Source organism: Roseospira visakhapatnamensis (assembly GCF_014197915.1).
In the GTDB taxonomy this organism is placed as follows: domain Bacteria; phylum Pseudomonadota; class Alphaproteobacteria; order Rhodospirillales; family Rhodospirillaceae; genus Rhodospira; species Rhodospira visakhapatnamensis.
In genome coordinates this window covers 115,343-156,780 of sequence record NZ_JACIGK010000008.1, presented here as the reverse complement: position 1 = coordinate 156,780, position 41,438 = coordinate 115,343, and the positions used below count along the sequence as shown (strand labels likewise).

Genomic DNA, 41,438 nt, shown 5'->3' with positions numbered 1-41,438 from the left:
GATCGTCCGAGATGAAGTTCGCCATCGCCCGATCCTGATGACTTGAGCCATAGACCGATTCTACCCGAGCCCGCCCAAATCCGACAGACTGCTAGGACACGCGTCCGGTGAGCATGCCCTCGTCGGCGGACCACGCCTCGATGCGCGCCTGCACCGCCTTGATCGTCCGCGCCGTGACCGTGTCCTCGTCGCCGTCGGCCGCGATCACCGTGCAGCGTTCCGGTTCATGACCGGCGATGTCCAGGAAGCCCAGCCGCACCCGGGCGTGGAACGCGATGTCCAGGGCCTCGAAACGGGTCACGGCGCCACGGGCGCGGGCGCGCATCAGGCCCACGTTCGGATCCAGATCCAGGACCAGGGTCAGATCGGGACCGAACGGCCCGGCGACCAGTTCATAGAGGACTTCCAGGGTTTCCGGAGCGAGGCCGTGACCATGGCCCTGATAGGCCAGGGTGGAATCCGCGAAGCGATCGCACACCACCCAATCGCCGCGCCGCAGCGCCGGCCAGATGACATGGCGCAAGTGATCGCGTCGCGCCGCCGACAGGAGAAGCGCCTCGCCAACCGCGTCCCAGCCGTCCACGGGCGCGTCCACCAGCACCGCGCGCAGGGCCTCGGCGCCGGAGGACCCGCCCGGCTCCCGGGTTTCCACCACCGTGTGTCCCCGTGCCCGAAGCCAGGCGGCCAGGTGACGCGCTTGCGTGGACTTCCCGGTCCCCTCGCCGCCTTCCAGGGTGATGAAGCGGCCCCGCATCCCATTCCCCCTCTTTATCATCGGTTCGACGGCCCCATGGGCGTCGTGCCTGACCGCCCACCACAGGCTCGGGGCGGCGTCAGGCCGGGCTCCGCAATGGCGGCGGCCCATCCACGCGCGCGCCCTGGCCGTCGGCTTGGTCCCCGCCTCCATTCAGGGCGTCCGGCAACGCGAGTCCCAGAACCAGATACTTCAAGGCGGTGAACATGCGATTGAACAGGCCCATGCGGTCGACGTTGGTTCCCGCATGCAGAGGAAATGCCATGTCCTCCATCCCCGGCGCCTCGATGACCAAGGTGGCGACCCGGTCCCCCTGGGTGACGGGCGCCGGCACCGGCCCCTCGTACCGGGCGGTCACGGTCATGGCCCGGCGCGCGTTGCGCGGGATGGTCACGGTCAGCCCCTCCGGCAGCACCAGCGGCACGGTCTCGGTCTCGCCCATCCACACCTCGGCCTCGGTGACCGTGTCGCCGGGTTTGAACATGGTCACGGTCTCGAAGGTGCGGAACCCCCAGGAGATCAGACGCTCGGCCTCTTCGGTGCGGGCTCGCGTGCTGTCCAGGCCGTTGAGGACCAGGATCAGGCGGCGCCCGTTGCGCTCCGCCGACGCGGTCAGGCCATAGCCGGCGATGCTGGTGTGCCCGGTCTTCAGGCCGTCGGCGCCCACGTTCTTGTAGAGCAGCGGGTTCCGGTTGTGCTGCGTGATGCCGTTGTAGGTGAACTCCTTTTCGGAATAGTACGGATAATACTCCGGAAAGTCGGTGATGATGCGGTTCGCCAGGGTGGCCAGATCGCGGGCCGTCATCAGGTGATCCGGGTGCGGAAGCCCCGTCGAGTTCTCGAAGGTGCTGTCGGTCAGGCCGATTTCGGCGGCGCGCCGGTTCATCGCCTCGGCGAATGCCTCCTCCGACCCCGCCAGGTTCTCGGCCACGACGATGCAGGCGTCATTGCCGGACTGCACGATGATGCCGCGCAACAGATCTTCCAGCCGGACGTTGGAGTTCGGCTCCAGGAACATGGTCGAGCCGCCGCTGGCGGCTCCACCCTCTCGCCAGGCGTTCTCGCTGACCGAAAAGACATTGTCCAGCGACAGGCGGCCGGCCTTGAGCTGTTCGAACACCATATAGGTGGTCATCAGCTTGCTCATGGACGACGGCGGCATGGGGACCGTGGCGTTCTTGTCCAGAAGAACGGTGCCGGTGCCCACGTCCAGCAGCAGCGCCTCGCGGGCGCTGGTCTCGATGGCCTGGGCGCGCGCCATGACGGGACCCGAGGCCAGCACCACCATCAGGACCGCCACCATCAGGATGATCGGCACGATCCTCAAGATCGGCGCGTCTCGCGTCGACCGATCACTCAGGCCCGGGCGTGGCCCGGACCAGTTCTTACACAAGCTCTGAAAAGACATCTTGAACCCGCTTTATTCAAACGGAAATGTGCCGATCCAGAGCGCGCCTTGTGAACCATTGGCCGCGAGACGGGACCGGGGACCGCTCAGTGCGTCACCACACGAGCGGCAGGATACCCGGAGGAGCGGACCACCTGCAACAGACGGGCGGCCTGTCGGCCCGTATCCACCGGTCCGACACGCACGCGCAACAGGTTGGCGCCGGTTTCGGTGGTCACCGGCGACAGCGCGGTCGGTCCCAGCGACTCCAGGTGCTCCGCCGCCCGCGAGGCGTTGAGCGGGTTGGAGAAGGCCCCGGCCTGGACGTACCATCGACTCTCATCGCGCGCGGGCGCGGGCCTGTTCGCGATCACGAAGGCCTGCCCGGCGGTTGATCTGGCGCTGTCGGCGGCCTGCCGCGCGACGGGCGGAGTGGCGACCGGACGCACGACACGTGTCGCGCTGACCGGCCGGGCCACGGCGGTGGTCGCCGGCCTCCTGTTGCCATGGCGCAGCGCCAGGCTTTCCTCTTCCAGGATGGTCACGCGTACCCGCGCCGTGCCTCGGCGCCGGAAGCCCAGCATTTCGGCGGCCCGCTTGGAGACATCGATGATGCGGTTGTGAGAGAACGGTCCACGATCGTTGACGCGCAGGTTCACGGACCGCCCGTTGGCCATGTTGGTGACCCGCACCATGGAGGGCATCGGCAGGGTCGGATGGGCGGCGGTCAGGGCGTTCTGGTCGAAGCGTTCGCCATTGGCCGTGCTCTTGCCATGGAAGCCCGGACCGTACCAGGAGGCCATGCCCTCCTCGTCATAGCCCATGTCCTCCGCCGGCGTGTACCAGCGACCGCGGATCTGGTAGGGGCTTCCAACCTTGTAGCGCCCCGCCGACGACTGGCCCTGCTGGCCATCCGGCGCGATGATCTTGGCCGTGTTGACGGCCAGGGTGGTCTCGGCGCAGCCCGCGAGTCCCAGAAGCGAGACCAGGACCACGCCAACGGACAGGACGGTCAGGGCACGGGATCGATGACGGACTCGGACAGGGTCGGGGAAGGACGCGGCGCACTGCCCATGGACTCGCATGATCGCACTCTTCCTTTTGTGCCAACGGTCACGGCGAAGGACCGTACCATACCAGCGGCGGATGAGCGTGACCCATCCGCCCCCGGGGCGCCTTGCGAGCGCCCCATCTCAAAAAACGGGCACCGCGAAGCGGTGCCTGGGCTGCACCAGCCCGCTCCCCCATCCGGCCACCCGTTCGGATACTGCCCCACGGAAACGATGGGAGAGCGGGGGCATGGGCCGGCCACGAACATCAGCGGTCATGATCAAGGATCGTTGGCATTACACCGGACGATACAACGAAAAACGGTGAGCCTGGAAGATCGGAAGGGACCCGCTACAATCCCGAGATCAGATCAAGTCACGACAGCACAATGTTGAGTAGAGAGCTGAACTATACCGACTTTGGCGAATCCTGGCAACCCGCCGGACAAGGTCTGACGAAAGACCCCATGGAGACTGTGAGCCACCCGTCGAAAACAAAGGGCGCGTTCACAAACGGACACGCGGCGCAGGGTCCGGTTGGCGCCGTCCCCCCCTGCCCCGCCTGCCCGGATCCACCGCCGACAGAGACCGCCGTCCTGGTCGTGGTTCCGCAGGACGCCGACCATGCCTACCCCCCAACGCCCTACCCATGGTACACACTTCGCGGTCTGAAACACAGCATATTGCGGTTTCCAGAACGATCACGGGCCCATGGTCAGGTCGGATCAAGGCCCGCGGCGGCCCGCCGCACCCGGGCGAGCAACGCGGGATCGGCATAGCCATCGGCGGGCAACCCTCGCGCCGCCTGGAACCGCTTGATGGCCGCCCGGGTGTTCGGCCCCAACAGACCGTCGGGGGCCCCGGCCTGATAGCCCAGCCCGTTCAGCAGCCCCTGAAGGATCTCCACATCGTCGCGGCGCAGGGGTGTTTGATCGCGGTTGAACACACCGATCAACGGCCCCTGTCCGGCGATGCGGTCGGACAGATGCCCCACGGCCAGGGCGTAGAAGCTGGAGTTGTTCCAGCGCATGATGACACGGAAGTTGTGATACACCAGGAACGTGGGTCCCCGGTGTCCGGCGGGCATCAAAAGGGCCGCCGACATCTGCGGACCGCCGGGCAACGGCCCGCCGTCGGCCCGCGTGACCCCCAGCGCGCGCCAGGTGGCCAGCGGCTGCCACTGGTCCAGGCCGGAGCGGGCATGGTCGTAGCCGGCCGGTAGGCGCACCTGCCGTCCCCATCGCTCGCCGGCCCGCCAGCCGATGCGCGACAGGAAGGCGCCGGCCGAGGCGAAGGCATCCGGCACCGAGGTCCAGATGTCGGCGCGGCCATCGCCCGTGCCATCCACCGCATGATCGCGGAAGGTGGTGGGCATGAACTGCATCTGCCCCATGGCGCCGGCCCAGGAACCCTGCATGGCCTCAGGCGTGATATGCCCCTGGTCAAGGATCTCCAGCGCCGTCAGCAACTGCTCCCGGAAAAAGGCGCCCCGGCGCCCGTCGTGGGCCAGGGTCGCCAGGGCCTCGATCACGTTGAAACCGCCGGTGTTGCTGCCGTAGTTGCTCTCCAGGCCCCAGAAGGCCAACAGCACCTCGGGCGGCACGCCGGTTTGCCGCGAGACTCGCTCCAGGAGCGCGCGATGCCGCGCCAGCATGGCGCGCCCGGTCTCGACGCGGGTGTCGGACACGGCCTTGCCGAAGTACCCCCAGAACGTGCTGGTGAACTCGGGTTGACGGCGATCCAGCTCGACCACCCGGGGGTTGGCGGACAGGCCGGCGAACGCGCGATCCACGGTGGTCGGGCGGATGCCGCGCCGAATGGCCTCGGTCCTCACGCCGTTCAGCCAGCGGGCGAACGCGGCTTCCTGGGTCGACGTCGTGCCGGCCGGAGCAACGGTGGCGGCGGGATCGGCCGGCCGGGGACCGGGCACCGGTGCCTGGGCGCAGGCCGGCAAGGTCAGCAGAACGGCCAGCGCGCCGATGGCCATGGATCGGCCCGCCAGCGGCTGACCAGCCGGACGGGAGCGGGTGGGAGGTGACATTCCGGGTCTCCAACGGTGAGGCGCCCCCTGTGTGCCACAGACGGCGCCCCCGAACAATTGGATCCGAAGCGGTCCCCGCGCCCGACCTCGCCGGGCCGCCCTACTCCGCCGCCGTGCCGGCCGCGCGCGGATCGGTCCCGTCCACCGTGACCGGCACCTCCAGCTTGTCCAGCATCTCCTTCGGCACGATCTGCCAGAAGGCGCCGATGTCCTGGTCCCAGGTCACCAGCAGGCGCTGCGCGAACCGCGACTGGGTCTCGGCGACGTACTCCTCCACCAGGCGCCTGAGCATGTCGGCGTAGTGATCCACCTGGATGCGCTGCCAGATCACGTAGTCCGGATTGATGCGCAGCGGCAGGAGATCCTTGGGATCATGGATGAAGGCCATGCCGCCCGACATGCCGGCGGCGAAGTTGGCGCCCACCTCGCCCAGGATCACGACCACGCCGTTGGTCATGTACTCGCAGCCATTCGACCCGCAGCCCTCGACCACCACCTGGGCGCCGGAGTTGCGCACCGCGAAGCGCTCGCCCGCCTGACCGGCGGCGAACAGCTTGCCGGCGGTGGCGCCGTAGAGCGCCGTGTTGCCGATGATGGTGTTCTCATGCGAGGCGAGTGGACTGGACACCGCCGGCCGCACCACGATGGTGCCCCCCGACAGCCCCTTGCCCACGTAGTCGTTGGCGTCGCCGAACACCTCCAGCTTCAGACCCTGGACGGCGAAGGCCCCCAGCGACTGACCGGCGGATCCCCGCAGGCGCACGGTGATGTGCCCAGGCTGAAGACCCGTCATGCCGTACTTAGTGACGATCTTGTGCGAGAGCTTGGTGCCCACGGCGCGGTGGATGTTGCGCACCGCGTAGGTGAGCTGCATCTTCTCGCCGTCCATCAGCGCCGCGCGGGCGTCGTCGATCATCTGCGCGTCCAGGGTTTCCGGCACCTCGTTGCGGCCCTCCAGCGTGCAGTGCACGGGCAGGCCGCCGCTGTCCGGCGTGGCCAGGATGGCGTTCAGGTCCAGGTCGTCCAGGTGCGACGATCCCCGGCTGACCTGGTGCAACAGGTCGGTGCGGCCGATGGCCTCGTTCAGCGAGCGGAGGCCCAGGGAGGCCAGGATCTCGCGCACCTCCTCGGCCATGAAGGTGAACAGATTGACCACCTTCTCCGGCGTGCCTGTGAACTTGTCCCGCATCGCGCGATCCTGGGTGCACACCCCCACCGGACAGGTGTTGGTGTGGCACTGGCGCACCATGATGCAGCCCATGGCGATCAACGAGGTCGTGCCCACGCCGAACTCCTCGGCGCCCAGCATGGCGGCGATGACCACGTCCCGCCCCGACTTGATGCCGCCGTCGGTGCGCAGCAGCACCCGGTGGCGCAAGCGGTTCAGGGTCAGCACCTGGTGCACCTCGGACAGGCCCATCTCCCAGGGCAGGCCCGCGTACTTGATGGAGGTCTGCGGGCTGGCGCCGGTGCCGCCGTTGTGGCCGGACACCAGGATCACGTCGGCGTTGGCCTTGGCCACGCCGGCGGCGATCGTGCCGATGCCGGTGCGGCTGGTCAGCTTTACGGTGACCCGGGCGCTGGGGTTGATCTGCTTCAGGTCATAGATGAGCTGCGCCAGATCCTCGATGGAATAGATGTCGTGGTGGGGCGGCGGACTGATCAGCGTCACCCCCGGCGTCGAGTGCCGCAGCTTGGCGATCTCCACGGTCACCTTGAAGCCGGGCAACTGCCCGCCCTCGCCCGGCTTGGCGCCCTGGGCGACCTTGATCTCGATCTCGCGGCACTGGTTCAGGTATTCGGCGGTGACGCCGAAGCGGCCCGACGCCACCTGCTTGATGGCCGAGTTGGCGTTGTCGCCGTTGGGCCGGGGCTTGTAGCGCTCCGGATCCTCGCCACCCTCGCCGCTATCGGACTTGGCGCCGATGCGGTTCATGGCGATGTTGAGCGTGCCGTGCGCCTCCGGCGACAGCGCCCCCAGCGACATTGCCGGAGTCACGAAACGGCGGCGGATGGCGTTGGTGCTTTCCACCTCGTCCATCAGGATCGGTTGGCTGACGTGCTTGAAGTCCAGCAGGTCCCGAAGGTTGATCGGCGGCAGCTCCCGCAGGCCCTTGGTATAGCGGCGGAAGGTCTGGTAGCTCTCGGTGGTCACCGCCTGCTGCAACACGTGGATCAGGCGACCGTCGTACTGGTGCGCCTCGCCCCCGCGCCGATAGCGGTAGAAGCCGCCCACCGGCAGCGCCACCACCGCCGGATCATAGGCGCGGGCATGCTGGGCCAGCGCCTTCCTCTGGATGCCGCCCAGGCCGATGCCGGAGATGCGCGAGATCAAGTTGGGGAAGAACTCGGCCACCAGGGAGCGCGACAGGCCGATGGCCTCGAAGCAGTAGCCGCCCCGGTAGCTGCTGATCACCGAAATGCCCATCTTGGACAGGATCTTGAGCAGGCCGTCGTTGACCGCCTTCTTGTAGCGGGCCATGACCTCGTCAAGCGACAGGTCCCCCAGCAGGCCGCGCCGATGGCGGTCCGCCAGGCTGTCCTGCGCCAGCCAGGGGTTCACGGTGGTGGCGCCGACGCCGATCAGCACCGCGAAGTAATGCGTGTCCATGCATTCGGCGGACCGCACGTTTAGCGAGGTGAAGGTGCGCAGGTGCTGTCGGACCAGATGCGTGTGCACCGCGCCGGCGGCCAGGATCATCGGGATGGCCACCCGCGTCGGTCCGACCGCCCGGTCGGACAGGATCAGGTGGGTGCAGCCGCCACGCACCGCGTCCTCGGCCTCGCGCTGGATGCGCTGGATCACCTGGCGCATGGCGTTCTCGCCCCCGGCCGGATCGAAGGTGGCGTCGATCTCGCTGGCCGTCTGGCCCATATAGCGCCGCATGGCCTCGAACTCGGCGGTCGTGAGCACCGGGCTTTCCAGTTGCAGCAGTTCGCACTGCTCGGCCGTTTCCTCAAGGATGTTGCCCAGGTTGCCCAGCCGCGTGCGCAGGCTCATCACCCGCGTCTCGCGCAGCGGATCGATGGGCGGGTTGGTCACCTGACTGAAGTTCTGGCGGAAGAACTGATGCAGGCCCCGGTAGTGGTCCGACAGCACCGCCAGCGGCGTGTCATCCCCCATGGAGCCGGTGGCCTCCTTGGCCTCCTCGACCATGGGCTGAAGGATCAGTTCCATGTCCTCCATGGTCTGGCCGAAGGTCATCTGGGCGCGGCTCAGGGCCTCGCCGGACAGGCCAGCCGGCTCGCAGCTGTCGCCCTGGATCAGGCTATCGAGCATGGTGATGCGCTTGACCCAGTCCCCATAGGGATGCCGCGCGGCCAGCATATCCTTGATGTCGCTGTCCTCGTAGAAGCGCCCCTCGCGCAGGTCCACGGCGATCATGCCGCCCGGACCGACCCGGCCCTTGCGGACGATGTCGGCCTCGACCAGCCGCACCATGCCGGTCTCCGAGCCGACCACCAGCAGGCCATCGCGGGTCACCGAATAGCGCATGGGGCGCAGGCCGTTCCGGTCCACGCCCGCCACCACCCAGCGGCCGTCGGTGGCGGCGATGGCCGCCGGACCGTCCCAGGGCTCCATGACACAGTTGCAGTAGGAAATCAGGTCGGCGTGAGCCTGCGGCAGCGTGGCGTTCTGGGTCAGGCTCTCGGGGATCATCATGGCCTTGACCATGGGCGCCTCTCGGCCGCTCCGGCACATCAGCTCGAACACCGCGTCCAGCGAGGCGCTGTCGGAGCCACCGTTGCGCACCACCGGCTTCACGTCCTCGATGGCGGCGCCAAGAACGCCGGTGGACATGCGCGTCTCATGCGCCTTCATCCAGTTGACGTTGCCGGTGACGGTGTTGATCTCGCCGTTGTGCGCCAGCATGCGGAACGGCTGGGCCAGCCACCAGGTGGGGAAGGTGTTGGTGGAATAGCGCTGGTGATAGAGCGCGAAGCTGGACTCGAAGCGGTCGTCCAGCAGGTCCGGATAGAAGCTGGTGAGCTGCTCGGCGAGGAACAGCCCCTTGTAGATGACGGAGCGACAGGACAGCGAACAGATGTAAAAGTCCTGGATATTGGCCGCCTGCACCTTCTTCTCGATGCGCCGCCGCACCCCGTACAGGTCGATCTCGAACTGGTCGTCGTCCACGCCCTTGGTGTTGCAGATCATGATCTGCTCGATCTCGGGCCGCGTGGCGTTGGCCTTCTCGCCGATCACCGAAATGTCCACCGGCACCTGGCGCCAGCCGTAAATGGTGAAGCCGGCCGCCAGGATCTCGGTCTCGACGATGCAGCGGCACTCTTCCTGCTCCGTCAGGTTGGTCTTGGGCAGGAACACCATGCCCACCGCCAGCCGCCCGTTCATGGGGACGTGGCCGGTGGCGGAGATGTGCTCCTTGAAGAACGCCTGGGGAATCTCGACGTGAATGCCGGCGCCATCGCCGGTCTTTCCGTCGGCGTCGACCGCGCCCCGATGGAACAGCACCTTCAGCGCCTCGATCCCGGCCACCACCACCTGGCGCCGGGGCTGGCCGTCGATGGACGCCACCAGCCCGACCCCGCAGGCATCGTGCTCCAGCGACGGATCGTAGGCATGGGCCGCGCGAAGGCGATCGGCGTTGGCGCGCCACTCGGCCACGACGGCGGCGCCGTCCTTGGTCTGCATCTCGGTCATGGCCGGGACTCCTCTCGGTCGGGGCCGTCGCCGCCCGCGATGGCGTTGGCGGGGCAACAGGCCGGAAGCTCTGGAACGGGGGATCAGGCGGGCGCGGTCACGACGCCAGGGCCATGTCCCCGGTCGGCGCGGTCGCGGCGGCGGCGCGCGCCTGAAGGTAGTCGTGGATGCCCTCGGCGGCGTCGCGGCCGTCGCGCACCGCCCAGACCACCAGCGAGGCGCCGCGCACGATGTCGCCGGCGGCGAACACGCCGTCCATGTCGGTCATCAGGCTGTGGCTGTCGACCTTGAGGGTACCCCAGCGGGTTACCGGCAGGTCCGGTTCGCCGAACAGCGTGGGCAGGTCCTCGGGCTCGAAGCCCAGGGCGGCGATGACCATCTGGGCCGGCAGGCGGAACTGGCTGCCGTCGATGGGAGTCGGGGCCTGGCGGCCCGTGGCGTCGGCGATTCCCAGGCGCATGCGTACGGCGCGGACCTCGGCGGCACGCCCGTCCTTGTCCACGACGGCCTCGGGCGCGGCCAGCCAGACGAAGTCGACCCCTTCCTCGATGGCGTTGGTCACCTCGCGCTGGGACCCGGGCATGTTGGCCTGGTCCCGCCGGTAGAGGCACTTGACGGAGGTCGCGCCCTGGCGGATGGCGGTGCGCACGCAGTCCATGGCGGTGTCGCCCCCGCCGATCACCACGACGTCCTTGCCGGCGGCATCGAGGTCGCCGCTGTCGAAGGCCGGCACGCTGTCGCCCAGGTTCAGGCGGTTGGACGCCGTCAGGTACTCCAGCGCCGGCAGCACGCCCGGCAACCCGGCACCCGGCACCGAAAGGCCGCGCGCCTTGTAGACGCCGGTGGCGATCAGCAGGGCATCATGCGTCTGGCGCAGGTCGGCGAGGGTGGCATCGCGACCGACCTCGAAGTTCAGGCGAATGTCGACCCCGGACTCGGCCAGCAGCGCCGCCCGCCGCTCGACCACGGTCTTTTCCAGCTTGAAGCCCGGGATACCATAGATCAGCAGGCCGCCGATCCGGTCGTAGCGGTCATACAGCGTCACCTTGTAGCCATGGCGCCGCAACTGCTCGGCCGCCGCCATGCCGCCGGGTCCCGCGCCGATGATGCCCACGGACTGGTCGCGTTCCTCGATGGGCGTGATCGCCTGGACCCACCCCTGCTCCCACGCGGTGTCGGTGATGAACTTCTCGACGGCGCCGATGGTCACGGTACCGTGGCGCGACTGCTCCAGCACGCAGGAGCCCTCGCACAGGCGATCCTGCGGGCAGATGCGGCCGCAAATCTCGGGCATGTTGTTGGTGCTGGAGGACACCGCGTAGGCTTCGCGCAGGCGCCCCTGGGCCGTCAACAACAGCCAATCCGGGATATTGTTGTGCAAGGGGCAGTGAACCTGGCAAAACGGAATGCCACACTGCTCGCACCGGGAGGCCTGATCGGCGGCGCGGTCATCGGCGAAGCCGGTGTAGATCTCGTCGAAGTCGTCACGGCGTTCGTCGGCGGCGCGCTTGTCGGGCATATCGCCGCGCAGACGGGTGAATTGCATCATCTTCCGCGCCATGGCGCTTCCTCCACTCGGGTCGGGGGGCAGCCGGGTCAAGGGTCTTCGGTTGCGGGCTACCCACAGTCCGGAGAGGTGTCATACGCTTCGCAGGGGGGCTTACACAAGCCAAAAGCACATAAACGGCAGTATGACTGACGTTATTTTCGAGGCCCGCCGTCCCCCGTTGCCATAACAGAGGATCCGCTTCGAAGCGTGCCGGAAATTAGGTCACAAATGAGAACCAATTTCCGTCGATGCCAGGGGCACCCAAGTTTGCTAAAAGAAAACCCTTATCAGATCAGGGGGTTGGGCTGTGCTCACACTGCATGTCATCGTCCTGGCCCTGGTTCAGGGCATCACCGAGTTCCTGCCGGTCAGTTCCTCTGGGCACCTCGCGCTGGTGCCCATGCTCACCGACTGGCCCGACCAGGGCATGACGATGGACGTGGCGGTGCACGTGGGCACCCTGCTCGCCGTGTGTCTCTATTTCTGGCGTGATGTCGTGGCGATGCTCGGCGGCCTGACGCGATTCTGGCGGGTGCGCAGCGACCCCGGCGCGCGCCTGATCTGGCATCTGGTGGTGGCCACCATCCCGGTGGTGGTGGCCGGCGTGCTGCTGAAGGAGCGGATCGCCACCGACCTGCGCAGCCTGGAGGTCATCGCCTGGGCCACCCTGGTGTTCGGGCTGCTGCTGGGGATCGCCGATCGGGTCGGCATGACCGTGCGACGGGTCGAGCACATGCGCCTCCTGGATGCCCTGGTGCTGGGCCTGGCCCAGGCCCTGGCGCTGGTGCCCGGCACCAGCCGCTCCGGCGTCACCATGACCGCCGCCCGGTTCCTGGGCTTCGAGCGACCGGACGCGGCCCGCTTTTCCATGCTCATGTCGATTCCCACGCTGACCGCCGCCGGCGTCCTCCTGGGCCTGGATCTCTACCGTCTGGACGACTGGCGCATCACCCAGGAGGCGCTGGTCGCCGGCGCCCTGGCCCTGGTCTCGGCGTTGGTCGCCATGGCCGGGCTGATGGCCTGGCTGCGCCGCGCCGGCTTTATGCCCTTCGTGATCTACCGCGTGGTCCTGGGGCTGGCGCTGCTGGGCATCGTCTACGGCTATCTCGACCTCTGACCGGACCTCCCGGACCCAGCCGTCTCCAATCGCGTCACGGGCTGCGTCGCTTTTTGGATCACTTGCCGGGCGGTCGCGGCTGGGCTAGCAAGGGTCCCCCTTCCCGCCCCTGTCCGGACACGCAACCCCATGGCCGTCGCCCCGCTCTCCCGTCCCTGGTCCGATCTCAAGGATCCGGCTCGCGCCACCCTGATCCTGATCGGCGGGACCGCCCTGGTGCGAGTCCTGCTGGCCGTGCTCATGGACTTCGGTAACGGCGAGTCCTACTACCTCGCCGGCACCCGCGAGCCGCACCTCAGCTACTTCGACCAGCCGCCGCTGGCCCTATGGCTGGGCTGGGCCATGCTGGCGCTCACCGGCAGCGACGACCCGGCGGTCATCCGCCTGCCCTTCATCCTGATCTTCGCGGCCACGACCTGGGTGCTGTTCAGCCTGACGCGGCGGCTCATCTCGCCCTGGGCGGGCTTCTTCGCCGCGCTGTTCCTCAACATCTCGGCGGTGTTCACCGTCAGCGTCGGCGGCTGGTTCCAGCCCGACGGTCCCCTGATGCTGTTCTGGCTGCTGACCGCCTGGGCGCTGGCCCGGGTGATGCTGGAGCCCGACCAACGGACCCGCGCCTGGCCCTGGTGGCTGGTGATCGGCCTGTTGCTGGGTCTGACCCTGCTGGCCAAGTACCACGCCGTCTTCCTGGTGGCCGGTGCCGGCCTGTTCGCCCTCACCCGGCCCGACCAGCGGCATTGGGTCCGCCACCCGGCCCCTTATGTGGCCGGCCTGCTGGCGCTGGCGGTGGCCGCCCCCGTGCTGATCTGGAACGCGCAGAACGACTGGGTGTCCTTCGCCTTCCAGAGCGGCCGCTCGGTGGAGAGCGCCGGCCTACGGCCCGACTGGCTGTTGCGCAGCATCGTGGGACAGATGACCTGGCTGTTGCCCTGGGTCTGGCTGCCCATGATCTGGGTGTTCGCCGCCGCCCTGTTGCGTGGCCCGACCGACGCCAACCGGACCGACTGGTTCCTGGCTTGCCTGGCCGTTGGACCAATCGCCTTCTTCACCGTCATCGCGCTGTGGGCGCCACTGGGGTTCCACTTCCACTGGCAGGCGCCGGGCTACCTGATGCTGTTCCCGCTGCTGGGGCGGATGGCGGAGCGCGGACTCGCCCGCCGCCCTCGCCTCACCGGCGTCTGGCTGAGCGGGTCGGTGACGGTCACGGCGCTGGTGCTGGCGGTGCTGGCCAGCCACATCGGCACCAACTGGATCGCCCACGTCGTCCCCCTGGACAAGGACCCGACGCTGGAGGCGCTGGAATGGCGCGCCTTGCGCGAGGATCTGGCCGAAACGGGCCTGCTGGACCGGCCGGAGACCTTCGCCGCCGCCGTCCACTGGGTCGAGGGCGGCAAGGTCGACAGCGCCGTCGGCGGCGCCCTGCCGGTGGTGGTGCTGTCCAACGATCCCCGCAACCTGGCCTTCACCCTGGACCTGCGCGCGGCCGAGGGCTGGGACATGCTGCTGATGGGCAGTGGCCGGCGGCTGGGCGACGACCCGCGCGCCCGCTTCACGCAGAGCCTGGACCGCCTGGAGCCCATCGGCACCTACACCCTGACGCGTGGCGGCGACGTGGTGATCGAGGACATCCAGGCGTGGCTGGGTCGAGGGTTCACGCTGCGCCGCGCCGTCGCCTTCGACGGCACCGACGCGGTCAGCTACTTCGGCGACGGTTGGGGACCGGTGGACGCCGGGGCCGGGGCGCGCGCCGTCGCGGCGGACACGGCGACACTCCGGGTGGACCTGGACCCCCGGGTCCCCTACGGGCCCCTGCGGGTTCAGGCGCGATCCGCCGATGGCCAGCAGACCTTGACGGTGGCCTGGAACGGCACCGCCGTTGGCCGACTCGTGCTGCCCGAGGACGGATCGGTCGTGACCCTGGACACCCGGGTCCCCGGCGCCCGGCGCGTGGACCGCCGGCAAGGGACGATCACCATCACGCCGGAGCGCCCCGGAGCCTGGGTGCATGACCTGCGGCTGGAGCCCGATCCCCTGCCCTGACGCCCGATCGCCGACGAGGGGACCGGCGCCATCGGGGGCCGGTCCCGCCTTCCCCGGCCAGGACGTCAGGTCGCGTCCGCGGCCACCTGCATGCGGATGATGGCGTCCGGATCGCTGACCTTGCCGTTGTGCTCCGGCGCGCCCTTGCGGATGGCGTCCACCGCCTCCATGCCGTCCACCACCCGGCCCCAGATGGTGTACTGCCCATCCAGGTAGGGCACGTCGGCCAGACAGATGAAGAACTGGCTGTTGGCCGAATGGGGGTTCTGCGTGCGGGCCATGGAGCAGGTGCCGCGCAGGTGCCGGGCCACCGAGGGATCGGAGAACTCGGCCTTCAGGTCCGGCAGGTCGGAGCCGCCGGTTCCGGTGCCCGTGGGATCCCCGGTCTGGGCCATGAAGTCCTCGATCACGCGGTGGAACACCACGCCGTCGTAGAACCCCTGGCGGGTCAGGGTCTTGATGCGCTCCACATGCGCGGGCGCCAGTTCGGGCGACAGGGTGATGGTCACCCGGCCGGCCGGCAGATCCATGTACAGGGTGTTTTCCGGATCAAGGGTCACGCCAGCGTCAGCGGCCATGGGTCTTGCCTTTCCTGTGACAGCGCACATCAGTGCGACGGAGAACATCAGCGCCCGCCGGGACAGTGGGATCGCCCGCGACCGGCGCAACCCGGTTCCGTTACTCATGAGACTCTCCAAAGCGATTCAGCAGGCGTTGGTGCACGCTCGGCGTCACGAAGGGGCTGATGTCGCCGTCCAGGCGGCCGATCTCCTTGACGAAGCGCGAGGAAATGAAGTGTGACCGTTCCGAGGCCATGAGGAAGACCGTCTCGATGCTGTTGTCCAGCCGCGCGTTCATGCCGGCCATCTGGAACTCGTACTCGAAGTCCGAGACGGCGCGCAGGCCGCGCACGATCACCGAGGCGCCGACCTCCTTGGCATAGTGGACCAGCAACGAGCCGAACGGCATCACCTCCACGGAGTTGCGGGCGCCGATCCCGCTTTCGTCCAGGGACTCCCGTAGCATCTCGACCCGCTCCTCCAACGAGAACATCGGGCCTTTCCCGGCATTGACGGCCACGGCGACGATCAAGTGGTCCACGACCCGCGTCGCCCGACGAATGATGTCCAGGTGCCCCGTGGTGACCGGATCAAAGGTCCCCGGATAGACGCCCACATGGTTACTGACAGTCATGGCGGATGCCCGTTCCCCTCTGTCGTTGCGGCGACCGCCACCCAACGGCACCCGTCGCGCCGGGCACGGGCCACGCCCGCGCCCCCATTGTTCAGTCCTCGGTGTCGGCGTCGGCGTCGGTGACCGTGTCCTCATCGGTCCCGTCCGCGCCGGCGTCGCCGGTGTCCTCCTCGCCGGGGTCGGCCAGGGACGCCGGCAGATGCGCCGCCGAGACCACCACCTCGTCCTCCGCCGTGCGGAACAGACGCACGCCCAGGGTCTTGCGCCCGGCGATGCGCACGTCGTTGAGCGGAAAGCGGATCAACTGTCCGGTGTTGGTGATCAGCATGATCTGGTCTTCATGGCCCACCGGGAACGACGCCACCACGGACCCGTTGCGCGGCGGCGTGTCGATGCTGACGATGCCCTGCCCGCCGCGCCCCGAGATCCGATACTCGAACGAGGAGGTGCGCTTGCCGAAGCCGTTCTCGGTGACGGTGAGGATGAACTCCTCCTCGGCGGCCATGCGCTCGAAGTCCTCACCGGACAGGTCGCCCGGCTCCACCGCCTCGGCCTCCACGTCGGGCGCGCGATCGGCGTCCTCGTCGTCCGGGCGGCGGCGCAATTGGTTGGCCTGCTTCAGGTAGGCCGCCCGGATCGCCGGATCGTAGTCGGCATGGGTCAGGATGCCCAGACCCATCACCCGGTCGCCGCGCGCCAGCTTGATCCCGCGCACACCCGTCGAGGTGCGGCCGGCGAACACGCGCACGTCGGACACGGCGAAGCGGATGCACTTGCCGCCCCGGGTGGACAGCAACACGTCCTGGTCGTCCGAGCACACATGCACCCCGATGAGCGCGTCGTCGGGCTCCAGCTTCATGGCGATCTTGCCGTTGGCCATGATGTTGGTGAAGTCGGACAGCTTGTTGCGCCGCACGGTACCGGAGGCGGTGGCGAACATCACGTGGAGGTCGCCCCACCTGTCCTCGTCCTCCGGCAGTGCCATGACGGTGGAGATGGTCTCGCCCTCCCCCAGCGGCAGCAGGTTGACCATGGCCTTGCCGCGCGCCTGCGGCGTGCCCAGGGGCAGGCGATAGACCTTGAGCTTGTAGACGATGCCGGCGGAGGAGAAGAACAGCAAGGGCGCGTGGGTGTTGGCCACGAACACGGTGGTGACGAAGTCCTCGTCACGCATGGCCATCCCGGTCCGCCCGCGCCCGCCGCGCCGCTGGGCCCGGTAGGTGGACAGCGGCACCCGCTTGATGTAGCCGGTGTTGGTCACCGTCACCACCATGTCCTCGCGGGCGATCAGGTCCTCGTCGTCCACCTCGAACTCGACGTCCTGAAGCTCGGTGCGCCGGGGCGTGGCGAACGCCTCGCGCACGGCCGCCAGTTCCCCGCGCATGACGGCGTAGAGCTTCTCGCGCGAGCCCAGGATCGCCAGGAACTCCTCGATGCGGGCGCCGATCTCGCGCAACTCCTCCTGAATCTTCTCGCGCTCCAGGCCGGTGAGCCGATGCAGCCGCAAGTCCAGGATGGCGCGGGCCTGCGCCTCCGACAGGCGATAGCAGCCGTCCACCACGCCCCGCCCGGGTTCGTCGATCAGGGCAATCATGGGCGCCACCTCGCCCACCGGCCACGGGGTGGCCTGCAATCGCTCGCGCGCGGTCTGGGGATCGGGGGCGCGGCGGATCATCTCGACCACCGGATCCACGTTGACCACGGCGATGGCCAGGCCGACCAGCACGTGGGCGCGTTCCCGTGCCTTGTTCAGTTCGAACACGGTGCGGCGGCGGATGACCTCCTCGCGGAAGGCGATGAAGATCCGCAGGATCTCCGACAGCGTCAGCAACAACGGCCGTCCCTGGTTCAGGGCCAGCATGTTGACGCCGAACGTCGTCTGCAACTGCGTGAACCGGTAGAGCTGGTTCAGGACCACGTCGGCCACGGCATCGCGCTTGACCTCGATCACCACCCGCACCCCGCGACGATCGGACTCGTCGCGGATGTCGGAGATGCCCTCCAGCTTTTTCTCGCGCACCAGTTCGGCCATCTTTTCGATCATCGCCGCCTTGTTCACCTGATAGGGCATCTCGGTGACGACGATGGCCTCGCGGTCGCGGCCGAAGCTCTCGATGGCGCAGCGCGCGCGCATGATGATGCTGCCGCGCCCGGTCATATAGGCGGCGCGGATTCCCGCCTTGCCCATGACCAGGGCGCCGGTGGGAAAGTCCGGCCCGGGGATGATCTCCTGCAAGTCCTCGAAGGACAGGTCCGGGGTGTCGATCAGCGCCAGGCAGGCGTCGACCACCTCGCCCAGATTGTGCGGCGGGATATTGGTGGCCATGCCGACGGCGATGCCGCCGGCGCCGTTGACCAGCAGATTGGGGAAGCGCGCCGGCAGGACGACGGGTTCCCGCGTGCTTTCATCATAGTTGGGCTGGAAATCGACGGTGTCCTTGTCGATGTCCTCCAGCAGTCCATGCGCGGCCTTGGACAGGCGGGCCTCGGTGTAGCGCATGGCGGCGGCCTTGTCGCCGTCCATGGAGCCGAAGTTGCCCTGGCCGTCGATCAGGCGCAGACGCATGGAGAAGTCCTGCGCCATGCGCACCATGGCGTCATAGATCGCGCCGTCGCCATGCGGATGGTACTGGCCCATCACGTCGCCGACGATACGCGCCGACTTGCGGAACGGCTTGCCGTGGACATAGCCGTTCTCGTTCATGGCATAGAGGATGCGCCGGTGCACCGGCTTCAGGCCGTCGCGGGCATCGGGCAGGGCGCGGCTGACGATCACGCTCATGGCGTAATCAAGGTAGCTGCGCCGCATCTCGTCCTCGATGGCGACCGGAGAGATGTCGGAGTCGGAGGGAGTGCCGGGAGGAGTGGTCACGATCGGACGTCGCCTACGGGTTCATGCCGGTACGGGCCCGATGGAGGTCCCTCCCGCCGGCGCGGCCACGCCCGAGGGGCGGACCACCGCGGGAACGCCCGTGATGGAGCGGGATGGACCCAGTGGCATCGGACGAAGCCGGGCTCATGGTCAGGCCCGGACAGGGCGTCAAGTCGCCTGTTCTGGGCGGGAACCTCCCCCTGTCGCCGTCCGTGGAGCGGTCCCGAAACCGGCGCTGGAAAGGGCGACGACCTTAGCAAACGCACCGGAGCGGGGCAACGTGGGCGTGACCGTCCCATCCGCGTCCCCGGGTCTACCAAGGCCCTTCACGCCACCGCGCCCGGCCCGACGGACACGCCGATGCGCACCTGGTCTCCCCCCCTGGCCCGAGCCTCGGACAGGGCCTCGTCCGCCCGCGTGAATGCCGCGTCCCAGCCCCCGGGCGCCGCCATGGGATCGATGGCCACCACCCCGGCACTGCATGTGAAGCGATGAGGAAGGGGACTGTCCGACGAAACGGGGAGCAGGCCCTGGGTGCGCACCACATCGAGAATGTGGTCGCCGGTCCGCGTCAGATCGGCCTCGCGCACCCCGGGCATCAGCACCATGAACCGCGCCGCGTCGAGGCGCGCGACGATGTCGTCGGACCGCGTGTGGCCGCGCAACAGGCTCGCCAGCAGGCAAACGACGTGTGTCTCCATATCCGGTCCATGGATGTCGCCAATCCGGTTGGCGTGGTCGACCTCCAGAACCGCCAGGCCCAACGGGCGTGTGTCGCGCGCCGCCGTGACGGCCTCGCGCCGGTACAGCGTCTCGAACCCGATGCGGTTCCATGTCTGGGACAGCGGACAGATCAGGGCCTCGCGCCCGTCCTCATCCAGGTCCCGCAGCAACTGACCCTGGGTCTCACCCAGGTGACGGTTCTCGATGGCGACCTCCGCCAGCCGCGCCAGATCCTTCAGGCTCGACAAGGTCTCCCAGTCCATCTTGCGGGGCTGCTGATCGATGATGCACAGGGTGCCGATCAGGAACCCCGCCGTGTTGCGGAGCGGGATGCCCGCGTAATAGCGGATGAACGGGGGGCCGATCACCAGGGGATTGTCGGCGAATCGGGCATCCTTGAGCGCATCCGGGATGATGAACAGGTCATCCCGCAGGATGGCGTGCCCGCAGAACGAGATGTCGCGGGACGTTTCGGGCGCCTGCAATCCAAACCGAGACAGGAACCACTGGCGGTCCACATCAATCAGGGAGATCAACGCGATCGGCAGCCCCGAGAGCCGGTGCGCGAGGCGGGTCACGCTGTCCAGCGCCGCATCGGCCGGCGAGGACAGAACGTTCATCGCGCGCAGGGACGCCAGGCGTTCAGAGTCATCGGCTGGAATCGGTGCACACTTCATGGCTCCATCTCCCACACACGATCTCCGCCCCCTGGCCACGTGGGATCACACCTCGGGTCGCGCGACGAGAAGGTCCGGTGTCGGGCTCGTGCCCTAGTGCAGCGACGTTTGCATTCAAGGGAGTCCCCCTTGAATGCAAACGTCGCTGCACAAGACATTGTTTCTCGTGCACTTTCGATCCAGACAAAAGAATGCGGACTGCATCTTTTGTCTGGATCAGTGCACTAGCTTCCGGCGTGGCCGCGTCCGGTGTCGGGCGCCACGGCAAGACCCCGCCGGCGACCGGCGCCGGTGCGTTCAGGTACCCTAGATCCCCGCTGGGTCTTGGACAACCCAGGGGGAGTTGGCCGTATTGTCCTAGAATGGGATATCGTCCTCCAGGTCGCCCTGCCCCGCTCCACCGCCGCCGGGGCCGCCATAGCCGGAGTCCCAGCCACCGCCGCCCGACCCGCCCGGCCCGCCGGACCCACGGCCGCCGCCACCGCCACCGGCATCATAACCGCCGTCCGCCCCGCCGTTGCCGAAGCCGCCACCGGACCCGCCGCCGCCGCCGGCGCGACCATCCAGCATGGTCATCTCGGCCCCGGGACCCTGAAGGACGACCTCGGTCGAGTAACGATCGTTGCCACTTTGATCCTGCCACTTGCGGGTTTGCAGGGACCCACACAGGTAGACCTTAGATCCCTTGCGCAGGTACCGTTCGGCGATGTCGGCCAGCGGCCCGAAGATCGCCACGCTGTGCCACTCGGTGCGTTCGCGCCGCTCGCCGCTCTGGCGGTCCTTCCAGGTATCCGTGGTGGCCACACGCAGGTTGGCCACCTTGCCGCCGTTCTGGAAGGTGCGGCATTCGGGGTCTCGCCCCAGGTTGCCGATCAGAATGACCTTGTTGACGCTGCCAGCCATGGGGAGTCTCCAAACCCTCGTGAATCGCCGCGCGGCCCCGCCCGGCGACACCGGCGCGACACGCGTTGGCGCCCACTCTATCCGCCCGGTCGCGGTCGCGAAAGTCCCCGGCCCCGGCCTGTATGGGTTCAGGCCGCGCACCGTTCGGGGGTGACGCGTCGTCCTCGTCATGGCACCCATGCCCGTGCCGGTCTGAGTCGGCGCGAGCCCGTCTTGATCACGCCGGTGCGCCGTGGTGAAACGGACATAGGACGCCACCGTGGGATCGATGCCCGGCGCTGGCCGGACACGGGGGGCGGGGTCGTCCACCGCCCCCATCGTCGGCGCGTCGTGGACCCACGCCCCCCTGTCATGCGATGGAGCGACGGTTGTGACACATTTGGTCGGGGACTCGAGGACATCGACCGCCGGCATCCCGTCCGGATCCCTCACCGCCCTGCCCGCCCGTACCGTGGTCCGGATGCTGGGCCGGGGCGAGGTCTCGCCCCTGGAGCTGATCGACGCCGCCATGGATCGTACCGCCCGCGTCGATCCGGTGGTCAACGCCGTGCCCACGCTGTGCCCGGAGCGCGCCCGCGCCGCCGCCCGCCGCCTGACCGACGACGTCGGCGGACTCGGTGGCCTGGAGCCGACCGCGCCCGGCTGGCTCGCCGGCCTGCCGGTGCTGATCAAGGACATGACCGATGTGGAGGGCGTGCGCACCACCTATGGTTCGCCGATCTTCCGCGATCATGTGCCGGCGCGCTCGGGACTGGTGGTGGAGACGCTGGAACGACGCGGTGCCGTGGTGCTGGGCAAGACCAACACGCCGGAGTGGGCGGCCGGCGGCAACACCTTCAACGCGGTGTTCGGCGCCACCCGGAATCCCTGGGACACGCGGCTCAGTTGCGGCGGGTCCTCGGGTGGGTCGGCCGTGGCCCTGGCCACCGGCATGACCTGGCTGGCGACGGGGTCGGACATGGGCGGATCCCTGCGCCTGCCGGCGGCCTTCTGCGGCGTGGTCGGCCTGCGCCCCAGCCCCGGCCGCGTGGCCCGGGCTCCCACCGCCGACCCCTGGTCGCCGCTGTCGGTCGACGGTCCGATGGCACGCGACGTGGCCGATGTGGCCCTGCTGCTGGACGCCATGACGGGCGCCCATCCGGCCGATCCGCTGTCCGTGGACGCCCCGGCCCATCCCTTCCTGGCGGCGGCCGAACGTCCGAAGGTCCCGGTGCGCGTGGGCTGGAGTCCGAACCTGGGACTCTGGCCGGTGGACCCGGAGGTCGCCGCGCTGTGCGCCGCCGCCGTCCGCCGGTTCGAGGACGCCGGCACGCTGGTGGACGACGCCTGCCCCGACTTCATGGGCGCCCGGGCGGTCTTTCAGACGCTGCGGGCCGACGCCTTCGTCACCGCCATGGGGCCGATGCTGGATACGCACCGCGATCAGCTCAAGCCCGAGGTGGTGTGGAACATCGAGCACGGCCTCGCCCAGACCCAGGCCGACCTGTCCGAGGCCGCGCGGGGGCGCGCGGCGCTGATGGCCCGGGTGGCGGCGTTCTTCGAGACCCACGACCTGCTGGCCTGCCCGACCGTGATGGTGCCGCCCTTCCCGGTCGAGCACCGCTTCGTGGACAGGGTCGCCGATACGCGCCTGGAGACCTATGTGGACTGGCTGGGTCTGACCTCCACCCTGACGCTCACGGCCTGCCCGGTGATCTCCCTGCCCTGCGGGACGACGGCCGCCGGCCTGCCGGTGGGACTGCAACTGATGGCGCCGCCGCGCGCCGAGGCCGCGCTGCTGTCCCATGCCGCCCTGCTGGAGGGATTGCTGGGCCGGTCGGCCACGCCGGTCGATCCCCGCGCGCCAGGCTGACGCTCACGCGTGCCGGCATTCCAGGAAGCGGACCGCCTTGGCGCCGGTGCCGTAATCGACCCGGCCGATGGGCCGGAACCCCAGCGCCTTGTGAAAGGCCATCGACCCGGGGTTGGGGGGGCGTTCGTTGACCTCGCAGATCACCCGGGCGTCGCGACGGTGGTGGACCGCCGCCGCGCGCATGACCGTCCGGTACAGCGCCCGGCCGACGCCGCGTCCGCGCGCGTCGCTGGCCACCACCACCCGGTCCACATACAGGAATGTTTCCCGGCGCCCACAGACCCAACGATAGTTCTCGCTTTCGTAGGGAAGTCCCGGCGGCAGCGCCAGAACGAACCCCAGCAGGGTTCCGTCTTCGCCGCGCGCGCCCGACACCACCGAGGCCCACTCCATCAGGCGTTCCAGCGCCGGGCCGCTCAGGTCGTTGACCTTCGGCACGGCCGCGTTGTTGAGGACAAGCATGCGATCCAGATCGGCGGACGTCAGATCACAAGGGGTCAAGGGCATGGAGAAACCGGCTCCCGGAAGGGTCGACGAAGTCCCGGTGCTTAGCATACCAACCGGCGCCGGTCAGCGATCGTGTGACGGGCCTCGCCATGCCCCTTGGCAATGTCCCACTCCCGACGGCACACTCCCGTGGTCCATCGGTCACCAAAGGCCGTGCGGATCAAAGGGGAGAGACCGCGCGTCATGGAGCACCTCACCGATCTGGCCACCAACCCGACCACCTGGGCGGCGCTGGCCACACTGATCGTGATGGAGATTGTCCTGGGCATCGACAATCTCATCTTCATTTCCATCCTCACCAACAAGCTGCCGGAGGCGCGGCGCCGCATGGCGCGGCGCGTGGGGATCAGTCTGGCGCTGGTGCTGCGGCTGGCCTTGCTGGGAACGGTGGCCATCATCGTGACGCTGACGGCGCCGGTGATCACCGTCCTGGGGCACGGGTTCTCGTGGCGCGACCTGATCCTGCTGGCCGGGGGCCTGTTCCTGGTCTGGAAGGCGACCAAGGAAATCAGTCACACCGTGAATCCCAATCCCGACAAGAAGGACGACGGGGTGCTGACCATCGGCTTCACCGCCGCCATCGTCCAGATCCTGCTGCTGGACCTGGTGTTCTCCATCGACAGCATCATCACGGCCGTGGGCATGACCGACAACTTCGCCGTCATGGTCATCGCCGTCGTCGTCGCGGTGACAGTGATGATGGTGGCGGCCACGCCGCTGGCGGACTTCATCCACGCCAACCCGACCATCGTCATGCTGGCGCTGGGCTTCCTGCTGATGATCGGCATGATGCTGATCGCCGATGCCTTCGGGGCGCACGTGCCCAAGGGTTATATGTACGCGGCGATGGCGTTCTCGGCCCTGGTCGAGGCCCTGAACATGATGGCGCGGCGGGCCAGGCGCCGACGCGCGACGCGGTCGACATGACACGGTGACGCGTCCACACACACCCCTCACTCCCAACATCACCCCCACGCGCCCCGGAGGGCCGGAACGACCATGAGCGCCCTGATGGATCGTCTGATGGATCGGTTCCCGGCCCTGCGCGACCTGGAGTGCGAGGCCCGCCGGGTTCTGGAGGACGGCGCGCGTCCGGCCACGCTGGCGGCCGGGACGCAGTTGTTCCTGGATGGCGACCCCTGCACGGCCTTCACCCTCATCCTGGACGGTGCCGTGCGGGTGCAGAAGGTGTCCGAGTCGGGACGGCGGATCGTGCTCTACCGGGTGGAACCGGGCCAGACCTGCGTGCTCACCACCAACGCCTTGATGGCGGCCATTCCCTATGGCGCCGAGGGACTGGCGGAAACGGATCTGGCCGTGGCCATCGTGCCCCACGGCACCTTCCAGCGGCTGCTGGCGGGCTCCGACGTGTTCCGCCGCTTCGTGTTCTCGGCCTATGCCACGCGCATCAGCGACCTGCTGCTGTTGATCGAGGAGGTGGCCTTCGCCCGCATCGACGCCCGGCTGGCCCACCTGCTGTTGACGCGGGCGGACGACTCGGGGGAGGTGCGGGCCACACACCACGCGCTGGCCACCGAACTGGGATCGGCCCGCGAGGTCATCAGCCGGCAGCTCAAGGAGTTCGAACGCCAGGGCTGGGTGAGCGCGGCACGCGGCCGGGTGCTGGTGCGCGACGGGGCCGCCCTCGCCCGCCTGCATCAGGGCGGCGACGGCGCGCGGTGACCCTCATCGAGGGTGGAACTGTGACTTAGTTACTGATCGTCACAAGACATCGGTGTACTCCATGGGTCATGGACACGGCCTCCGACAGCCGTGCTCCCCCATCCCCATTTGCTTGAGACGGAGTTCCACCATGACCAAGAACGTTGGCGGCATGGACCGCAACCTGCGGATCGGCCTGGGCGCGCTGCTGATCATCGGCGCCTTCGTGATGCCCGAGACCCTGAACCCCTGGGGCTTCATCGGCATCATTCCCCTGGCCACCGGCCTGATGGGCTGGTGCCCGCTCTACATCCCGCTGGGCATCAAGACCTGCAAGACGGACTGACCGTCCGCGAGGCCGTCCGGTTTCCTTCCGTCGCGTCCTCGCGCGGTTCCCCCGGCGGACCCATCGCCGGGGGAACCGCGTGCGTGGGGCGATGGGTATTCTCTGGCCCGAGCATTGGCCCGGGTATCTCGAACGGTCTGTCAGCGCCCGCCGGAGCCGGACGCCTTGGCGCCGCCACCCGGCGTGGCAGAGGATGGTTCGCGCCCCTCGCGGGGCATGGGGCCGATGTACTTCTCCGTCCGAACGAACGGGCGCGGATGCAGAAGCGTGTACTCGATCCGCTTGTACAGCGTCTTGGCCGCCACCGGCTTGGTCAGGAACTCGTTGATGCCGGCGTCGCGGGCTTCCCGAACGTGCGCCACGTCCGAGTAGCCGGAGATCATGATGATCGGCACCTCGGGACTGGAAATCGAGGGGTCGCGCCGCACCAGCCGGGCGAACTCGGCACCGTTCAGCGGCATCATTTCGTAGTCGAGCAGCACGATATCGTACGGGACCTGCTGAAGCAGCTTCAGGCCCTCGACACCGTCACCGCACTCGGCCACCCCTCGAATCCCGTAACTGGCGAGCTGTGTCGTCACCAGGGATCGCGAGAACTTGTTGTCGTCGATCACCAGAACCCGAAGGGACTGAAATCGCTGACGCATGGCGTCGCTGATGATCTCGTTCGAGGTCAACGCCCTCTCCTCTAGCCGGGTCTTGGAACCGTCCCGTCCAGCCGAGGGCGCGCAACCGAAACACCCGCCCCGTGTCGCGCCCACCCCCGGACCGCGCGCTCTGTCGTCAGGCACGGCAAGTATGCGCCTCGGACCACACCCTGTAAACGGGCGGAACATCCCTCATGACGCGCATGCGACGCAGGCACTATGCGCCTTTCGACGGGCGGGGAAGACGAGTGTGATGGATTCGAAGATCCTCATCGGTACATCCGCAAGCGCCTGAAGGACCTTCAAGTCCATGAACCATGGGAACGCTGTATTTCCGAGTGTCCCGACGGCTTCCGTCGTTCGTCCCGGGCTTATGGATTCATGTCACGAGCCTCGGGGTCAGGACACGGTCCACGGGCTTCAACGGTCACTTCGAAAGACCGCAGGCGTCCGTCATTTCTCGTGTTGAGCGGTCTGATCCGCATGGGGCGGCGTGGCATCCGATGCCGGCCCCGCGGCTTCCGGCGGCGCGATGACCAGGAGACCGTCGCGCACGCCGGTGACCCGGACGTGACTGCCGCGCGGCAACCGCAAGCTCTGTGTGTCGGCCACCGCCGCCCACTCGCCGTCCCCCACCTTCACCCGTCCACGCCCATCCTCCAGGTCGCTCGTCAGGGTCACCATGCTGCCGACGTGCCGGAAGGCGCGACGATTGAGAAGCGGCTGGTCGCTGGTCACCGCGCCCGGCCGCCACAGACGGCGGGCCAGCACCGTGGACAGCAGCGACAGGGCGGCGAACGCCAGCGCCTGCCACTCCCAGCCCAGGGACGGCACCATCATCACCGCCAGCCCGACCGCGCCGGCCGCCATGCCGACCCAGAGGAAGAACACCCCCGGCGCGACCAGTTCCAGCCCCAGGCAGACCACCGCCAGAATCCACCAGTGCCAGAACACAAGGGCCTCAGGCCACCAAGACTCCGTCATGTCACCGCCTCTTGCGATCGTTGCCGAGGGTCTGGCGGACCGGCCGCCGGAGTCGTCGGTCCCGTCACATCAACGACGCCGCGGAGTCGCCCGCGCGCGGGATCATGCTGGTGGTGAAGGACGCCACCGGAGACGCGGTGTCCGGTCCACGATCGGTCGGCCGCCGGGCCGGGTCCTCTCCTCCCCCGCCGCCACCGCCGCCGCCGCCCGACGGATCCGGCCCCAGGGCTTCCTTGGCGATTTCGGCGATTCCGGCCACCGACCCCAGGATGCCGGTCGCTTCCATCGGCAGCATCAGGACCTTCTGGTTGGGGGCGGCGGCCAGGGCCTGCAGGGCCTCCACGTACTTCAGGGCCACGAAGTAGTTGACCGCGCCCATGCTGCCCTTGCCGATGGCCTCGCTGACCATAGCGGTGGCGCGGGCCTCGGCCTCGGCCAGTCGTTCCCGCGCCTCGGCATCGCGCCAAGCCGCCTCGCGCCGCCCCTCGGCCTCCAGGATGGCGCCCTGCTTCAGGCCCTCGGCCTGCAGGATGGTGGCCTGCTTCTCGCCCTCGGCGACCAGGATGGAGGCGCGCTTGTCCCGCTCGGCCTTCATCTGGCGGGCCATGGAGTCCACCAGGTCGCGCGGCGGCGAGATGTCCTTGATCTCGATGCGCGTGACCTTGACGCCCCAAGGATTGGTGGCAAGATCCACCACGGTCAACAATTGGGCATTGATCTTGTCGCGCTGGGACAAGAGTTCGTCCAGGTCCATGCTCCCCATGACGGTTCGCACGTTGGTCATGGTGAGATTGAGGATCGCGACTTCAAGCTGGCGGACCTCGTAGGCCGCCTTGGGCGCATCAAGGACTTGATAGAAGACCACGCCATCCACGGTGACCATGGCGTTGTCGCGGGTGATGACCTCCTGCTCGGGAACGTCCAGCACCTGTTCCATCATGTTCATCCGGGCGCCGACCTGCTCGACGAACGGCACGATCAGGTGGAGGCCGGGATCCAGCGTCTTGGTATACTGGCCGAAGCGCTCGACGGTATACTCCCATCCTTGCGGAATGATCTTCACACTCAGAGCAATGAACAGGATGGCCAGGACGACCAACGTGATCACCAGAACCGTGGTCTCCATCATGACCGCTCTCCGCGCTGTTGATACGGTGGACGGCAGACTACCATTGCCCTCTGCACCGGCCTAGACCGGATGCGATACGGCCATCGGGGGCACACCGGACCCCGGGACGGGCTTCATCGCCGAGCCGGGCACATCAATATGACACGCGTTCTGAGATGCACACCGGGGACCGAGGCCGCGCCATGACCACCAATCCGCGCTCTCGCACGTTCTTGCTCGGAAAAAAACCTTCGTCGCTTATGGCACTTTTTTTGCGTGACCGACATGCACCCGGGTCCGGTCTTCCACCTCCCCAGGCCGGCGAGTCCGTCGGGCGAGGGAGCGGAGGGGGGCCGTCGATCCCGTACACCCCGTCGTTTCCCGGTCCTCCCCCCAACCCCGATCAGGTCATGGCCACGGATCGCTCCCCCTTCGACACAACAGACGATCCGTCGCGGCCCGTCCGAAGCGCCATCCTGGCCTCGGCGGTGGTGTTCATGGTGCTGATCGGCGGTATCTTGGGCTACTGGACATGGCAGAGCCACAACCTGGTGACCGAGCGCGCCGGCGACGTGGCGCGCAGCTTCTCCCTCACCTACAAGGCGTTCACGGAACAGGCACTGGCCAACATCTCGGGGACGCTGATCGAGGTCGCCAGCCTGGGCGACCAGTCCCTGTTGGTTCCGCTGGACACCGACCTTCGGGCCTTCCTGCGCCGGCGGGCCCGCCAGACACCCTTCGTGCGGGATCTGCTGGTCATCGACGCCGATGGCGTCCCCGTGGTGTGGACCGGCAACGGCCCGCCTCCGGATCTTGGCCGGGACGAGTCCTATCTGGCGCATCGCGACGGGGACCCCGGCCCCAACTGGGTCAGCCCGATCTACCGGGACCAGCAGACCGGCGGCCGGTTCACCTTCGCCGTGGCCCATACCGACCGCGACGACACCGGCCGGCCGACGGGCGCCGTGATGGCCCTGGTCGATCAGGCCCGCTTCGCCAATGCCTTCGGAACCATCCTGGAGTCCGAGCAGGCCTCGGTCGCGCTGGTCCACATCGACGGCACCGTCATGACCCGCTTGCCCGAGGTCCGGGGCTGGGTCGGCCGGGTCATTGAAACCGTCGCCAAACGCGTGCCTCAGGGCGCGAAAGAGGACATCACCATCACGCGGTCACCCCTCGATGGCGTCATGCGGGTGATCGCCGAGCGGCCGGTCACCGGCTACCCCTTGATCGCCGGCGCGACCGTGTCCCTGGACGCCGCCCTCGCCCCGTGGTGGCGCGGGGTCGCCTGGGCGCTGGGCGTGCTCGCGCTCGCCGGCATAGGCGTGACCGGATTGACTGTCGGCCTGATCCGCCAGGTGCGCCTACAGGCGTCGGCGCAGCTGTCCCAGTACCGCCAGAACACCGTGCTGGTCGCCCAGCAGGAAACGTCGACCGACGGCATCCTGGTGGTCGACAATCACCGGCGGATCCTGTCCTGGAACCGGCGTTTCGCCGAACTGTGGTTCCTGCCGGATTCCGTCTTCGAGGACGGCCACTACGACTCCGTGCAGGACGCGATGAGTCCCCTCGTGGAAAACGCCGACGCATTCCTGCACCGCATCGACGAACTCTACCTCAACCCCGACGAGGATGAGCGGGAGGGGATCGAGGTCAGCCTGGGCGACGGACGGATCCTGGAACGATACTCCCGCGCCCTGCGCACCGCCCAGGGACGGGTCTGGGGCCGCGTGTGGTTCTATCGCGACGTCACGCGGCGCCGAAGCGACGAGCAAGCCTTGCGCGAGAGCGAGCAGCGCTTCCGCGACGTGGCCAATGCCGCCGACGAGTTCATCTGGGAAGTGGACGTCGACGGGCACCTGACCTTCGTGACCGAACGGGCCACCGACTTCCTCGGCTACAGCGTCGCCGAGATGCTGGGCAAGTCACCGTTCGAGTTCACGCATCCCGAGGACCGCGCCTGGGTCTACGCCCTTTATCGGGACGCCGTCAGCCGCCGCGCCAAGTACGCCATCAGCGACTACCGGATGATCGACAGCGAGGGCAACATCATCTGGCTGCGCACCAACGGCGTGCCCATCCTGGACGACCACGGGCGGCTGCGTGGATATCGCGGCGCCTCGATGAACAGCGACGACATCAAGAACCGTGAACTGGAGATGCAGGACGCCAATCGGCGCCTGGAGGATCAGGCGGCGGCGCTGGTGGGACTCGCCGAACAACTGGATACATCCAACCGGGAGATCCGCCGTGTCCAGGAGCGCTTCGACCTGGCCATGCGGGGGACCACCGACGGCATTTACGACTGGGATCTGGTCACCAACAGAATTTATCTGTCGCCACGCTGGTGTGACATGCTGGGGCTGGGCGAGGATGAGGCCGAGGTCGCCCCCGCCTTCTGGACCAAGCGCATTCACCCCGACGACTACCTCGGCTCGGTGCGCACGCTGTCCGACCACCTGGAGGGCAAGACGCCGCAGTATCGCCATGTGCATCGCGTCAAGCACCAGAACGGCCGATACCTCTGGGTCCTCGACCGCGCCCAGGCGGTGCGTGGTCCGCTCGGCCAGGCGGTGCGCCTTGTGGGCACCCATGCCGACGTCACCGAAATGCGCCGCTACGAGGAGGCCTTGCAGCAGGCCAAGACCGAGGCGGAACTGGCGAACGCCGCCAAGTCCCGGTTCCTGGCGGTCATGAGTCACGAAATCCGCACTCCCATGACCGGGGTGCTGGGCATGACCGACCTGCTGCTCGGATCGGCGCTGGACAAGGAGCAGTACACCTTCGCTCAGACCGTCAAGCGATCGGCCGAGACGTTGCTGGGGTTGCTCAACGACATCCTCGACTTCTCGAAGATCGAGGCCGGGCAACTGGTGCTGGAGGAGATGGACTACGATCCGGCCGCCACCGTCGAGGACGTGGTGGACCTGCTGCGCATCAAGGCTTCGGAAAAGGGGCTCGTCCTGTCCGTCAGCCATGCCCAGCCCCTACCGGACGCCGTGCGCGGCGACCCCCATCGCCTTCGCCAGGTGCTGTTCAATCTGGTCGGCAACGCCATCAAGTTCACCGAACGCGGCGGGGTGACCATCGGCCTGGAGCGATGCGACTCCACGGCGAACGGCTACGACCTGCACTTCCTGGTCAAGGACACCGGTATCGGGCTGTCCGACAGTCAGCGCGCGCGCCTGTTCCAACCGTTTATCCAGGCGGACAACTCGACCACGCGGCGCTTCGGCGGCACCGGCCTCGGGCTGGCGATCTGCAAGCGGCTGGTGGAGGTCATGGGCGGCGACATTGACGTGGACAGCGCCATCGGCCAGGGCTCGACGTTCCGCTTCTCGATCCGCGTCGGCATCGGTGATCGGGCCAACCTCGTCACCGCCTCCGCCTCGCCCCGAGCCCCGGGGACCGACTCGTCCGCCTGTCGCCCCCCGCCCGGAACCCGGCTGCTGCTGGTCGAGGACACGGCCGCCAACCGGCTGCTGATCGCCACGGTGCTGGAGCGGATGGGCTTCGAGGTCGATCAGGCCGAGAACGGTCGCGAGGCGGTGGACGCGGTCACCGCCGATCCGGCGCGTCACGCCCTGGTGCTGATGGACATGCAGATGCCGGTGATGGATGGCGTCACCGCCACGCGCATCATCGCGGGCCTGCCCGGCCCGCCACCGGTGATCGGCCTGACCGCCGATGCGATGCGCGAGAACCGCGATACCTACATGGCCGCCGGCCTGCGGGAGATCCTGACCAAGCCGGTGGACTGGCCGCGCCTGGAAAAGGCGCTGGTCACGCACGCCCGCGACGTCGCCTGGGACACGGAGCCACCCGAGAACGCCCCCGCCGCACCGACGACGACCGCGCCGGATCCGGTGTTCAAGGCGACGCCGCCCTTGCCGGCCTCGTCCGTCACCCTGGACGCCGGTGCCTCCACCGCCGCTGGCGACGACGACGAGGAGTCCGATCCGGTGTTCAAGCCGGCCAGCCTGGACGTCCTTCGAAGCCGCCTCGGCGCCGACCGCATCACACCCATTGTCCGGTCCATGCTGACCAACATGGACACCCAGATGGAGACGCTGAGCGCCGCCATCAACGCGGGCGACGACGAGGCCGCGCGCCGGGCGGGGCACTCGCTGAAGGGGCTGGCCGGGCAGTTCGGCGCCATGCGCCTGTCCCATCTTGGCGAACGGATGCAGCAGCCCGACACGGACCGCGACACCCTCGCCCTCCTCGCTCCCCAGGCCCAGGCCGCCGCCGAGGCCACCAAGACGGCGGTCCACCACTGGCTGCAATCGGCGTCCACGGACGCCGGGCGGGATCAGACCGGATAGCGCGCCCACCCGGGGCCGTCACCCCCGCATGTCGCGCACGCGGGTCGCGTGACATCGGGCGCCGGCGTCAGGGACGCGACATCCCCTCGCCCCCGGCCAGACCATGCGGTCCGCCGTAGTGTAGACGCACCGGATCCGCCGCGCCGGATGGCGGCGCCATCAGGCCGGACGCCCGCAACCGCCCCGCCAGCGCAGCGGCGGGTTCCAGCACCGGCCCCAGGGTGGCCAGCAGGCGCAGGTGCTCGGCCTGAGCGCCGGCCAGGGCCGCCAACCCGGGCAGACCACCGCGATCCTCCAGCAGGTCCAGCACCCGTTCGATCGGCGGCCGCGGCTCCGGATAGGGCGCCACCACCACCGCCTCGTCGGCCGGCAGCGCCGCCGCCTCGCGGGCCACCCGCAGGGCCTCGCGCAGGCCCCCCAGACGATCCACGAGGCCGACCTCAAGGGCATCGGCCCCCGAAAACACCCGCCCCCGCGCGACCTCGTCCACGCCCGCCAGGGTCAACTCCCGGGCTTGCCCAACACGCGTGGTGAAGTCGGCGTAAATCTGGTCCAGGCGCCGGTCGAGCGCCCGGCGCGCGGCCGCCGAGAAGCCACGGTTGGAACTCCACATGGCGGCGTTGGCGCCCTCGTCCAGGGCCGCCCAGGACACCCCCTGCTCCGCCCAGAACCCTTCCAACACCAGCTTTCCGGCGGCGACGCCGATGGAGCCGGTGACGGTGGCAGGCGAGGCGACGATCTGGTCGGCCTCCAGGGCGATGAAGTAGCCGCCGGACGCCACCACGTTGCCCATGGAGACGATGACCGGCGTGCCGCGTTCCCGCGCCATGGCCACGGCGCGGCGGGCGCGGTCGGAGGCGACGTAGTCGCCCCCCGGGCTGTCCAGGCGCAGCACGATGGCGGCGACCCGCTCGTCCTCCACCGCCTCGTGAATGGCGGACTCCAGGCCCTCGGCGCTCAGGCCCCGCGAGAACGACGGACGATCGTCGTCGTCGCCGAAGGTCACCGCGCCGACCCCGTGGATCAGCGCCAGCCGGCGCGCGTCCTCGGGCTCCGCGCTGTCCTCCCGGGCCATGTAGGCGGTCACCGATACCTCGTCATGCTCGCCGAGCGCCTCCTGGACGGCGTCCTTGAACTCGTCGTGATAGCCCTGGCGGTCGATCAGGCCGACCTCCTGGGCCACCGGCGCCAGCAACGGCGCCCGGTCGATGACGGCCGTCAGGTCACCCACCGGGATGTCCCGCGCCGCCGACACGTCGGCGACCACCTGATCGAACCACGACGCCACCAGGCGCCCCATGTTCTGGGCCTGCGCCGGGCGCATGCTGTCGTCCTGCAGGCCGGCGAGGACCCCCTTGAACTCGTGACGGGCCTCGCCCTCGAATCGCAGGCCCCAGTCCCGCAGGGCCTTGGCGATGAAGGGAACCTCCAGGGCCAGGCCGGTGAGGCCCACCTCTCCGGACGGCTGAAGCCACACATCCTCGAAGGCCGAGGCCAGATAGTAGGCCAGGGTGCCGTTGCCGCCGCCCGCCGTCAGGGTATCGGCATGAACGAAGGTCGGCTTGCCCTGGGTCCGGAAGGCGTGGACGGCGTCCCGCAGTTCCTGGGCCTGGGCCAGCCCCATCGTCGGCGTCCGCACCCGCGCCACCAGGCCGAGCACGCGATCGTCGCGCGCCGCCCGCTCCAGCCCGTCCAGCACCGTCCGCAGCGGCAGCGCTCCATCCCCCAGCCCGAGCCAGGGATCGTCCTCACCCTCGGACAGGTCCTGGTCCAGGTCGACGGTCAGCACCATGGCCCCGGGCAGGGGGTCGCGCTGGGGCATCAGGTTGGGCAACACCAGGGCAACCACGATTGCGGTCACCACGACGAGGCCGCCCACCAGGGCCAGAAGGCCAATGATCAGCTTGCCGAGGAATCGAAACATGCGACACGGAATCCCGAGACGAGAGAAAGGAGAACCATGGTGGAGGAGCGACCGGCGGCATGACCCGGCAGGGGTGTCCGGACGCGCCGGGCATTCTGGACGATGGGGATGGCGGCACCGCTATCGAGACCAGGGTCGCCGGGCGCCTTTGCCTCAGGATCCACGGCGCCGATCCCCACCACGTCACCATGAGCAGTCGCGGCAACAGTAACAATCATTGGCACGACTGGCCACACCGGCAATCGTGGTCTCTTCAAGGCTCGAACCCTCGACCCACGCCCGGTCTGAAAGGCTTGCGGGCGGCCCCCGAAAAACGCCCGTTCGGTCCGGATTCACGCCCCCTTTTGACTCAGATCAATGGTCGGTCCGCGAGCGTCGGCGCATAGTCGGGCGATCCGGGGTCGGGTCGGGTGGCCTCCGGACCGGACTCGGTGTCGGGAGGATGGTCGATCGTTCTCCCGATCCGGCCGCCAACCGGCCCGCCGTGGAGGTGACAACGGGCCAACGACGGCCATCCCGCTTCGCCACCGCGCCCCGATCCCGGCGTGCCAGGGATCAGGGCGTCAGCCACCGCCGAGACAGCGTCTCAAAGGTCGGGCTGCGTGACGACGCGCCGAAGGACGTGTCCACACGCGGGGCCAATGGCCGGAAACAGAGTCCCTTCTGGACGTAAAACGGGTATTGTATTTCCGAGGCATCGTCTTCCGGGTTTTGTCCCGGGTATTCAGGGGAGGCGGCAGTGACGCAGGCAACCATGGCCCGAGACAACGGCCGGGGCTCGGTGCCCTACGCGGAGGGTCCGATCCGGCTGTTCGTGCTGGCATCGGTGTTCTGGGGCATCGTGGGCTTTTTCGTGGGCGACTTCATCGCCTGGCAGCTGGCCTTCCCGGCCCTCAATCTTGACCTGCCCTGGACCACCTTCGGCCGCCTGCGGCCGCTGCACACCTCGGCGGTGATCTTCGCCTTCGGCGGCAACGTGTTGTTCGCCACGTCGCTTTACGTGGTGCAGCGGACGTCCCGGGCGCGGATGTACGGCGGCGATGCCCTCGGCTATTTCCTGTTCTGGGGATTTCAGCTGTTCATCGTCCTGGCGGCCGTGGGCTACGTCACCGGCGTCACGCAGAGCCGCGAGTACGCCGAGCCCGAATGGTACGCCGACCTGTGGCTGACCCTGGTGTGGGTGCTGTATCTGGCAGCCTTCGTGGGAACCCTGCTGAAGCGCCGCGAACCCCACATCTACGTGGCCAACTGGTTCTTCCTGGCCTTCATCGTCACCATCGCCCTGCTACACCTGGGCAACAACATGGCGGTGCCGGTGGCGGTGCTGGGCGGCGACAGCTGGACCAAGTCCTACAGCCTGTTCTCCGGCGTGCAGGACGCGATGACCCAGTGGTGGTATGGGCACAACGCGGTGGGCTTCTTCCTGACCGCCGGCTTCCTGGCCATCATGTACTACTTCGTGCCCAAGCAGGCCAACCGGCCGGTCTACAGCTACCGCCTGTCGATCGTGCACTTCTGGGCGCTGATTTTCCTCTACATCTGGGCCGGCCCCCATCACCTGCACTACACCGCCCTGCCCGACTGGGCGCAGACGCTGGGCATGGTGTTCTCGGTGATGCTGTGGATGCCCTCGTGGGGCGGCATGATCAACGGCCTGATGACGTTGTCCGGAGCCTGGGACAAGCTGCGCACCGACCCGGTGCTGCGCTTCCTGGTGGTGTCCGTCGGCTTCTACGGCATGTCCACCTTCGAGGGTCCGATGATGTCGGTGAAGGCGGTCAACTCGCTGTCCCACTACACCGACTGGACCGTCGGCCACGTGCACTCGGGCGCGCTTGGCTGGGTGGCCTTCATCTCCTTCGGCGCGCTCTACTACATGGTGCCGGCGCTGTGGAAGCGGCGGTCGCTGTATTCGACGCGGCTGGTCTCGCTGCACTTCTGGATCGCCACCCTGGGCATCGTGCTCTACATCACCTCCATGTGGGTGTCGGGCATCATGCAGGGCCTGATGTGGCGCGCCTACGATGAGCTGGGCTTCCTGCAGTACTCGTTCATCGAGTCGGTGGAGGCCATGCACCCCTACTACATCATCCGCGCCACCGGCGGCCTGCTGTTCATCGCCGGCGCCTTGATCATGGCCTACAACATCTATCGCACCATCAAGGGCGACGTGGCCGAGGGTGCCCCGCGGGGCGTGCCCCAGGGTGTGTCCGGCGGCGCCACCGTCGGCAGCCAGCAGTAAGGGGGGATGAAACCGTGAGCCTCATCAAGCATCACGAGAAGATCGAAACCAACGTCTTCCTCCTGGTGGTCGGCATTTTCGTGACGGTGGCCGTGGGCGGCCTGGTGGAGATCGTGCCCCTGTTCTCCATCAAGTCGACCATCGAAACCGTGCGCGGGGTGCGCCCCTATACGCCGCTGGAACTGGCCGGGCGCGACATCTACGTCCGCGAGGGCTGCTACAACTGTCACAGCCAGATGATCCGGCCGTTCCGGGACGAGATCGAACGCTACGGCCACTATTCCCTGGCCGCCGAGAGCAAGTTCGATCATCCGTTCCAGTGGGGGTCCAAGCGCACCGGACCGGATCTGGCGCGGGTGGGGGGCAAGTACTCCAACGACTGGCACACCCGCCACCTGATCGATCCGCGTTCGGTGGTGCCGGAATCGATCATGCCCGGCTATCCCCACCTGGCCCAGCGGCCGTTGTCCTATGACGGCATTGCCGCGCACATGGCCACCCTGGATGTCGTGGGACGCGGCGAGACCTATACGCCCGTCGAGGGCGCCATCGAAAACGCCGTCGCCGACCTGGAAGCCCAGGCCACCCCGGACGCCGATACCGACGCCCTGGTGGCCCGCTATTCGGACGTCGCCTTCGGTCCCGACCGGGCCGAGGACGAGGTCACCAACATGGCGCTGGGCGACCTGGACGGCAATCCGGAGATGATCACCGAAATGGACGCCCTGGTCGCCTATCTCCAGGTGCTGGGGACCATGGTGGACTTCACCCAGGTGGATGACGAAAGCCGCACCGAGTGGATTCGCTGATCGCCGGAACGAAGGAGTGGACCGATGGACGGTCTTCAAGGGGTGTCTGACTTTCTCCGCCAGTTCTGGGGCCTGTGGCTGATGCTGCTCTTCCTGGGCACCGTCTGGTGGGCCTATCGGCCCAGCAACAAGCGGCGGTTCGAGGATGACGCGATGATCCCCCTGCGGGACGACGATGCCGTGGAGGAGTGAGACGATGGCCAGCAAACCTGAGTGGGACGAGATCACCGGGCGGAAAACCACCGGGCACGAGTGGGACGGCATCAAGGAGCTGAACACGCCGCTGCCCAGGTGGTGGGTTTGGGTGTTCTACATCTGCATCGCCTGGTCCGTCGTCTACAGCCTGGCTTATCCGTCCTGGCCGGCCATGGCGGGCTTCTTCAACGGCGTCACCGGCTGGAACGCGCGCAGCGACCTCGACGACCAGTTGGACGAAGCCCGCGCGGCCCGCTCCACGTGGCTGACCCAGATCGCCGCCAAGGATGTCGGCGCCGTGCTGGAGGACGACACGCTGCGCTCCTACGCCATGCGCGGCGGCGAGGTGCTGTTCAAGGAAAACTGCGCCCCCTGTCATCAGACCGGTGGCGCCGGCGCCTACGGCTACCCCACCCTGGCCGACGACGAATGGATCTGGGGGGGAACCCTGGACGCCATCGTCACCACCATCCGCCACGGCGTCCGCGACCAGACCAACGACGACACCCGCTTCAGCGAGATGACGGCCTTCGGCGAGTGGGAGATCCTGACGCCCGAGGAAATCGACACCGTGGCCGGCTATGTCTACGACCTGTCCCATGGCCGGGCCAGCGAGGGACCGGGCCAGGATCTGTTCGTGCAGCATTGCGCCGTCTGCCACAGTCCCGACGCCAAGAGCCCGGAGGGCAACGGCAACCTCATGCTGGGTGGCCCGCCGCTGAACAACCGCATCTTCCTGTACGGCGGCGACAGGGAGGATATCGCCGCGCAGGTCTACAAGCCGCAGCATGGCGTCATGCCGCCCTGGGAAGGCCGGCTGTCGGACGAGGAGATCAAGCAGTTGGCGGTCTACGTCTATTCCCTCGGTGTCGGACAGTAGGCACGAGGCCTCGCTCGTCACGCGACCCGCAAACGAGCGGCAGTCATGCAGACCGACCGTCCCCCCCCGGCGAGCCCGCCCGGCCCGCCGGGGGTTTGCATGTCCGGGGTCGGGTGCGGTCGTACGCGGGATGGCGTTGGATCGGGCGCCTGAAGTGGTGTAGGAGCTATGGGCCCCTGCCGGGTCGCCCCGTGGCCGCGACCGCCCGAGACCAGGTGGCGGCCCGTCCCGCGTGCTCCCCAGTCCCCATCCTCCCGATCCCCAGGCCCTGTCATGTCCAGCCTCAAGACCCGCACCGCCCTGTTGGGCGAATGCATGCTCGAACTGTCCCGAACCGCCGAGGGCACCCTGTCCCTGGGTCATGGCGGCGATACGCTGAACACGGCCGTCTACATGGCCCGCCTGGGGGCGCCGGTGGACTACGTCACCGCGCTCGGCGACGACCCGCACAGCGACGCCATGGTGGCGGCCTGGACGGCGGAGCGGGTGGACTGCGCCCATGTGGCGCGGGTCCCCGGCCGCGTGCCCGGCCTCTATATGATCGAGACGGATGCCGCCGGGGAACGGCGGTTCCTTTACTGGCGGGACGCGGCGCCGGCGCGCGAGCTGTTCACCCTGCCCTCGGCCCCGGCGATGATGGAGGCCCTGGAAGGCTACGGCACGGTCTACCTGTCGGGGATCAGCCTGGCCATCTGGGGAACGGACGGCCGCGCCGTGCTGATGCCGTTCCTGGATCGGCTGCGCGCGCGGGGCGGACAGGTGGCCTTCGACACCAACTGGCGGCCGCGCCTGTGGCCCGATCTGGAGACCGCGCGGGCGGCCTATGACGCGATCCTCGACCGCGCCGATGTCCTGCTGCCGGGGGTCGAGGATGTGTGCGCCCTGTACGGCGACGCGGACGAGGCGGCGGTGATGGAGCGGATGGCCCGCGCCGGGGCGCGGGAGATCGTCTTGAAGCGGCAAGAGCCCGGCTGTCTGGTCCTCACCGGCGGGACATGGGTTCCCGTGTCGGCCGTCTCCGGGGTCCGTGTGGTCGACACCACCGCCGCCGGTGACAGCTTCGCCGCCGGCTATCTGGCGGCGCGGGCGTCCCTGGATCCGGCGGCGGCGGCGGCGGTCGCCGCTCGACTGGCGGCCACCGTGATCCAGCACCGGGGCGCGATCATCGATCGCGCGGCGATGCCGGCGGACCTCATGCCGCCGCCGACCTGACCATGTGGGCGATGACCATGTCGGCCGTGGCCTCCGAACAGGCCATGGGCAGGTCGTAGACCACCGCGAGCCGGGTCAGCGCCTTGACGTCCACGTCGTGGGGCAGAGGCGACAGCGGGTCGGTGAAGAAGATCAGGCCGTCGAGGGCCTTTTCTGCGATCATCGCGCCGATCTGCTGATCGCCGCCCAGCGGGCCGCTTCGCAGGCGGCGCACCGACAGGTCCGGCATGGCCGCCGCCAGCCGCCCGCCCGTGGTTCCCGTGGCGACAATCTCGCAGCGGCCGAGCTGGTCGTGGTGCCGCAGGCCCCAGCTGATCATGGCGTCCTTGCGGGCATCATGGGCCACCAGGGCCAGCCTGGGCTTGTCGCCGGCCTCGGACCCGCCGAGGGCCGTCCCGGCGGCGGGCGCATCGGCCCGGCCGGCGGCCAGCGCGGCCTTCACCTGAACGCGCGTGGGGATGGTGGCCACCGCGCCATAGCCTTCCGTGGACAGGGCCGCCGCGACGACGGCGTAGCGCGCCGCCGCGACGGGGTCGTCCGTGGCCATCCAGCGCGCCAGGAACGCCCCGGCGAAACAGTCGCCGAACCCCACGCGGTCCACGCTGTGGGCGGGATGCGGGGCGATCTCGGTCACCACGCCGTCGCGGGAGATCATCGCCCCGTCGGTATCGAGGGTCATGACGGTCATGCGCGCGCCCTGGTCCTGGTGGAAGGCCAGGACATCGCGCGCATCGGTCAGGCCCGAGAGCTTGCGGGCATCGTCCAGGGCCGTCAGCACCACGTCGGCCCCGCGCATGCTGGCCAGGATGAGGTCCCGGGACTGCTCCAGGGAGCGAAGCGCGGGCCGGAGCTTGGGCGCGTAGGACACGCGCGCGCCCGCCGCGCGGGCCTCATCCATCGCCGCCGCGCAGGCCGCCGCCGTGTGCTCCCCGATCACCTGGGATATGGCCGACACATGGAGCGTCCGGGTCAGGCGGAGGGCGGCGCTGGGAAGAGTGTCCGGCGACAGCAGCGAGGCCGCCGTGCCGGTGCGCCGGTAGGTGTGGCGGTACTCCCGGTCGCGACGGCGGATGAAGTAGAGGCCCGTCGGGGCGGTCGGATCGCGCTCCACGGCGTCGATGGCGACCTTTTCCTCGGTCCAGCGCTGGACCAGCCGGTCCCCGAACCGGTCGGTGCCCAGGCGGGTGGCCAGTCCGGCGCGGGCGCCCTGCCGACTCGCGGCGATCGCCACGTTGGAGACGTCACCGCCGATGCTCTCGAACCATCGCCCCCCACCCTGGTCATTGAATTCCACCAAGGCTTCTCCGAGGCAGAGAAGGTCCAGCCTGTCCATGACGATCATCTCCTGTACGCGGCTCCGGTCGCCGAGTCTGGCGCGGCGATCATCCGCGCCCGGATCCCGGGGATCAATCGGCCTTTTGGTCCAACAATAGGATCAATGTAGAGCGAACAGGTTCCGCAATCAAGACCAACGCGGCCGTGTCGCCTCACCCTCGGCACCTGCGGCGCCTTCCGTTGATATGGTTGAGAAAGAACCCATAATATATTGTTTTATAGTATTTTTTTAAGATCATGCATGTGCATCTGAAGGGCCGGCCGGCCCTCCGGTCAGTGGATCGACGCCGGTGTCTTGCCCGCTTTTTTGTTGTAACGGTATCAAGAAAGTGATACCGTTTCGTCATCATTGTCCAATAATAGGACAGAAGGTCGGATCATGCCCAACGCCGCGCGGTCCACGGTCAAGACCATCTTCGAGGAGCTTCGCCTCGAACTGAT

30 protein-coding genes (1 of these 30 cut by a window edge) are annotated in these 41,438 nt (G+C 68.4%); 13 read left to right on the top strand and 17 right to left on the bottom strand.

The features are described 5' to 3' along the window. Nucleotides 1–91 precede the first annotated feature (91 nt). The 6 genes from tmk to GGD89_RS07115 all read right to left on the bottom strand — a co-directional run bounded on the left by tmk (nt 92) and on the right by GGD89_RS07115 (nt 11,455). Nucleotides 92–754 carry a dTMP kinase gene (gene tmk, locus GGD89_RS07140; protein WP_246422812.1) on the bottom strand — a complete coding sequence of 221 codons (663 nt, stop codon included), beginning with the start codon at nt 752–754 and terminating at the stop codon, nt 92–94. A 79-nt stretch (nt 755–833) separates the two neighbouring features. Then, nucleotides 834–2,057, bottom strand: a complete 1,224-nt coding sequence (locus tag GGD89_RS07135; RefSeq protein WP_184043579.1) for a D-alanyl-D-alanine carboxypeptidase family protein — start codon at nt 2,055–2,057, stop codon at nt 834–836. A gap of 191 nt (nt 2,058–2,248) precedes the next feature. Continuing rightward, nucleotides 2,249–3,226 carry a septal ring lytic transglycosylase RlpA family protein gene (locus tag GGD89_RS07130; protein ID WP_184043551.1) on the bottom strand — a complete coding sequence of 326 codons (978 nt, stop codon included), beginning with the start codon at nt 3,224–3,226 and terminating at the stop codon, nt 2,249–2,251. 679 nt (nt 3,227–3,905) lie between these two features. After that, on the bottom strand, nt 3,906–5,231 hold the full coding sequence (locus GGD89_RS07125; protein ID WP_246422805.1) for a lytic murein transglycosylase: 1,326 nt from the start codon (nt 5,229–5,231) through the stop codon (nt 3,906–3,908). A 100-nt stretch (nt 5,232–5,331) separates the two neighbouring features. Then, a complete protein-coding gene (gene gltB / locus GGD89_RS07120; protein ID WP_184043549.1) occupies nt 5,332–9,894 on the bottom strand; it encodes a glutamate synthase large subunit in 4,563 nt (1,520 codons plus the stop codon). 97 nt (nt 9,895–9,991) lie between these two features. Beyond that, nucleotides 9,992–11,455, bottom strand: coding sequence for an NAD(P)-dependent oxidoreductase (locus tag GGD89_RS07115; protein WP_184043547.1), 1,464 nt, complete (start codon nt 11,453–11,455; stop codon nt 9,992–9,994). A 295-nt stretch (nt 11,456–11,750) separates the two neighbouring features. On the opposite strand from GGD89_RS07115, the gene GGD89_RS07110 reads away from it, so the two are divergent. Continuing rightward, nucleotides 11,751–12,560 carry an undecaprenyl-diphosphate phosphatase gene (locus GGD89_RS07110; RefSeq protein ID WP_184043545.1) on the top strand — a complete coding sequence of 270 codons (810 nt, stop codon included), beginning with the start codon at nt 11,751–11,753 and terminating at the stop codon, nt 12,558–12,560. A gap of 129 nt (nt 12,561–12,689) precedes the next feature. Next, complete coding sequence (locus tag GGD89_RS07105; RefSeq protein ID WP_184043543.1) at nt 12,690–14,600, top strand: ArnT family glycosyltransferase; 1,911 nt, start codon at nt 12,690–12,692, stop codon at nt 14,598–14,600. Nucleotides 14,601–14,665: 65 nt separating this feature from the next. On the opposite strand, the gene GGD89_RS07100 is transcribed toward GGD89_RS07105, so the two are convergent. From GGD89_RS07100 to ssb, 5 genes are all read right to left on the bottom strand, one after another. After that, nucleotides 14,666–15,178: a peptidylprolyl isomerase gene (locus tag GGD89_RS07100; RefSeq protein WP_246422802.1), complete on the bottom strand. Its 513-nt coding sequence runs from the start codon at nt 15,176–15,178 to the stop codon at nt 14,666–14,668. A gap of 100 nt (nt 15,179–15,278) precedes the next feature. Beyond that, nucleotides 15,279–15,794 (bottom strand): pantetheine-phosphate adenylyltransferase, encoded by a 516-nt coding sequence (gene coaD / locus GGD89_RS07095; protein WP_184043541.1) that lies wholly within the window; start codon nt 15,792–15,794, stop codon nt 15,279–15,281. Nucleotides 15,795–15,885: 91 nt separating this feature from the next. Further along, on the bottom strand, nt 15,886–18,666 hold the full coding sequence (gyrA, locus tag GGD89_RS07090) for a DNA gyrase subunit A (protein WP_184043539.1): 2,781 nt from the start codon (nt 18,664–18,666) through the stop codon (nt 15,886–15,888). Nucleotides 18,667–18,992: 326 nt separating this feature from the next. Further along, nucleotides 18,993–20,066 carry a sensor domain-containing diguanylate cyclase gene (locus tag GGD89_RS07085; protein ID WP_184043537.1) on the bottom strand — a complete coding sequence of 358 codons (1,074 nt, stop codon included), beginning with the start codon at nt 20,064–20,066 and terminating at the stop codon, nt 18,993–18,995. A 357-nt stretch (nt 20,067–20,423) separates the two neighbouring features. Then, nucleotides 20,424–20,969 (bottom strand): single-stranded DNA-binding protein, encoded by a 546-nt coding sequence (ssb, locus tag GGD89_RS07080; RefSeq protein ID WP_184043535.1) that lies wholly within the window; start codon nt 20,967–20,969, stop codon nt 20,424–20,426. Between the two features lie 370 nt (nt 20,970–21,339). On the opposite strand from ssb, the gene GGD89_RS07075 reads away from it, so the two are divergent. After that, nucleotides 21,340–22,821: an amidase gene (locus GGD89_RS07075; protein ID WP_343058550.1), complete on the top strand. Its 1,482-nt coding sequence runs from the start codon at nt 21,340–21,342 to the stop codon at nt 22,819–22,821. Between the two features lie 3 nt (nt 22,822–22,824). On the opposite strand, the gene GGD89_RS07070 is transcribed toward GGD89_RS07075, so the two are convergent. Continuing rightward, nucleotides 22,825–23,328: a GNAT family N-acetyltransferase gene (locus tag GGD89_RS07070; RefSeq protein WP_184043533.1), complete on the bottom strand. Its 504-nt coding sequence runs from the start codon at nt 23,326–23,328 to the stop codon at nt 22,825–22,827. Nucleotides 23,329–23,511: 183 nt separating this feature from the next. Here GGD89_RS07070 and GGD89_RS07065 point away from each other — a divergent pair, with 183 nt between their 5' ends. The 3 genes from GGD89_RS07065 (at nt 23,512) to GGD89_RS07055 (ending at nt 25,336) form a co-directional block, all read left to right on the top strand. Next, on the top strand, nt 23,512–24,255 hold the full coding sequence (locus GGD89_RS07065; RefSeq protein ID WP_184043531.1) for a TerC family protein: 744 nt from the start codon (nt 23,512–23,514) through the stop codon (nt 24,253–24,255). A gap of 72 nt (nt 24,256–24,327) precedes the next feature. Continuing rightward, on the top strand, nt 24,328–25,011 hold the full coding sequence (locus tag GGD89_RS07060; RefSeq protein ID WP_246422800.1) for a Crp/Fnr family transcriptional regulator: 684 nt from the start codon (nt 24,328–24,330) through the stop codon (nt 25,009–25,011). Nucleotides 25,012–25,141: 130 nt separating this feature from the next. Continuing rightward, nucleotides 25,142–25,336, top strand: a complete 195-nt coding sequence (locus tag GGD89_RS07055) for a YgaP family membrane protein (RefSeq protein WP_184043529.1) — start codon at nt 25,142–25,144, stop codon at nt 25,334–25,336. 140 nt (nt 25,337–25,476) lie between these two features. On the opposite strand, the gene GGD89_RS07050 is transcribed toward GGD89_RS07055, so the two are convergent. The 3 genes from GGD89_RS07050 to GGD89_RS07040 all read right to left on the bottom strand — a co-directional run bounded on the left by GGD89_RS07050 (nt 25,477) and on the right by GGD89_RS07040 (nt 28,096). Next, nucleotides 25,477–26,013, bottom strand: coding sequence for a response regulator (locus GGD89_RS07050; RefSeq protein WP_184043527.1), 537 nt, complete (start codon nt 26,011–26,013; stop codon nt 25,477–25,479). Nucleotides 26,014–26,436: 423 nt separating this feature from the next. Further along, entirely contained in the window at nt 26,437–26,967 is a 531-nt protein-coding gene (locus GGD89_RS07045; RefSeq protein WP_184043525.1) for an NfeD family protein, read from the bottom strand. Between the two features lie 64 nt (nt 26,968–27,031). Then, the gene (locus GGD89_RS07040; protein ID WP_184043523.1) at nt 27,032–28,096 is read right to left on the bottom strand and encodes an SPFH domain-containing protein; all 1,065 of its coding nucleotides are present in this window, start codon (nt 28,094–28,096) and stop codon (nt 27,032–27,034) included. A gap of 389 nt (nt 28,097–28,485) precedes the next feature. Between GGD89_RS07040 and GGD89_RS07035 the strand changes: the two genes are divergently transcribed. After that, nucleotides 28,486–32,400, top strand: coding sequence for a PAS domain S-box protein (locus GGD89_RS07035; RefSeq protein ID WP_184043521.1), 3,915 nt, complete (start codon nt 28,486–28,488; stop codon nt 32,398–32,400). A 67-nt stretch (nt 32,401–32,467) separates the two neighbouring features. Here GGD89_RS07035 and GGD89_RS07030 read toward each other — a convergent pair whose 3' ends face one another. Then, nucleotides 32,468–34,324: a S49 family peptidase gene (locus tag GGD89_RS07030; RefSeq protein ID WP_184043519.1), complete on the bottom strand. Its 1,857-nt coding sequence runs from the start codon at nt 34,322–34,324 to the stop codon at nt 32,468–32,470. Nucleotides 34,325–35,063: 739 nt separating this feature from the next. On the opposite strand from GGD89_RS07030, the gene ccoN reads away from it, so the two are divergent. The 5 genes from ccoN to GGD89_RS07005 all read left to right on the top strand — a co-directional run bounded on the left by ccoN (nt 35,064) and on the right by GGD89_RS07005 (nt 39,662). Continuing rightward, a complete protein-coding gene (ccoN, locus tag GGD89_RS07025; protein ID WP_425503022.1) occupies nt 35,064–36,566 on the top strand; it encodes a cytochrome-c oxidase, cbb3-type subunit I in 1,503 nt (500 codons plus the stop codon). A 14-nt stretch (nt 36,567–36,580) separates the two neighbouring features. After that, nucleotides 36,581–37,375 carry a cytochrome-c oxidase, cbb3-type subunit II gene (ccoO, locus tag GGD89_RS07020; RefSeq protein ID WP_184043515.1) on the top strand — a complete coding sequence of 265 codons (795 nt, stop codon included), beginning with the start codon at nt 36,581–36,583 and terminating at the stop codon, nt 37,373–37,375. A gap of 24 nt (nt 37,376–37,399) precedes the next feature. After that, complete coding sequence (locus tag GGD89_RS07015; protein ID WP_184043513.1) at nt 37,400–37,567, top strand: cbb3-type cytochrome oxidase subunit 3; 168 nt, start codon at nt 37,400–37,402, stop codon at nt 37,565–37,567. Nucleotides 37,568–37,571: 4 nt separating this feature from the next. Then, nucleotides 37,572–38,450, top strand: a complete 879-nt coding sequence (ccoP, locus tag GGD89_RS07010) for a cytochrome-c oxidase, cbb3-type subunit III (RefSeq protein ID WP_184043511.1) — start codon at nt 37,572–37,574, stop codon at nt 38,448–38,450. A gap of 273 nt (nt 38,451–38,723) precedes the next feature. After that, complete coding sequence (locus GGD89_RS07005) at nt 38,724–39,662, top strand: sugar kinase (RefSeq protein ID WP_184043509.1); 939 nt, start codon at nt 38,724–38,726, stop codon at nt 39,660–39,662. Here GGD89_RS07005 and GGD89_RS20035 read toward each other — a convergent pair. Then, nucleotides 39,643–40,995: a methylglyoxal synthase gene (locus GGD89_RS20035; protein WP_184043507.1), complete on the bottom strand. Its 1,353-nt coding sequence runs from the start codon at nt 40,993–40,995 to the stop codon at nt 39,643–39,645. The genes GGD89_RS07005 and GGD89_RS20035 overlap by 20 nt on opposite strands. Before the next feature lie 381 nt (nt 40,996–41,376). Here GGD89_RS20035 and GGD89_RS06995 point away from each other — a divergent pair, with 381 nt between their 5' ends. After that, nucleotides 41,377–41,438 carry the beginning of a FadR/GntR family transcriptional regulator gene (locus tag GGD89_RS06995; RefSeq protein WP_184043505.1) on the top strand. The gene runs 655 nt beyond the window's last position, so 62 of the gene's 717 nt are visible here — the first part of the coding sequence; it begins with the start codon at nt 41,377–41,379; the stop codon falls past the right edge of the window.

What these genes read in the sequence shown, in the direction of transcription:
- tmk (WP_246422812.1), bottom strand. Translation starts at nt 754, where the DNA reads ATGCGGGGCCGCTTCATCACCCTGGAAGGCGGCGAGGGGACCGGGAAG.
- GGD89_RS07135 (WP_184043579.1), bottom strand. Translation starts at nt 2,057, where the DNA reads ATGGTGGCGGTCCTGATGGTGGTGCTGGCCTCGGGTCCCGTCATGGCG.
- GGD89_RS07130 (WP_184043551.1), bottom strand. Translation starts at nt 3,226, where the DNA reads ATGCGAGTCCATGGGCAGTGCGCCGCGTCCTTCCCCGACCCTGTCCGA.
- GGD89_RS07125 (WP_246422805.1), bottom strand. Translation starts at nt 5,231, where the DNA reads ATGTCACCTCCCACCCGCTCCCGTCCGGCTGGTCAGCCGCTGGCGGGC.
- gltB (WP_184043549.1), bottom strand. Translation starts at nt 9,894, where the DNA reads ATGACCGAGATGCAGACCAAGGACGGCGCCGCCGTCGTGGCCGAGTGG.
- GGD89_RS07115 (WP_184043547.1), bottom strand. Translation starts at nt 11,455, where the DNA reads ATGGCGCGGAAGATGATGCAATTCACCCGTCTGCGCGGCGATATGCCC.
- GGD89_RS07105 (WP_184043543.1), top strand. Translation starts at nt 12,690, where the DNA reads ATGGCCGTCGCCCCGCTCTCCCGTCCCTGGTCCGATCTCAAGGATCCG.
- GGD89_RS07100 (WP_246422802.1), bottom strand. Translation starts at nt 15,178, where the DNA reads ATGGCCGCTGACGCTGGCGTGACCCTTGATCCGGAAAACACCCTGTAC.
- coaD (WP_184043541.1), bottom strand. Translation starts at nt 15,794, where the DNA reads ATGACTGTCAGTAACCATGTGGGCGTCTATCCGGGGACCTTTGATCCG.
- GGD89_RS07085 (WP_184043537.1), bottom strand. Translation starts at nt 20,066, where the DNA reads ATGAAGTGTGCACCGATTCCAGCCGATGACTCTGAACGCCTGGCGTCC.
- ssb (WP_184043535.1), bottom strand. Translation starts at nt 20,969, where the DNA reads ATGGCTGGCAGCGTCAACAAGGTCATTCTGATCGGCAACCTGGGGCGA.
- GGD89_RS07070 (WP_184043533.1), bottom strand. Translation starts at nt 23,328, where the DNA reads ATGCCCTTGACCCCTTGTGATCTGACGTCCGCCGATCTGGATCGCATG.
- GGD89_RS07065 (WP_184043531.1), top strand. Translation starts at nt 23,512, where the DNA reads ATGGAGCACCTCACCGATCTGGCCACCAACCCGACCACCTGGGCGGCG.
- GGD89_RS07060 (WP_246422800.1), top strand. Translation starts at nt 24,328, where the DNA reads ATGAGCGCCCTGATGGATCGTCTGATGGATCGGTTCCCGGCCCTGCGC.
- GGD89_RS07055 (WP_184043529.1), top strand. Translation starts at nt 25,142, where the DNA reads ATGACCAAGAACGTTGGCGGCATGGACCGCAACCTGCGGATCGGCCTG.
- GGD89_RS07045 (WP_184043525.1), bottom strand. Translation starts at nt 26,967, where the DNA reads ATGACGGAGTCTTGGTGGCCTGAGGCCCTTGTGTTCTGGCACTGGTGG.
- GGD89_RS07040 (WP_184043523.1), bottom strand. Translation starts at nt 28,096, where the DNA reads ATGATGGAGACCACGGTTCTGGTGATCACGTTGGTCGTCCTGGCCATC.
- GGD89_RS07035 (WP_184043521.1), top strand. Translation starts at nt 28,486, where the DNA reads ATGGCCACGGATCGCTCCCCCTTCGACACAACAGACGATCCGTCGCGG.
- GGD89_RS07030 (WP_184043519.1), bottom strand. Translation starts at nt 34,324, where the DNA reads ATGTTTCGATTCCTCGGCAAGCTGATCATTGGCCTTCTGGCCCTGGTG.
- GGD89_RS07015 (WP_184043513.1), top strand. Translation starts at nt 37,400, where the DNA reads ATGGACGGTCTTCAAGGGGTGTCTGACTTTCTCCGCCAGTTCTGGGGC.
- ccoP (WP_184043511.1), top strand. Translation starts at nt 37,572, where the DNA reads ATGGCCAGCAAACCTGAGTGGGACGAGATCACCGGGCGGAAAACCACC.
- GGD89_RS07005 (WP_184043509.1), top strand. Translation starts at nt 38,724, where the DNA reads ATGTCCAGCCTCAAGACCCGCACCGCCCTGTTGGGCGAATGCATGCTC.
- GGD89_RS20035 (WP_184043507.1), bottom strand. Translation starts at nt 40,995, where the DNA reads ATGGACAGGCTGGACCTTCTCTGCCTCGGAGAAGCCTTGGTGGAATTC.